48 protein-coding genes (1 of these 48 cut by a window edge) are annotated in these 57,671 nt (G+C 49.8%); 19 read left to right on the forward strand and 29 right to left on the reverse strand.

All coding sequences use genetic code 11. The annotated features are described in order from the left end of the window. Both ACYVC2_RS31475 and ACYVC2_RS31480 read left to right on the forward strand, forming a co-directional pair. Positions 1-786, forward strand: partial view of a tetratricopeptide repeat protein gene (locus tag ACYVC2_RS31475; protein WP_461109524.1) — the 3' portion only. The gene continues 69 nt to the left of window position 1, outside the view; 786 of the gene's 855 nt are visible here — the last part of the coding sequence; the start codon falls outside the window, past its left edge; it ends in the stop codon at positions 784-786. 396 nt (positions 787-1,182) lie between these two features. Beyond that, a complete protein-coding gene (locus ACYVC2_RS31480; protein ID WP_461109526.1) occupies positions 1,183-2,745 on the forward strand; it encodes an Rne/Rng family ribonuclease in 1,563 nt (520 codons plus the stop codon). Positions 2,746-2,841: 96 nt separating this feature from the next. On the opposite strand, the gene ACYVC2_RS31485 is transcribed toward ACYVC2_RS31480, so the two are convergent. Both ACYVC2_RS31485 and ACYVC2_RS31490 read right to left on the reverse strand, forming a co-directional pair. Continuing rightward, positions 2,842-3,957 carry a lysophospholipid acyltransferase family protein gene (locus ACYVC2_RS31485; RefSeq protein WP_461109528.1) on the reverse strand — a complete coding sequence of 372 codons (1,116 nt, stop codon included), beginning with the start codon at positions 3,955-3,957 and terminating at the stop codon, positions 2,842-2,844. Positions 3,958-3,971: 14 nt separating this feature from the next. Continuing rightward, positions 3,972-4,133, reverse strand: coding sequence for a hypothetical protein (locus ACYVC2_RS31490; RefSeq protein ID WP_461109530.1), 162 nt, complete (start codon positions 4,131-4,133; stop codon positions 3,972-3,974). A 180-nt stretch (positions 4,134-4,313) separates the two neighbouring features. Here ACYVC2_RS31490 and ACYVC2_RS31495 point away from each other — a divergent pair, with 180 nt between their 5' ends. Then, positions 4,314-5,324 carry a LytTR family DNA-binding domain-containing protein gene (locus ACYVC2_RS31495; RefSeq protein ID WP_461109532.1) on the forward strand — a complete coding sequence of 337 codons (1,011 nt, stop codon included), beginning with the start codon at positions 4,314-4,316 and terminating at the stop codon, positions 5,322-5,324. Positions 5,325-5,331: 7 nt separating this feature from the next. On the opposite strand, the gene ACYVC2_RS31500 is transcribed toward ACYVC2_RS31495, so the two are convergent. Further along, positions 5,332-6,027, reverse strand: a complete 696-nt coding sequence (locus ACYVC2_RS31500; RefSeq protein WP_461109534.1) for a response regulator transcription factor — start codon at positions 6,025-6,027, stop codon at positions 5,332-5,334. Between the two features lie 228 nt (positions 6,028-6,255). On the opposite strand from ACYVC2_RS31500, the gene ACYVC2_RS31505 reads away from it, so the two are divergent. Then, entirely contained in the window at positions 6,256-6,639 is a 384-nt protein-coding gene (locus tag ACYVC2_RS31505; protein WP_461109536.1) for a hypothetical protein, read from the forward strand. Between the two features lie 74 nt (positions 6,640-6,713). On the opposite strand, the gene dnaG is transcribed toward ACYVC2_RS31505, so the two are convergent. From dnaG to ACYVC2_RS31525, 4 genes are all read right to left on the reverse strand, one after another. Then, positions 6,714-8,795, reverse strand: coding sequence for a DNA primase (gene dnaG, locus ACYVC2_RS31510; RefSeq protein WP_461109538.1), 2,082 nt, complete (start codon positions 8,793-8,795; stop codon positions 6,714-6,716). Between the two features lie 113 nt (positions 8,796-8,908). Beyond that, a complete protein-coding gene (locus tag ACYVC2_RS31515) occupies positions 8,909-10,801 on the reverse strand; it encodes an amidophosphoribosyltransferase (RefSeq protein WP_461109540.1) in 1,893 nt (630 codons plus the stop codon). 115 nt (positions 10,802-10,916) lie between these two features. Continuing rightward, positions 10,917-11,555: a phosphatase PAP2 family protein gene (locus ACYVC2_RS31520; protein ID WP_461109542.1), complete on the reverse strand. Its 639-nt coding sequence runs from the start codon at positions 11,553-11,555 to the stop codon at positions 10,917-10,919. A 20-nt stretch (positions 11,556-11,575) separates the two neighbouring features. Beyond that, the gene (locus ACYVC2_RS31525; RefSeq protein ID WP_461109544.1) at positions 11,576-12,052 is read right to left on the reverse strand and encodes a gliding motility lipoprotein GldH; all 477 of its coding nucleotides are present in this window, start codon (positions 12,050-12,052) and stop codon (positions 11,576-11,578) included. 108 nt (positions 12,053-12,160) lie between these two features. Between ACYVC2_RS31525 and ACYVC2_RS31530 the strand changes: the two genes are divergently transcribed. The 3 genes from ACYVC2_RS31530 (at position 12,161) to ACYVC2_RS31540 (ending at position 15,471) form a co-directional block, all read left to right on the forward strand. Continuing rightward, a complete protein-coding gene (locus ACYVC2_RS31530) occupies positions 12,161-12,520 on the forward strand; it encodes a BlaI/MecI/CopY family transcriptional regulator (RefSeq protein ID WP_461109546.1) in 360 nt (119 codons plus the stop codon). Between the two features lie 67 nt (positions 12,521-12,587). Next, positions 12,588-14,468, forward strand: a complete 1,881-nt coding sequence (locus ACYVC2_RS31535; protein WP_461109548.1) for a M56 family metallopeptidase — start codon at positions 12,588-12,590, stop codon at positions 14,466-14,468. Between the two features lie 4 nt (positions 14,469-14,472). Continuing rightward, entirely contained in the window at positions 14,473-15,471 is a 999-nt protein-coding gene (locus ACYVC2_RS31540; protein ID WP_461109550.1) for a hypothetical protein, read from the forward strand. A gap of 62 nt (positions 15,472-15,533) precedes the next feature. On the opposite strand, the gene ACYVC2_RS31545 is transcribed toward ACYVC2_RS31540, so the two are convergent. The 3 genes from ACYVC2_RS31545 to recQ form a co-directional block, all read right to left on the reverse strand. Continuing rightward, the gene (locus ACYVC2_RS31545; protein ID WP_461109552.1) at positions 15,534-16,754 is read right to left on the reverse strand and encodes a PSP1 domain-containing protein; all 1,221 of its coding nucleotides are present in this window, start codon (positions 16,752-16,754) and stop codon (positions 15,534-15,536) included. A gap of 91 nt (positions 16,755-16,845) precedes the next feature. Beyond that, positions 16,846-18,132, reverse strand: a complete 1,287-nt coding sequence (purD, locus tag ACYVC2_RS31550; RefSeq protein ID WP_461109554.1) for a phosphoribosylamine--glycine ligase — start codon at positions 18,130-18,132, stop codon at positions 16,846-16,848. Between the two features lie 77 nt (positions 18,133-18,209). After that, positions 18,210-20,420, reverse strand: coding sequence for a DNA helicase RecQ (gene recQ / locus ACYVC2_RS31555; protein ID WP_461109556.1), 2,211 nt, complete (start codon positions 20,418-20,420; stop codon positions 18,210-18,212). Between the two features lie 107 nt (positions 20,421-20,527). On the opposite strand from recQ, the gene ACYVC2_RS31560 reads away from it, so the two are divergent. The 7 genes from ACYVC2_RS31560 (at position 20,528) to proC (ending at position 28,596) form a co-directional block, all read left to right on the forward strand. Continuing rightward, positions 20,528-21,496, forward strand: a complete 969-nt coding sequence (locus tag ACYVC2_RS31560) for a KpsF/GutQ family sugar-phosphate isomerase (RefSeq protein ID WP_461109558.1) — start codon at positions 20,528-20,530, stop codon at positions 21,494-21,496. 332 nt (positions 21,497-21,828) lie between these two features. Next, positions 21,829-22,344 carry an RNA polymerase sigma factor gene (locus ACYVC2_RS31565; RefSeq protein ID WP_111347040.1) on the forward strand — a complete coding sequence of 172 codons (516 nt, stop codon included), beginning with the start codon at positions 21,829-21,831 and terminating at the stop codon, positions 22,342-22,344. Between the two features lie 246 nt (positions 22,345-22,590). Then, on the forward strand, positions 22,591-24,063 hold the full coding sequence (locus tag ACYVC2_RS31570) for a phytoene desaturase family protein (protein WP_461109560.1): 1,473 nt from the start codon (positions 22,591-22,593) through the stop codon (positions 24,061-24,063). 41 nt (positions 24,064-24,104) lie between these two features. Then, positions 24,105-24,941, forward strand: coding sequence for a phytoene/squalene synthase family protein (locus ACYVC2_RS31575; protein ID WP_461109562.1), 837 nt, complete (start codon positions 24,105-24,107; stop codon positions 24,939-24,941). 91 nt (positions 24,942-25,032) lie between these two features. Further along, complete coding sequence (gatB, locus tag ACYVC2_RS31580; RefSeq protein ID WP_461109748.1) at positions 25,033-26,514, forward strand: Asp-tRNA(Asn)/Glu-tRNA(Gln) amidotransferase subunit GatB; 1,482 nt, start codon at positions 25,033-25,035, stop codon at positions 26,512-26,514. 5 nt (positions 26,515-26,519) lie between these two features. Next, positions 26,520-27,647 carry a redoxin domain-containing protein gene (locus ACYVC2_RS31585; RefSeq protein ID WP_461109564.1) on the forward strand — a complete coding sequence of 376 codons (1,128 nt, stop codon included), beginning with the start codon at positions 26,520-26,522 and terminating at the stop codon, positions 27,645-27,647. Between the two features lie 145 nt (positions 27,648-27,792). Then, positions 27,793-28,596, forward strand: a complete 804-nt coding sequence (gene proC, locus ACYVC2_RS31590) for a pyrroline-5-carboxylate reductase (protein WP_461109566.1) — start codon at positions 27,793-27,795, stop codon at positions 28,594-28,596. A gap of 65 nt (positions 28,597-28,661) precedes the next feature. Here the strand turns inward: proC and purB are convergent, their stop codons facing one another. The 19 genes from purB to ACYVC2_RS31685 all read right to left on the reverse strand — a co-directional run bounded on the left by purB (position 28,662) and on the right by ACYVC2_RS31685 (position 52,003). Further along, a complete protein-coding gene (gene purB, locus ACYVC2_RS31595) occupies positions 28,662-30,002 on the reverse strand; it encodes an adenylosuccinate lyase (protein WP_461109568.1) in 1,341 nt (446 codons plus the stop codon). An 82-nt stretch (positions 30,003-30,084) separates the two neighbouring features. Then, a complete protein-coding gene (locus ACYVC2_RS31600) occupies positions 30,085-31,494 on the reverse strand; it encodes a DUF1207 domain-containing protein (protein ID WP_461109570.1) in 1,410 nt (469 codons plus the stop codon). A 53-nt stretch (positions 31,495-31,547) separates the two neighbouring features. Further along, positions 31,548-32,909 carry a dipeptidase gene (locus ACYVC2_RS31605; RefSeq protein WP_461109572.1) on the reverse strand — a complete coding sequence of 454 codons (1,362 nt, stop codon included), beginning with the start codon at positions 32,907-32,909 and terminating at the stop codon, positions 31,548-31,550. A 133-nt stretch (positions 32,910-33,042) separates the two neighbouring features. Then, positions 33,043-33,693, reverse strand: coding sequence for a glycerol-3-phosphate 1-O-acyltransferase PlsY (plsY, locus tag ACYVC2_RS31610; RefSeq protein ID WP_461109574.1), 651 nt, complete (start codon positions 33,691-33,693; stop codon positions 33,043-33,045). A 159-nt stretch (positions 33,694-33,852) separates the two neighbouring features. After that, positions 33,853-35,133 carry a M16 family metallopeptidase gene (locus ACYVC2_RS31615; protein ID WP_461109576.1) on the reverse strand — a complete coding sequence of 427 codons (1,281 nt, stop codon included), beginning with the start codon at positions 35,131-35,133 and terminating at the stop codon, positions 33,853-33,855. Positions 35,134-35,230: 97 nt separating this feature from the next. Next, entirely contained in the window at positions 35,231-36,406 is a 1,176-nt protein-coding gene (gene porV / locus ACYVC2_RS31620; protein WP_461109578.1) for a type IX secretion system outer membrane channel protein PorV, read from the reverse strand. A 117-nt stretch (positions 36,407-36,523) separates the two neighbouring features. After that, complete coding sequence (gene porU, locus ACYVC2_RS31625) at positions 36,524-39,976, reverse strand: type IX secretion system sortase PorU (protein ID WP_461109580.1); 3,453 nt, start codon at positions 39,974-39,976, stop codon at positions 36,524-36,526. Positions 39,977-39,986: 10 nt separating this feature from the next. Continuing rightward, positions 39,987-40,613 (reverse strand): sprT domain-containing protein, encoded by a 627-nt coding sequence (locus ACYVC2_RS31630; RefSeq protein WP_461109582.1) that lies wholly within the window; start codon positions 40,611-40,613, stop codon positions 39,987-39,989. A 64-nt stretch (positions 40,614-40,677) separates the two neighbouring features. Next, positions 40,678-40,878, reverse strand: coding sequence for a hypothetical protein (locus ACYVC2_RS31635; RefSeq protein WP_461109584.1), 201 nt, complete (start codon positions 40,876-40,878; stop codon positions 40,678-40,680). 139 nt (positions 40,879-41,017) lie between these two features. Beyond that, positions 41,018-41,512 carry a GtrA family protein gene (locus ACYVC2_RS31640; protein ID WP_461109586.1) on the reverse strand — a complete coding sequence of 165 codons (495 nt, stop codon included), beginning with the start codon at positions 41,510-41,512 and terminating at the stop codon, positions 41,018-41,020. Between the two features lie 137 nt (positions 41,513-41,649). Next, a complete protein-coding gene (locus tag ACYVC2_RS31645; RefSeq protein ID WP_461109588.1) occupies positions 41,650-43,053 on the reverse strand; it encodes an NADH-quinone oxidoreductase subunit N in 1,404 nt (467 codons plus the stop codon). 56 nt (positions 43,054-43,109) lie between these two features. Continuing rightward, the gene (locus tag ACYVC2_RS31650) at positions 43,110-44,588 is read right to left on the reverse strand and encodes a complex I subunit 4 family protein (protein ID WP_461109590.1); all 1,479 of its coding nucleotides are present in this window, start codon (positions 44,586-44,588) and stop codon (positions 43,110-43,112) included. Positions 44,589-44,653: 65 nt separating this feature from the next. Beyond that, a complete protein-coding gene (gene nuoL, locus ACYVC2_RS31655; RefSeq protein ID WP_461109592.1) occupies positions 44,654-46,564 on the reverse strand; it encodes an NADH-quinone oxidoreductase subunit L in 1,911 nt (636 codons plus the stop codon). Between the two features lie 94 nt (positions 46,565-46,658). Next, a complete protein-coding gene (gene nuoK, locus ACYVC2_RS31660; RefSeq protein WP_461109594.1) occupies positions 46,659-47,003 on the reverse strand; it encodes an NADH-quinone oxidoreductase subunit NuoK in 345 nt (114 codons plus the stop codon). Positions 47,004-47,076: 73 nt separating this feature from the next. Then, the gene (locus ACYVC2_RS31665; RefSeq protein ID WP_461109596.1) at positions 47,077-47,898 is read right to left on the reverse strand and encodes an exonuclease domain-containing protein; all 822 of its coding nucleotides are present in this window, start codon (positions 47,896-47,898) and stop codon (positions 47,077-47,079) included. 110 nt (positions 47,899-48,008) lie between these two features. After that, positions 48,009-49,589, reverse strand: coding sequence for an FAD-dependent oxidoreductase (locus ACYVC2_RS31670; RefSeq protein ID WP_461109599.1), 1,581 nt, complete (start codon positions 49,587-49,589; stop codon positions 48,009-48,011). 207 nt (positions 49,590-49,796) lie between these two features. After that, positions 49,797-50,189, reverse strand: coding sequence for an ExbD/TolR family protein (locus ACYVC2_RS31675; protein WP_461109601.1), 393 nt, complete (start codon positions 50,187-50,189; stop codon positions 49,797-49,799). Between the two features lie 93 nt (positions 50,190-50,282). Further along, positions 50,283-50,993: a MotA/TolQ/ExbB proton channel family protein gene (locus tag ACYVC2_RS31680; RefSeq protein WP_461109603.1), complete on the reverse strand. Its 711-nt coding sequence runs from the start codon at positions 50,991-50,993 to the stop codon at positions 50,283-50,285. A 143-nt stretch (positions 50,994-51,136) separates the two neighbouring features. Then, the gene (locus ACYVC2_RS31685; protein WP_461109605.1) at positions 51,137-52,003 is read right to left on the reverse strand and encodes an AraC family transcriptional regulator; all 867 of its coding nucleotides are present in this window, start codon (positions 52,001-52,003) and stop codon (positions 51,137-51,139) included. 146 nt (positions 52,004-52,149) lie between these two features. Between ACYVC2_RS31685 and ACYVC2_RS31690 the strand changes: the two genes are divergently transcribed. The 5 genes from ACYVC2_RS31690 (at position 52,150) to ACYVC2_RS31710 (ending at position 57,610) form a co-directional block, all read left to right on the forward strand. Next, positions 52,150-53,058, forward strand: coding sequence for a dihydrodipicolinate synthase family protein (locus tag ACYVC2_RS31690; RefSeq protein ID WP_461109607.1), 909 nt, complete (start codon positions 52,150-52,152; stop codon positions 53,056-53,058). A gap of 97 nt (positions 53,059-53,155) precedes the next feature. Next, the gene (locus ACYVC2_RS31695) at positions 53,156-54,160 is read left to right on the forward strand and encodes a 4-hydroxyproline epimerase (protein ID WP_461109609.1); all 1,005 of its coding nucleotides are present in this window, start codon (positions 53,156-53,158) and stop codon (positions 54,158-54,160) included. Then, positions 54,157-55,404, forward strand: a complete 1,248-nt coding sequence (locus tag ACYVC2_RS31700; RefSeq protein ID WP_461109611.1) for an NAD(P)/FAD-dependent oxidoreductase — start codon at positions 54,157-54,159, stop codon at positions 55,402-55,404. Before ACYVC2_RS31695 ends, ACYVC2_RS31700 begins: the two co-directional genes overlap by 4 nt. A gap of 225 nt (positions 55,405-55,629) precedes the next feature. After that, positions 55,630-57,183 carry an aldehyde dehydrogenase (NADP(+)) gene (locus tag ACYVC2_RS31705; RefSeq protein WP_461109613.1) on the forward strand — a complete coding sequence of 518 codons (1,554 nt, stop codon included), beginning with the start codon at positions 55,630-55,632 and terminating at the stop codon, positions 57,181-57,183. Between the two features lie 97 nt (positions 57,184-57,280). Then, complete coding sequence (locus ACYVC2_RS31710; protein ID WP_461109615.1) at positions 57,281-57,610, forward strand: hypothetical protein; 330 nt, start codon at positions 57,281-57,283, stop codon at positions 57,608-57,610. Positions 57,611-57,671 lie beyond the last annotated feature (61 nt).

Here is a 57,671-nt window from a genome sequence, read left to right on the forward strand (position 1 = left end):
AAAGGTGTCGTGCGTAATGAAAACAAACAACTAAGCGGTCGTACTTCGCAAACGCCCGCGGCTACCGATTCTCGTAATAGTGCAGCTGCTGCAACGGGGCCTGAGGCTGCCGCTCTGCATGAAAAACCAATGTCGGCCGATCAGCAGAAAAAAGCCATAACTCTGGAAGCGGACTTCGCAGCAGCCAATACGTCGCAGAAAGAAGCCGTTGGCGAGAAATTGATCACCTTTTTTCGGGAGCTTACCCGCTACGACAGTGCTGCCTACTACGCGGGCAAACTGGCAGTAGCTCAGCCAACCGAGCCTAATTTACTGCGGGCCGGGGATCAATACTTCGAAGCGTATACCTTCGCTGTCGACACGAAGAAGACAGCCATGTTGGGTGAGAAGACGCGCGAATTTTATCAGCAGGCGCTCGCTAAGAATCCGAACCTACTGTCGGCTAAGGCCAATATGGCCATGACTTACGTCAATACCGACACACCGATGCAGGGAATTATGATGCTTCGGGCAGTGCTGCAACAGGACCCAACGAATGAACTGGCTTTGTTCAATTTAGGTTTGCTGTCTATGCGGTCGAACCAGTACGAGCGGGCAATCGAGCGGTTCCGGCAGATTCTGGTGACCAATCCAGCCAGCCGAAAGGCTCAGTTCTATTTGGGAATTTGCCTGGCGGAAGCGGGCCAGAAGGCGGAAGCCAAACAGGTGCTGGCTCAGGTGAAGAAGCAGGAGAAGGATCCGCAGATTCTGGCTGCCGTTCGTGAATACGAAGAGCGGCTCAAGTGACGAATGTATAATGTAAAATGGGCAATGAATCGTACGCTGCAGGCAGCTTTCATTCCTCATTCTACATTTTTCATTATACATTGATTTTAAGGGCTTTGACCGGTTGGTCGGCCGACAAGTATTTACTTATAAAACAATATTGAACTATGCCTTGCGGTAAAAAACGGAAACGGCACAAGATTGCCACCCACAAACGGAAGAAACGGCTCAGAAAGAATCGGCACAAAAAGAAATAGTAAGCACTGGGCAGTTGACAGTTGGTCTTTTGCACTGATGACTGCCAGCTGTTGACTGCTCACCTGCGCCTACTGGTTTCCTAAGCCCCGTGCCGGTCTGTAAAGCCCGAACGTGGCTTTTTTCTTTTTATACAGCCATTCTTAACCGTACATTCATCTTGTGAGTAATGAATTAGTTATCAGTTCGACTCAGAAAGGTGATCGGATCGCGCTCTTGCACAACAAGAGATTGCTGGAGTATCACGAAGAAGAGTTAGACAGCAGCTTCACGGTTGGCGATCTTTACTTAGGAACAGTCAAAAAACTCTCGACAGGCCTTAATGCAGCATTTGTAGATGTTGGGCATGAAAAAGATGGATTTTTGCACTACCAGGACTTGGGGCCGAATATCAATTCGCTCAATAAACTGGTTAAAGATGTAGTCGCCAAGCGCGTTACGACCGGGCGGCTCAGTTCGATGCAACTGGAGCCGGCAATCGAAAAAATTGGAAAGATCGATAAGGTCCTGACGAAAAATGCCCCTATTCTGGTTCAGGTGGTCAAAGAGCCCATCTCGACCAAAGGGCCACGCCTTTCCTGCGACATCTCTATTGCGGGTCGCTATTTAGTCCTTGTGCCATTTTCGGATGGTGTCAACCTTTCCAAAAAAATTACGGACCGGGCCGAACGGTCGCGGCTGATCCGGCTTATGTCGTCGCTGAAGCCGCAAAATTTCGGGGTTATCGTGCGGACCGTCGCGCAGGATAAAGACGTTGAAGAACTCGACCGTGATTTGCAGAATTCACTGGCCAAATGGGAACTGGCGATTAAAAACCTGTCGGAGGCCAAACCGCGCGATCGGGTATTGGGCGAAATGAACCGGGCTTCATCTATTTTGCGTGATATGCTCAATGAGTCTTTTGAGAGTATTACTGTCGATACCAAGGAGTCTTTTGATGAAATCCGGAACTATATTCATACTATTGCGCCCGAGAAGGAAAAGATTGTTAAGCTGTATTCCGGTAAAACGAAGGTTTTCGAAGCCTTAGGTTTAGAAAAGCAGCTTAAATCGTTATTTGGCCGATCGGTAAGTTTACCAGGTGGTGGGTATCTGATCATCGAGCATACCGAAGCGTTACACGTTATTGATGTCAATAGCGGCAACAAGTCGAATTCGGAAGAAGATCAGGAGGCCACGGCTATAAGCGTCAACCGGGAAGCGGCTAAAGAGATTGCCCGCCAGCTTCGATTACGCGATATGGGCGGAATTATAGTCGTGGATTTCATCGACATGAAAAAAGCAGAGAATAAAAAACTCTTGCAGGACATCATGCGTGATGAAATGAAACCCGAACGCTCTAAATTTACCATTCTGCCACTGACCAAGTTTGGGCTGATGCAGATTACCCGCCAGCGTGTTCGGCCGGAGATGAACATTGTTACGCGTGAAGTATGCCCAACCTGCGGTGGTACCGGGACCATTCAGGCCAGCGTATTGGTAACAGACATCATCGAGAACAATCTCGATTATATTCTGACCAAGCAGAACGAACGGGGCGTTTCGATCGCGATGAATCCGTTTCTATACGCTTACTACACCAAGGGGCTTTTTTCGAAACAAATGCAGTGGTTTCTAAAATATAACACCTGGGTTAAACTTGTCAAGGACAGTTCGTTAGGAATGGTTAACTTTAAGTTTTTCCATAAGTCAGGCGAAGAAATTGAAGTTAACACGAGTTCATAAGTATATAGTAAAAATTTACTACATATCGGGTAAACAGCGTGGCCGCATCAAGTTGATGCGGCCACGCTGTTTACCCGACTTTCACAGACAGGCTGGTCAGCATAATACCTCCATTTCGACCAGCTCACTAAACATTTCCTTACCTACAATTTCCTCTACGGAATCAACTTCACTCAGGTTTAGGAGCAGGTCACGCAGATCCTCGGTGATTTCGTAGGTCTGGTAGAGCCGCCGATCGAACAGAATTGGTGCCTGTTCGAGGTCGCAGAGCGTGTACCGATCTTCGTTGAAGGCCAGCCGCCGGGGAAGTCTTCCAAAGAGACTGGTAGTTGGAGCTTCAGGCTCCAGAAAGGAGTGAATATAATTCCATCCTTCCCACTGTTCCGGATACTTCGTTAAATAGGGCCAGAAGGCATCGTAAAGCTGCTGCATTACTTCCTGACAATACATCTCCCGGTCGCTTCGCAGAATGGGGCGAATAGGGCTAAGACAGTGTAGTACATTCGTCGTATCACGCTGTCGGTAACTTACCACAGGCACAATCGGCACATTAGCCGCGTGTGACAGGTAACCGACACCTTTGCGTGTTAAGACGTGTCGTTGCCCAAAGCGTACGGATAGAAACTGCTGTTCTTCACCCGCTTCAGGAGTCGTTTCAGGGCTCCCATCGACATACACAATCAGAGAGCGCCCCGCTTTTAATTCCCGCAGCACCGTAAGCCCGGCAGAAGGGCTATTGGCTTCAACTACCCGAAACACATTGGTCAGGCCGTGTTTTTGGCGTAATCCTTCAATATGTTCGGTCATACTATCGCCCTGAGAGCGATTCATATTACTACCCACCAGCAAAACACAGTCAATGCCCCGTCGGAAGAGAATACTGGTCAGCAACCGGTATGATCCCATGTGGTAAGTACAATAGATCTTAGGACCGTCGTCCTTGTTAAAGCCACTGCGTATACCACGCAACTTTACTAGATCGCCTGCCGTTAAGCATTGTTGATCGAAATTGGTGAAAATCTGCTGCAACAATAGCTCACGAAAGAGCGTCTCGTGCTGCTGTCGTGGAATCGAAGGCAGCAGATTTTCAACGTTAGCGGAGAAGGTAGTAAACTTCATTAGATACCCTTGTTCTTTAGGTAAATCTACCCGCTCAAAGTGTTCGCGACAGCGCGCTAACTCCTGTTTGTAGAGTTGCTGTGTGGTCAGCATGGTGTAACGTTATTTTAAAGTGAGAATACAGCCACAGCGCGGTCAATAACTGGACCTGCTTCACAGCACTCAGCCAGTTTTGCCATGGTTAGTCTTGTATTAGACTCATGTTTAGCTACTAAAGTCTTGATGTTTTTGATAGATTTAGCAGGTTGGAAGGCGAATTTCTTTTCCATGATTCGTTTTTGTTTTACGGTTTGTAGTTGTTTGTAGTGGCGTGTTAGTACGCCGTTTGATCAATACAAAGGTACAAGCCGTACAAAGGGGCCTCAATCAGGAAAAAGTCATAATCAATTGGTTGGATTTAGTCAAATATTACCACTATCTTAGTTCCTCATTTGATCGAAGCGTCGAGAATGAAAGAAATTCGTCTTACCAGAGGCTTTTTGCGCAATCCGATGAACAGCGTATTTATACTGCTGAGCATCTACCTGCTCCTGGAAGCCGTATCGTGGACACTTGCGTTTCAGACCAAACTAACCTATCTTCATGATCAGGGTGGGCTACTTAACTATATAGGTAAAGTGGTTCGGACGATGCTGATTCCTGAACTATTTACCCTGGTTATCATTATTTTTTTAATTAACTGCTGGCACAACTGGCTTAAACTCAAAGCGGTTAAAAACGACTGGCGGTCAATTGGCCGATACGAGCTGAAATTTCTACCCATTTTAGCCCTTTCGTTCTGGCTTTTCGATCCCGTTACCCAATCGGTTCGTTTTCTACTTTCGGAGAAATATTCCGATTATTCTTTTGCTAAGTATCAGCACACCTATATTGGCGATACCTATTCCTGGAAGATGTATTTCATATACCTGCTTCCCGTGCTGCTTATTGGGTATATAGCCCTTAATGTTTCACTGCTCACCGATTATATGAAACAGCGCCGGGAAGCCCAGGAGCTTGCCGAAGCTGAAGCAGCCAGAGCCTCCCAGGAAGCTTTGGCTTTATACGCTACTTTCACACCGAAACCAACCACCCCTTCGCCTTACCTGTCCTATCTCAAAGGAAAGAATAACCTGGGCGAACTGGATTTTCCGGTCAATGACGCGTATTACTTTACCATAGAAGACCGTTTTTATTACGCCGAGCTGGTCAAAGGACGTTACCTGGTGGCTAAGACCTTAAACGAACTGGAAGCCGAACTGGACCCCACTCAATTCTTCCGTATCAAACGCGATTATATTGTCAACCGCCAGGCTGTTCTGAACTATGCCTATTGGGAAAATGGCAAATACATCGTTCGGCTGAATACGCCCGACCAGTATAATATTATTGTTCCCCGTGCCCGAATGCATGAGTTCCGGGAATGGCTACAAGGCCGTTACGTCGACAACCCGGAACACGCCAATACTCCCCTCCTGTAGTGCTTTCTCACAAATAGTTTTTTACATTAATACCATATTTCGGTAATTGACGGCAACTGTCCAGATTTAGCTTTCTGGCAATATGCGTCTTATGATTTACAGCCGTACGGTAGCTGATCGCCAACATCTCGGCAATATCGGTTGCGGTATAACCATTGGCGATCATCCGCAATATTTCCCGTTCCCGCTTGGTCAGCCGATTCAGTTCATCACGAGTCGAATCGGAAATTACTTCTACCCCAAAGTTTTTCAGTAGCTTCATAAATCCGTCGCTATAGTAGCAGCCACCGTTACTGACCGTCTGGAAACAGCGATACAATTCATCCAGCCCATCGGAAGCATACAGGAAGCCAAAGAACCCAATCTGCATGGCGCTGGCAACCATCCGTAAATCAGGATTACGGGTATATAAAATGAATTTAGTTTGTTGATCGGACTGCTGCATTTGCTGCACGATATCAAAACTACGCTGTCCTGAAATTTCAGATTCGAGGATCACACACTTTGGTCGCTTGACCCTAATTTGCTGTAGAGTATCTTCCAGCTCGACAGCGCGGCCTACTACATTATACCCCTGCTCCTTCAGAAGCTGGCTGAGTACTTCACAATTGAATAACTCTGATTGAGCAACCAGGATCGAGAAATCCCGTCGCCGAAGCGCAAATTTTTTGGCTACTTCCTGATCTTGGGATGATTGGTTCATGATTAATAAAGCGTATCGGGGGATGAATGTAAATTAAGAATACTATTCAAGTAATACTTTAAGTATGAAATCACCATTTTCCCGGACGAAATCACTCAAATAAGTAAAACTTTATGGGTGATTTCGTCCGGGAAAATGGTGATTTCACGCAAATCGGTTTGTTTTCCGTCTCATACAGCCCCTACTTTGATTATCCGATCGCAAAAACGTATTTTGAACCTAAGGGTGATGAAAAAGGAAAAATCAGTAGTAACGTCCGGCTATGACATCTCAGCCGAAGAGGTACAAAGTTTGGTTATCAAGTGGGCAAAAGCGACTGAAGCCTTCCATTATCGTTATGCTAAGCTTGATAAAGCAATCAATTCATTACAGAGTCCGAGAAGTCGGGAAACGGCTACCACTCGGAATCGCCTGCGTCGATTGCTGGAATTGCGCCAGCACTCAACGGATGTTCTTATGACTCTACTACTGGACATGTCGGGCCAAAAGTCGGACCAGTCTATGCAACCTTCCAAACCTGGTCAACTACACTCCCATGCCCGTCTGCTGGATGAGTTGAACCGGAAGATCGATGCTGAACTGATCAGCATCACAGCAGTAGCTCAAGCGTAGTGTTCACCCTCCCTAATGATAAAGGTTATCCCCAGTCTGTAAGGCTGGGGATTTTTTGTGTTCACGCTGCAAATTTAGCCTGAAATAACAGTTCCTAAAAGGCTTGATATCTCAATATCTATACGCTTAAAGTGCATGAACTCCGTGAGCAATTGATCGGCCTCCTCCGGCGATTTATTCGCCGATTCACGAAGTTGTTGCTGAAGTGCTGCCATTCGCTGTTCAGCCAGCATTTTCTTGATCCGCAGGATATTTCGATAAGCGGCATCAGCCAGAATGCCTATCTCTTCCTCCGACGGTACAAAGATTTCATGCTTGAGCCAGCCAGCGCTGATTTCATAACGAGGAGTAGTCAGGTGAATAGCCTGATGCTGAATATCGATATCATCCTGCCGATTAGACGATGCTGCAGGCCGGTTCAGGAAATCGCCGGCCGTCAGAATATCACCCCGGCTATAGGCTTCTCTGAAGATAGTAAGGATCAAGTCAAAAGGTGCGGTCTGGAACTCGATTTCGTGAAGCTCACTCAGCATATACTGGCAAAGCGTAATGCCCGGTTCCAGTTCGCGTGCGCCGTAGTTAATCAGCAAGCGAATACACTCTTCTTCCTGATACGACAATGGTGTTCGAACGACGGATTGGCGCTCTACCGATTTTACCGGCGAATCCACCACGTCCTGCCCAATATTACCCGTATTTATACTCAGTCCTTCCAGCAGCGAATTTATGTCGTCCAGCGATGGTTCATTCGGCGCTGATTTCGGCCCGTCGATTGGCGCTGGTCCGCCTAACTGATTGGAGCGTGATGGCCGGTCAGCATTTTTTCGGACTTGCTCCTGCTGTTTTCGCAGCAAGCGATTAATTTCCGAGATAACCGACTGTTCACTAACGTGAAAAACCTGCGCAACCCGCTGAGATAGTGTTTGCCGTTTGAGTGGATCCGGAATCTTGGTGATGCTCGAACAAACATCCGAAATTCCTTCAGCGCGCTTGTGTGGGTCATCGCCCGCTTCAGCTAGCCATTGGCCTGCTTTGAAATCGATGAAATCCTGAGAATGTTTTTTTATGTATTCCTTAAAGGCTTCGGCACCAACTTTGTGCACGTAGCTATCGGGGTCTTCGCCGTTGGGCAACAGTAGTAGTCTTAGATTGAGGCCCTCTTCAAGCACCATATCCAGGCCGCGCAGGGCTGCTTTGATACCAGCCGCATCGCCATCGTAAAGAATCGTTACGTTGGGCGTAAAACGTGCAATAAGCCGGATCTGCTCCGTCGTCAGTGAGGTTCCCGACGAAGCCACGACGTTTTTTATACCGGCCTGATGCAGGGAAATGACATCCGTATAGCCTTCAGTCAGAAAACAAACGTCTTCCTGGCGAATCGCCTGCTTAGCCTGAAAGATTCCGTAGAGAACCTGACTTTTGTGATAAACCGCCGTTTCCGGCGAGTTTAAATATTTAGGCTGGTTTTTATCGGTTTTCAGAATCCGCGCCCCGAAGGCAATGACCCGCCCGGCAACGTTGTGAATCGGAAACATCACCCGGCCTCTGAACCGATCGAATACCTTTCGGCTCCCTTCCCCTTCCTTAACCAGAATCAGCCCGGCTTTTTCGAGCAGATCGCGGCTATAACCCCGGCGTTGGCCTTCCTGCAGCAGCGCATCCCACTGGTCAAGCGTGTAGCCTAACTCAAACGCTTCAATTGTTGGATTGGTAAAGCCGCGTTCCCGAAAATAACTCAATCCGATGCTCTTGCCTTCATCCTTAGTCAGCAGAGTTTCCTGAAAAAAGGTTTTAGCGAAATTGAGGACGATCAGCAGACTCTCCCGCTCGTTCTGGCGTAGCAGGTCTTCCGGAGTCTGCTCCTGCTCTTCAATCTCAACGCCGTATTTTTTGGCCAAATACCGAAGCGCTTCACCATACCCGATGTTCTCGACATCCATTATGAACCGAACAGCATCGCCCGCCTTCCCGCAGCCGAAGCATTTATAGATTTGCCGGCTCGGATTGACGTTGAAAGAAGGTGTTTTCTCGTTGTGAAACGGACAACAGGCAATGTAGTTACTACCGCGCTTTTTGAGCGAAACGAAATCGTTTATGACCTCCACAATATCGGCGGACTGACGAATTCGCTCAACAGTTTCTTCGGGAATACGCATTGAAAGGAGGAAGGTTACCGGGGTTTCTCAAATTTAACAGAAAAACGAAAGGAGATGGATGAAAGAAGTTAAAATCCTCTCATTCCATCTCCCCTCATACAGGATTGCTTTTTTTAGTACGCTCTGACGAGTTTGCCTTCCATGAAGTTGACAAAAGCTTTATTCACTACCTTGTTGCCACCGGGTGTTGGGTAGTTGCCCGTAAAGTACCAGTCGCCCGAATGATTCGGGCAGGCCCGGTGCAGATTTTCAACCGTTTGATAAACAACAGCCACCCGTGCGTTCAAATCTTCGGGCGTCACGATCTGAGCCACTTTCGCCGATAGCTCTTCGTGTGAGAATGGCTCGAAAATAGCTTTTACGTAATTCTCCTGGCTTGCATTACCCGACTCGATGGCCGCCACACATTGTGCGTATACCTCATCGAGCAGGTTCTCCTGCCCACGCTCGCGCAATAATTCGAGCGCAGCCCGGAAACCGATGAACTCCTTAAACTTCGACATGTCGATGCCGTAGCAGTCAGGAAAACGAATTTGGGGAGCCGAAGAAACGATAATAATCTTTTTGGGGCCTAACCGATCCAGCATGCGCAGGATACTCTTTTCCAGGGTCGTACCGCGCACAATGGAATCATCGACGACAACGACATTGTCTTTGCCTTTCTTGATGACTTCGAAGGTCGTATCATACACGTGCGAAACCATATCGTCGCGCTGTGTGTCGTCGGTGATGAACGTCCGTAGCTTGACGTCTTTAGACACCAACTTTTCGATCCGTGGTCGGAAAGACAACACCCGGTCCAGTTCTTCCTCGAACAGAATACCATCCATGATGGCTTTCTTTCGCTGCTTGGCCAGGTAATCTTCCAGGCCTTCTACCATACCAAAAAATGCGGTTTCAGCCGTATTTGGTATATATGAGAAGACGGTATTTTCGAGGTCGTAATCGATTTCTTTGAGGATCTGCGGAATAAGCAGTTTGCCGAGCATCTTACGCTCGTTATAAATATCCGGATCGGTCGCCCGTGAGAAGTAAATCCGCTCAAAACTACACGAGCGCTTTTCAATCGGCTTTACAAACTCCTGTTCGGCATACTCACCGTATTTATCGACAATAAGCGCATGCCCAGGTTTTACTTCCTGAATAGCACTATAATCGACATTGAAAGCAGTTTTAATGGCCGGTTTTTCGGAGGCTACGACAACGACCTCGTCATCGGCGTAATAATATGCCGGACGAATACCCGCCGGATCGCGGGCGACAAAAGCGGCTCCATAGCCCGTCATGCCTACCATCGCGTAACCACCGTCGAAGTCACGGCAGGAGCGATGCAGAACCCGTTGCAGATCAAGATTATCCTCGATAATATCCGACAGGTCCGGATTTTCGTAGATACCCTTGAACCGATCGAATACGCGCTGATTTTCTTCATCCAGAAAGTGACCGATTTTCTCCAGCACCGTAACCGTATCCACTTTATCTTTTGGGTGCTGCCCTAGTGAGACGAGTTTATCGAACATATCGTCCACGTTGGTCATATTGAAGTTACCCGCTACGACCAGGTTTCGGCTGCGCCAGTTGCTCTGACGCAACATGGGGTGGCAGTTCTCGATCTCATTCGATCCGTGGGTCCCGTAGCGAAGGTGGCCCATCCAGACTTCCCCCGTAAAAGCGATGTTTTCCTGAAGCCAGGCTGCATCCTTAGCTTTTTCCCGGTTACCCTTCAGGGCTTTACGGAATTTTTTATTGACCTTTTCGAAGATGTCCGTAACCGGGCGCTGGTCGACCGAGCGATAGCGACTGATGTAGCGATGGCCGGCAGGAACGTCAATTTTTATGTTAGCAATCCCGGCACCGTCCTGGCCGCGGTTCACCTGCTTTTCCATGAGCAGGTAAAGCTTGTTGGCTCCGTAGAGAGCCGTCCCGTACTTGTCGATGTAGTATTGGTACGGTTTGCGGAGCCGGATCAGGGCGATACCGCACTCATGTTTGATGGCGTCGCTCATGAGAGAGTTTGTCGAAGCGCGTTGGTTGTAGTCAGTAATAAAGTATTACTGAGGTAACGGCTCCGCCTGGCCAATGGTTCGGCGGTGCCGCAAACAAAGGTAGATAAAACCGACTCTAATTCCCGCCCAAATTTTTATTCTTTGTTACCCAACGATGCATAAGTAAATAAACGATAACGGACGAGATACTTCCGATCAGCGAGCCAACATAAGCGTCCTCCACAAAATGCTGGAATAAATACACCCGCGAATAGCCCGTCAGGATTGCCAGCGCCAGAAATAGCCCGCCCCGGTCTTTGCGAGAATCCAGAAAAGCCAGCAGGCTAAACATAGCGAAAGCAGTGGTCGTATGGCCCGATGGGAAACTGTTGATCGTGTGAATGTCGAGTCCTTCGATGATGTGATATTTATAGGGCGAGTGCTCAAAGAATTTCAGCGGACGAGGGGAATTGGAGAAAATAATCCTTTTTAGAAACTCGGACGTCAGCGAAGAAAGCGCAAAACTGGCGAGGGCCATAAGACCCACCCGGCGATCATAAATCAGCAGGATCAGGCAGATAATGACGTAGAACACGCCGTCGCCCAGGTAGGTGATATAGGGGAAAATAAGATCGGCGACTGGGGTATTCCGGAAATTAACCCACTGCATCAGTTGTTCCTGGGTGTAAAGCAATTGCCATACACCAACCAGAGCCAGAATCAGCAGATAAGGGAAAAAAAAGAAGCGGTTTTTACGTATTAACGACCACAGCATTGATCTGAAGATAACAGCCTTTATTTGGAAACTCCAGCTTTCTCGACCGTAATACCTACGCTAAGAATGTTGAGCAGAGGGTCCTGGCGCATGTATTGTTTAATCTGCATCGTATACGTACCGGCTTTGGGAAAGTGGTAGTTACGCTTCATCAGAAACTTATGGTCGAATAGATCACCCAGCCCATCGCCATTGGGTTTACCGGTTTTGGGATCCATCAACAACAATTCATCCAGCCGCGATTCGAGTTCCTTCCCACGACTGTCGCGTAAATAGCGCGTCAGGTATAGGTTATAATACCCATAAGACAAACTATTCCGAAGGTTATAATAGATATTATACGGCACCGTAGCATCCTTAATCTCGAACGTGAAGCTCGGCGCGTTTTTGATATACCATTTTCCGTCCTCAATATCCGTGTAGTCGTTATAAACAATGTTCGTATCGCAACCGAACATTGTCAGCGCCAGCAAGAGGACCAATCCCAGTTGTTTCATGCTTACCCAAAATAATACACAAAGCTACAACGGGGCGGCTGGCTTTTCAAACCTTGAAAAACTACTAAAATAGTTTGTAAACGATAAAAATAGTTTTAAGTTTGTCCTATGGAAAAGTTAACTGCCAAAGAAGAAGAAGTGATGCAGGTACTCTGGAAGATGGAACAGGCCTACGTAAAGGACATGGTTCTTCAGTTTACGAACCCTCCGCTGCACTATAATACCGTCTCGACGATTGTCCGTAATCTCGAAGAAAAAGGCTACGTCGGTCATAAAGCGTATGGCAATACGCATGAATACTACCCGATCATTACCAAAGAGGCTTATCAGAATCGGTTCGTACTGAAGAAAGTGGTCGATGACTATTTCGATAATTCGTATAAAAACCTGGTGAGCTACTTTGCGCAGAATGAAAAAATTTCGGCGGATGAACTCCGGGAAATTCTGGCTATGATCGAAAAGAAATAAGTACGTATCCCGGATTTTAGTCCGGTTTGATTTATCAATAAGCCGGATTGAAGTCCGGGATACATGCATGGAGACGCTGCGATATGTATTGGCAGGCAACGGGCTACTGGCCGTTGTAAGCGTTGCCTATTACGTTCTGCTTCGGCGCGAAACGTTTTTGGGTGCTAATCGGCTGGCGCTCTGGCTGGGTCTGCTCGGTGCTCTTGTCGTTCCGTTACTCAAATTACCCGACTGGCGGCCGCAGCCCGTTCGTGCCGTTATGCAGCGAACCGCACAGGTTATCATTCCCAGAGTATTACCCAGGCTTCAGAACCCGGAGCCTGAGATACTCATTGTCTCTCCCAATCAAAAGACCCATGCCACGTTTCAGATTCAGCCCAGACCATTTGTATGGTCCTGGCAATCAGGATTGATTACACTTTACTTGGCTGGGCTTTTTGTGCTGTCCGTCCGGTTTATCAGCCAGTTGGTGTCATTAAAAAAACTCGTCGACCGATCCGTACATGAACCATACGATGAGTTTACACTGGTCTGGAACGAAGGCATCTCGTCGCCGTTTTCGTTTTTTGGCTGGGTCGTCATGAATCCTACTCAGCACACGCCAGATGAGCTGGAACAGATTCTTCGGCACGAGCGGGTTCATGTTCGCGAGCTCCATAGTCTGGATATGATCGGGACCGAATTGCTGTGCATCATTTTCTGGTTCAATCCGGCGGCTTATCTGTTCCGGTATTTACTACAGCAAACCCTCGAATTCAGGGCCGACCAGGTTGTGCTGGCGGAAGGGGTAGATGTAAAAACCTATCAATACCATTTACTGAAAGTAAGCCTTTCAGCCAGTAAGGCGGTCTTGACTAATCATTTCAGCAAATCGCAACTTAAATCCCGGATTGCCATGATCAATCGACCCAACTCTTCGACTTTCGCCTGGCTAAAGTACCCCGTTTTTTTCGCAATTGCCTTCACCGTAGCAACTGCCTTTGCTCGTCCGCAACCTATAAAGGAACTACACAGTTATGTATCGAACCCTATTGCAGAAACGCTGGCGGCTATAGCTGAACCAAAAACGAAACCAGCTCAACCGACGAAAGAGACTGCGCCAAAAACCGGATCTGTTGAATCAGGAGTTGGTAAATTACGTACGCAAAAGTTGCCTGTTCAGCCAAGAAGGGTGGATACGGCCGGTCAATGGACTCACGCAGACACCGCCTATATGAGCCCATCGCGATACATGCAGTATGAAGGCGACAAACTCTACTGGATCATTACACCAAAGACAAGTTTCGATGACTTGGCCATCATAAAACGGGAATTCGAACGGCATGGCTACAGAATGCAGGTTCAGACGTTAAAGTACGATCCGCAGAAGGCCTATATCACGGATATCAGGATAAAAATCATTAGACCGGTAGTTGGCGTCAGCGACTTTGAGGAAACGGGGGTGAACGGGGGCCCCATACGGTCACACGGTGGATATAATGGTTTAAATACGTTGAACACAGTTGCCGCAGTCGGGTCTTATCCATTCAATAACGACTTTCTGCACATCCCGCAGGGGCTCGTAGCAATGGCCCGCGATGAAGAATTATCCACAGCAAGGTCGACTGTCAATAAAAAGATAGAGGACCTGATTGCAGAAGGGCAACGCACGTATGGGCATCTGGGCATTGGCTTACGTCGATTCTCTCCAAAAGAGATTATCGAACAGACGGAGCCCAGGAGTTTTGTTCGAGTCGATCCAAATGGCTACTTATCGGTTGACAATGCGGTAAATCTTGCCAATGTATTTATTAACAACAAACCAGCTACTTCCGAAGATATACGACGTATAAAAATAGACCGGCTTTATACGCTTGCTGTCCTATACGGGTATGCGTCAGCAAAACAACAGGAGCGAAAACAAGCTGGCACAAGATACTTACTGTTTTATATCAACGAGGATAACTAAACCTATGTACGCCTTCACCAACCGTTTCGATGGATCTACGCTCCGCCAGCGCATCGGGATGATGAATGCCCCACGCTCGGGCCGGTCAGCCTCCTGGCGTTACCTGAGCTGGTCGGTCGTTATGGGTATAATGATATTCGCCTGTCGACATAAATACCCGGCTGACGAATACACTCCCGTTAGGCGACCAGGGGTTAAGTTTCCGTTGACCAATGCTACCCGGGTGTTGGCTGCTCAACTGAATGAGCCGGATATACCTTGGTTTTGTTCGTCCGCGCTGCTGGAAGGTGGAAACCTCAACGATACACTCCGCTTCCAGAATCGGGTGATTATGACTAATTCTGCCCAGTTTCAATATCCGGAGATTTTATGTTTGCGCAAGGGCCGCTTAGAAATAAAACTCTCTAATGGAAAGCAGGTTAAAGTTTTCATCAATGGGCAGCCAGTGCCAGTTCAACAGCTGTCGACGTTAGCTTTTGAGGAAGTAAACGACCTGCTGGTGTATCGAAAGTGGGACGAAATGCCTATGGCTGATGACTACGAAGAATCGTACCGCATTTTCATCAGCACAACCCACAAGACTCCATCGCTCAATTATACACGAGTGAAATGGAAGCAGTTTATGCTGGCCAACGCCATCTCAGACAATCCTCTTGGCAATTCAGCTACTTTTTCGATGAACTCGTTACTCGAAGCGTCTTTTTTCAAAAACAAACTTGCTTTTGTCAAGTGCAAAAAAGATAACCATCTCCAGCTTTACGACGAGTATAGCAGCGATATCGATTTATATATCAATGGATTACCTACCACTCAGACAACTATAGAAAGCATCCATGTTCGGGAAGTCGAAACGCTTTACACCCGTGAACGCCCGTTCGAGCAGTGGACCAGCGGTCCCAATCAACGCCATCGGTTTGCGCTGAATATTCAGACCTCCCCCAAACGGGCGCAACGGGATAGTAGCTATTACGTCTTCAGCCCATTCTATTCCGGCGATTTTTAGGGCGTCAAAAAGCGTAATTCTTTATAACAAACAACCCCGACCTTATCGATCGGGGTTGTTTGTTAGCGGGTTTTACCGTTCTGAGCTGCTTTCGGGGTACCGGTTTCGGGTCCACGCGGCTTTTTCTTTTTCTTCTTGTTCGCAGGTCGGGACGTATACTTTGCATCCAGTTTCTGCAGATCGCTGTTCAGAGCAGCCGCCGTAACGGGTTCTTTTTCGCCTATCGGTGTCAGGACCTCAAACGATTCGGGAATGATTCCTTTTTTGTTCAACTCGACAATTTCCAGTACGCGCCCAATGGGAAGCGGATGCCAGGTACTTTCGGCACTGTAACCGAACCACATCAGTTTGCGAAAAATATCCGTTTTCTGCAGAAAAGCGCGCCCTTTTTGCGTTTCCAGCGGTTTATCGATCGTAGGAATATCCCGCAGCGCATCTACATACGTGTCGAGTTCATAATTCAGGCAGCACTTCAGACGGCCGCATTGGCCCGAGAGTTTGGCTGGGTTCAGCGACAGGTTCTGATAGCGTGCAGCCGACGTAGCGATATTCTTGAAATCAGTCAGCCAGGTAGAGCAGCAAAGTTCGCGGCCACAGGAACCAATGCCCCCCAACCGACCCGCTTCCTGGCGCAGACTAATTTGCCGCATTTCGATCCGGGCCTTAAACTCGCTCGCCAGCATTTTAATCAGCTCCCGAAAATCGACGCGCTCTTCGGATGAGTAATAGAACGTCGCCTTCGTGTTGTCCGACTGAAACTCCACATCGGACAGTTTCATGTTCAGCTTCAGCTCACGAACGATCTCGCGGGAACGGTACAGGGCGGGCAGATCACGCAGAACCGCCTGTTCGTGACGTTCGAGGTCTTTGGTCGTGGCGATTCGGTGGATCACTTTCGTATCGTCAGTGATTTTTATTCCCCGCTTTTTTACCTGCAACCGCACCAGTTCGCCCTGCAACGAGACGGCTCCGATATGAAAGCCAGACTGCATCTCGACCACTACGTAATCGCCCGTTGTCAGATCGATCTGGTGAACGTTCCGGTAATACTCTTTCCGGCCTCCTTTAAACTTAACTTCTACAACATCATACCTTTTCATACCTGGCATGGCAATGTCGCTCAGCCAGTCGAACGAATTTAATTTATTGCAGCCTCCCCCTGCGGTGCTGCACCCTCCGCTTCCGCATCCTGAAGTGGCCGTTTTCTGCGGTGCCCCGCCGAGACCATCGGATACTACGCGTTGGGACCCACACCCACCGGTTGCACAAGATTTACAACTCATATACTTTAGTGTCGTTAGTGAACGGCCGATAGTCCCTGTCAGCAACCATTAGTACACCTATTACTAACGAATCTTTCCTGGCGGCTATCGACTAGTCCGCGTACCGAATCAAATCGACGCCGATGTCTTTTCGGTACTGTTTCCCATCAAATTGTACCGCCCGAGCCGCTTCCTGCGACTTTCTGACGGCGTTTTCAAGCGAGTTGGCCTGAGCCGTTATGGCCAGAACCCGCCCACCGTTGGTCAACACGTGACCATTTTTGGCCAGCGTTCCAGCATGGAACGCGGTCACATCTTCTAAACGTTCAAGTTCAGAAATGATTTTACCGGTTGCATATTCGCCCGGATAACCGCCCGACACCAAAACGGTCGTTACGGCTGTCTGGGGCGACACCTGTATGGCAACCCGATCTAGTTCTCCATCGGCGGTAGCAACCATCAGTTCGACAAAATCTGTCTGAATGCGGGGCAGTACGACTTCAGTCTCTGGATCACCCATCCGGGCGTTGTATTCGATAACGTAAGGCTCTCCGTTTACTTTCATCAACCCTACGAATATAAAACCCTGATAAGTAATCTGCTCGCTTTGCAAACCGGCCAGGGTCGGCTTCACCACTTTATCCTCGACCTTCTGCAAAAACGATTGACTGGCAAATACAACTGGCGAAACGGCTCCCATGCCGCCCGTATTGGGGCCGGTATCGGCCTCGCCAATGCGTTTATAATCTTTGGCTTCGGGTAAAATTTTATAGTTGACTCCATCGGTCAGCACAAATACTGACAGCTCGATGCCCCGCAGGAATTGCTCGACAACAACCTTACTACCGGCCTCACCAAATTTATGCCCATCGAGCATGTCCAGCAAAGCGGTTCGGGCATCGGCCAGCGTTTCGGCAATAATAACCCCTTTTCCGGCAGCTAATCCGTCAGCTTTCAGAACGATGGGTAAGGGGTGCGATTCCAGATAGGTAAGCCCTTCCTGAAGGGTGTCTGCGGTAAATGTTTTCGAGGTAGCTGTCGGAATCCCGTAGCGAAGCATGAATTGCTTGGAGAAATCCTTGCTCCCTTCTAACTGCGCTCCTCGTTCATCGGGGCCGATAATCCGCAGATTTGCCAGATCGGGCTGCTTACGCAGAAAATCGACAATTCCCTTTACCAAAGGCTCTTCCGGACCAACAATCAACAAATCGATCTGGTGATCCTGGACCGCCTTAACCACGGCGGAAAAATCATTGTAGCTAATGGGTAAATTAGTTGCTACCTGTGCTGTTCCGGCATTCCCCGGCGCCACAAACAACGTATCACACAACGGGCTTTGCGACAATTTCCACGCAAATGCATGTTCGCGCCCACCCGAACCCAGTATAAGTATGTTCATTTAGTGAATCAATAATGTATAACGAACAATCGTTGCAACAACTCTTCATGCATTATACATCGTACCTTATTCATTGATTAATTGGCTACTTCCGACAGAAACTTAATGCGCATCAGTCGTAAATCCTGCTCGGTGAAGTCGTCGCCCCCGAACTCCCGCATGGCGATTGCAATATTATCGCTTTCGGCCCGCATGAAATACTCGTAGATTTCGTCCTGCCGATCCTCGTCCATTACCTGATTGATGTAATAATCGAGATTAAGCCGTGTACCGGAGTAGCAAATGTGCTCGATTTCCTCCATCAGGTCTTCCATCGTTAGCGACTTCGATTCGGCGATTTCATCCAAATCCACTTTTCGATCGATCTGCTGGATAATGAAAATTTTAACCTTCGATTTATTGACCGTAGATTTTATAACGACATCCTTAGCCGTTTCAATCTCGTTGTCTTCGACATACTTGGTAATCAGATCGATAAAGGGCCGCCCAAACTTCTGAACCTTACCCATACCCACACCATTGATCTGGGCCATCTCTTCCCGCGTAGTCGGGTAGGTTGTGGCCATCTCTTCCATAGATGTCTCCTGGAAGATAACGTAGGGCGGCAGATTTTTTTCTTTGGCAATCTTCTTTCGAAGCGCTTTCAATAGCCCCAGCAGTTCTTCATCGTAGGCAACTCCGCCCGATGCGGGCATCGAATCTTTATCCTCGTCTTCTTTCGCATCGGCCCCCTGTTGCTCATAATCGTGATCTTTCGAGAGCGAGATTGGATACGGATCTTCGATATAATTCAGGCCTCGCTGCGTCAGTTTCAGGACGCCATAGTTATCGACATCTTTCTCCAGATATCCGTAAATGGTGATCTGCTTGATTAGTGAGCACCAGTAGTTGCAGTGTTCATTAAACTCCCGGCCTTTGCCGTATACCGCAAGCCGATCGTGTTCATAACTGGTCACGTACTGATTTTCCGTGGCCGTCAAGACGTCTGCAAGGTGTGTCACATCGAAACGCTGGTCGGTTTGCAACACCGTTTGCAGAGCCAGAACAACCTCATGCTGCACCTTGAATTTCTCCGTGGGTTTCATGCAGTTATCGCAGAAACCACAGTCTTTTTCCAGATATTCTCCGAAGTAGCCCAGTAACTGACGACGACGACAGACCCCCAGATTGGCATAGGAAACCATCTCAGCCAGCAGGTGCTTGGCATTGTCGCGCTCAGTAACGGGCTTGTCTTTGTTAAATTTTTCGAGCTTGACGATATCGTCGTAGCTGTAAAACATGACGCAGTTGCCCTCCAGCCCATCACGGCCCGCCCGGCCCGTTTCCTGGTAATAGCCTTCCAGCGATTTAGGCGCATCGTAGTGAATGACAAACCGCACGTCGGGTTTATCGATGCCCATCCCAAAGGCAATCGTAGCGCAAATGACATCGGCATCTTCATTTAGGAATGCATCCTGGTTATTCATTCTCGTCTGTGGATCCAGACCAGCATGATAAGGCAATGCCCGTATGTCATTGACGGATAATAATTCGGCAATTTCCTCAACGGTCTTCCGACTCAGGCAGTAGACGATCCCCGACTTGCCTTTATTCTGCTTTATATATTTAATGAGTTGCTTTTTGGCGTCTACTTTGGGCTTGATCTCGTAATAAAGATTTTTCCGATTGAACGACGTCTTATAGAGGTTAGCGTCCTCCATCTGCAGGTTTTTCTGAATATCCTGCTGCACTTTGGGCGTAGCCGTGGCAGTCAGGGCAATCACCGGCAGGTTACCAATATTGTCGACGATGCCCCGTATTTTACGGTATTCTGGCCGAAAATCGTGTCCCCACTCTGAGATGCAGTGAGCCTCGTCAATTGCCACGAATGAAATTTGGGCTCTCTTTAAAAAGTCCAAATTTTCTTCTTTCGTCAACGACTCCGGGGCAATGTAAAGCAGCTTTAAAGAACCACTCAGGGTGTCCTTTTTTACCTTATTCATCTCGGCCTTAGACAGCGTCGAGTTCAGAAACTGCGCGTTAATTCCGAAGGCATTTAGCTGGTCGACCTGATTTTTCATGAGGGCGATCAGGGGTGAAATAACGACCGCCGTGCCTTCACTAACAATGGCTGGCAGTTGATAACACAATGATTTACCGGCACCTGTGGGCATAATAACAAACGTATTGCGCCCGGCCAGAATACTGTAAATAATGGCTTCCTGTTCGCCCCGGAATTGACTATAGCCGAAAATTTCTTTTAGTCGCTCTTTGAGGGTCGTATAGACCGTCTGATCAACCTGCATCATTCTACAAATCGTACAAAAGTTACTTTACTCTATTCGCTTGCCGTATCTTTGCTTTATAAAGTTAGCGAATATACGCAGCAAACTATTTCTGATTAGCATAACTGACGTTGAAAGTAATAAAAAATCCTCAGACCATTGCCCGCTCCGTGTTATTGGCTGAAGCCAATGCCATCCAAAAAGCGGTTGATTTACTGGATGATCAGTTCACGGCCATCGTGGAATTGATCCTGCACACTACTGGCCGTGTGGTCGTTACGGGCGTGGGAAAAAGTGCCCTGATCGGTCAGAAAATCGTAGCAACTCTGAACTCGACCGGTACTCCTTCTTTATTCATGCATGCCGCCGACGCTATCCATGGCGATCTGGGTATGATTCAGCAGCAGGATGTGGTGCTGCTGATTTCTAAGAGCGGAAACACCGCTGAGATCAAGGTTTTACTGCCGCTTCTCAAGCGCACTGGGGTTCAGTTGATTGCGCTCGTCAGTAGCCGCGATTCGTATTTAGCGCAACACGCCAACTTTGTTCTACACGCTTTTGCCGAGCAGGAAGCGGACCCCCTCAATCTGGCTCCTACTACCAGCACGACTGTCGCCCTGGCTCTGGGCGATGCGCTGGCGGTGAGTTTGCTGGAAATGCGGGGCTTTACCCGGCACGATTTTGCCCGCTATCATCCGGGCGGCAGTTTGGGGAAGAAGCTTTATTTAAAAGTAGCAGATATTTTCCCACATAACCAATGCCCGCAGGTACTACCCAGTACACCCATCCGCGAGGTCATCTTCACGATTTCGGCCAACCGGCTGGGAGCTACCGCCGTTGTCGATGAACATGGACTTCTGAAAGGTATTGTAACGGATGGCGATATCCGACGCATGGCGTATGAACACGATTCGTTCTGGCAGCTTTATGCCCATGAGGTAATGACGACTGCTCCTGTATGTGTATCCCCCGACGATTACGCCGTAGCGGCTTTGCAACTGATGCAGGAACGGGATATTACTCAGCTCATCGTGACCCAGGACGGCCGGGTACAGGGCTTTATTCATCTGCACGACCTGCTGCGCGAGGGATTGATCTGATCCTGGTTCAGAAACTCATTTAAACATATAGATAAATTGTGGAGTGGGCTGTGCCAATTCCACAATTCTACAATTTTGTTCAAAATATTTGTGGAAAGACTAAACAAAATCCACACCTGTGGTTCCACAAAATGGGGGAAATATTCCACACTGGCCACTTTACCGCATCGACGTATAGATATAAGCGGACAAATTTTTAAAGCGTTAAACTCCTGTTTTTAAACAGATTATACCTGAAAACAAACAGACGAACTTCCTGGCTGGAAAAGACTGGTTGCGTTTTTGTATAAAACCTTTGCAGATTCAGGTTTCACAGTAAAACGTAAACAGCCATGACCGCTCTCGAATTTACTAATCATATTGGCAAAGTGTCAAAATCGTTACGCCCATTCGCACTCCGTCTGACCAAAGATGTTGAAGATGCCAACGACTTATTACAGGATACTCTGCTGAAAGCGTTCACTAACCGCGATAAGTATACCGATGGAACCAACCTTAAAGCCTGGTTGTACACAATCATGAAAAATACGTTCATCACCAACTATCAACGGATGGTGCGCAAAAACACCTTCATCGATACGACCGACAATCTTCACTATATCAATTCGATCGAAAGCAGCACCGATAACCTGGCGTATTCGTCATTTGCTCAGGACGACATCAACCGGGCGGTCAACGGCCTCGACGATACGTATAAAACCCCGTTTATGATGCATTTTCGCGGGTTTAAATACCATGAAATAGCCGCTAAACTGAACATCCCTATCGGAACAGTGAAGAACAGAATTCACATTGCCCGTAAGGAATTGAAAGATCAACTAAAAGTTTACGCATATTTTAACGCTTAGGCGATACTTTCCGGAAAGTCTCCCGTCTAAGATTTATTGATTGAGTAGTTTTTGGTTAAAAAAGAGGAAGGTTCGAAAAGTTGGGCAGGTTTCTACCCAACTTTTTTATTTTATTACCCCTGATTATCAATCATTTACAGTATTATCGGGCTCATCACAGCGTGACAGTGGGGTTTATTGAGTACGTTTAAGAAACAAATCGCTTCCGCAAGCATTTACGTACTTAGTTCTATCAAATCATTTCTGATGCCCCAGCGCGTTCTTGTCATTGGAGCCGGTTTTGCTGGCTTAGCCGCTGCAACCAGCCTCGCCGATAAAGGTTATGACGTTACCCTCCTCGAAAAAAATACCACCGCGGGTGGCCGCGCTCGCGTTTTTCAGGAAAAAGGGTTTACTTTCGACATGGGTCCAAGCTGGTATTGGATGCCCGATGTTTTCGAAACCTACTTTGGCCGATTTGGTAAAAAAACCGCAGATTATTACGAGCTCGTCCGGCTCGATCCCTCCTATAAAGTCATTTTCGGTCCCGACGAAGCCGTCGATCTACCAGCCGGACTGCCCAAGCTGGAAGCCTTATTTGAAACGTTCGAACCGGGTGGCGGCCTTAATCTGCGAAAGTTTTTACAGCAGGCAGCCTATAAGTACGATGTTGGCATAAATAAATTCGTCTGGAAACCGAGCCGATCCATCACAGAGTTCCTCAGCCTCAAACTACTGTATGATGTCACACGACTCGACGTGTTTCAATCCTTTGCTACCCACGCCCGCAAGTTTTTTTCCCACCCGCGGTTACTGGAGATAGTCGAATTTCCTATTCTTTTTCTGGGCGCCACTCCTGAGAATACCCCAGCCATGTATAGTTTGATGAATTATGCTGAAATGGCGATGGGCACCTGGTATCCGATGGGCGGCATGCACGAGATCGTAAAAGCCATGGTCAGCCTGGCCGAAGAAAAAGGCGTGAAGCTTTTACTGAATCAGACGGTGCAGAAAATTGATGTTCTGCATAATCAGGCCCACCGGGTGATAACGAATGACGGTATTTTCGAGACGGATGTAGTAGTGGCCGGGGCCGACTATAACCACGTCGACACCCACTTACTGGGGCCAGAACACCGGAATTATGACGATGCTTACTGGAATAAGCGGGTCATGGCGCCCTCATCGCTGCTGTTTTATCTGGGCGTTTCAAAACGCATACCGCGTCTGGAACACCATAACCTGTTCTTCGATGAGGATTTTAAACAACATGCCCGAGAAATTTATGAAACCCCTCGCTGGCCAGCAAAACCCCTGTTCTACGCTTCGGCACCGTCGAAAACCGACCCGAGTGTAGCGCCCGCCGGTTGCGAAAATCTATTTCTTCTCATTCCTGTTGCTCCGGACCTGGTCGATACTGAAGAAACTCGTGAACAGTACTTCGAGTTGCTGATGGATCGGCTCGAAGCGTATATAGGCGAGGATATTCGTAATTATCTCCTGTTCAAGCGCAGTTATGCACACAGTGACTTTAAACGTGATTATAATGCGTTTCGGGGAAATGCTTATGGGTTAGCAAATACCCTCAAACAGACCGCACTTTTAAAGCCATCTCTAAAGAACAAAAGGGTGAACAACTTGTTCTACACCGGTCAACTCACCGTTCCCGGACCAGGCGTCCCTCCTTCTCTTATATCGGGTTTAGTCGTGGCCGATGAAGTTGCCAAAGAATTTCCTTAATTTGACCTTTTAATCTATATTTAATCTACCCTCTTTTTCGTATGATGGCGTTATTCGATAAGACCGCACTGGAATGCAGTAAGCTGATTACGGAGCGTTACAGTACGTCGTTTACGTTGGGCATCAAAACGCTTGATCGTAAATTCCATTTTCCTATCTACGCCATCTATGGGTTTGTTCGCTATGCCGATGAAATTGTAGATACATTTCACGATTACGATAAGAAAACCTTGCTCGATCGTTTCAGACACGACGCCTATCAGGCTATCGAAGAAGGTATCAGCCTCAATCCGGTCCTGCAATCGTTTCAACTCGTCGTGCGACAGTATAAGATTGAGCAGGAACTGATCGAGGCTTTTCTTAAAAGCATGGAGATGGATCTGCGCTACCAGGAGTACGACACAGACGGCTATTGCGAATACATTTACGGATCGGCTGAAGTCGTTGGGCTGATGTGCCTGCGTGTGTTCTGCGAAGGAAATCAGGCAGAGTTCGATCGGTTGTGCGGTCCGGCCAGAAAATTAGGGGCTGCTTTCCAGAAGGTTAATTTTCTGCGCGACCTGCAAAGCGACTTTGTCGAACGCGGGCGCACCTATTTTCCCGGCGTAGATTTGAACGATTTTGGCTGCGATACGAAACAACGGATCGAAACCGACATTCAGCAGGATTTCGACGAAGCGTATACCGGTATCTTAAACCTACCGCGTGGGGCTCGTATGGGTGTGTATCTGGCTTATATCTACTATCAGACCTTATTCAATAAAATAAAACAACTGCCGGCCGCCCGAATCCAGGCCGAGCGCATACGGGTGCCAAACCCACAAAAGATAGCTTTGCTGGCACAAACCTACCTGAAGTACCGGTTGAATGTGATCTAGCTGTCGGATCTGTCCACCTTTGTGCCGGGCCGAACGCTTAGCCCTCCACTGCTTTTCGCTATCTTTGCCTAAAATCATTTCGTTTCTGACAATGGTAGCCGAAGCGACCCTCTCGCCGGATGTACTGGCACGGTATGAAGCCGTTATCGGACTGGAAGTTCACTGCCAGTTACTGACCCACAGCAAAATCTTTGCGGCCGATGCCAACGCATTTGGGGCCGAGCCCAACACAAATATCAGTGTCATTACGCTGGGACATCCGGGAACGCTTCCTAAGCTAAACCGAAAAGTTGTGGAATATGCTGTCAAAATGGGTTTAGCCTGCGGCAGTGAAATCACGCGCCACAATGTATTTGCCCGAAAAAATTATTTTTATCCCGATCTGCCAAAAGGCTATCAGTTATCGCAGGATAAAGGGCCGATCTGCGTTGGCGGGGGCATCCGGGTAAATGTTAAAGATCCGCAAACGAATCAGTCTTACCAGACGACCATCCAGCTCCACCATATTCACCTGGAGGAAGATGCCGGCAAGAGTATTCACGACGGCGACGAATGGGCTACTCAGTTGGATTATAACCGGGCCGGAACTCCGCTGATCGAAATGGTAACCGAACCCTGCATCCGCACGGCCGACGAAGCCGGGCAATACCTGACCGAAGTCCGGCGGCTGGTTCGCTACCTCGACATTTGCGATGGCAACATGGAAGAGGGTTCGCTGCGGTGCGATGTCAACGTCTCCATCCGACCGAAAGGAGCCACGCACCTGGGCACGAAAGTGGAAGTAAAAAACCTGAACTCGATCCGAAGCGTCATGCGGGCGGTAGAGAGTGAATTCCGGCGGCAGGTAGACGTGACAGAATCAGGTGGACGTATCGTTCAGGAGACCCGTACGTTCGATGCGGCTACAGGGCTTAGTTATGCCATGCGGGAGAAGGAAACGATGAATGACTACCGGTACTTTCCGGACCCCGACCTGACACCCGTCGTTATTTCAGATGCATGGCTGACTGCTATTCAGGCCTCTATGCCCATGCTTCCGGCTGCGCTTTACCAGAAGTTTATTACTCACTATGGCCTGCCCGATTATGATGCGGCTCTACTGACCGATGCCAAAGAACTAGCCGATTATTTCGAAGCCGTTTGTGCGCACACGACCAATTATAAAGCGGTTTCAAACTGGATCATGGGTCCCGTGAAAGGACACCTCAACGAAAAAAGCCTGCGCGACCGCCAATTCCCGATTTCTGCCGAACGATTGGCCGCGCTAATCATGTTAATTGATAACGGAACGGTGAGCCAAACCGCAGCGCATCAGGTCTTTACGCTGATGGTCGAACAGCCCGATGCTTCAGCCGCCGACCTCGCGCAGGCTCACGGTTTGGTTCAGAATCGCAATACCGACGCACTACAAACGTTGGTAGAAGAAGTACTGGCAGCCTGGCCCGATAAAGTAGCACAATACCGAAAAGGAAAGAAAAATCTGCTGGGGCTGTTTGTCGGCGAGGTCATGAAGAAATCGAAAGGATCGGCCGACCCCAAACTGGTGAATGCGTTGTTAGCGAAGATGTTATAAAATTTATGAAAAACCTGATCTTTAGTAGTATCCTGCTGTTGGTTACCAGCTTCGTCGTGAGCGCTCAGGCGACCAAATCGTTTACAGTAAATGGAACGGTCAAGAGTGCAACACCGGGTAGTTATATTTATTTGGAAACGAATGCTCAGCCTACTCACAAACTTGATTCGACGAAAGTCACGGCTGCCCACACATTTACGCTTACGGGTAAAGTAGCCAACGGCGGTGAGGTGTTGGTGCTGAATGTGGGCGGTGGTCAGAAAATGGCCCTGTTGATCGAAGGGGGCGAAACCCTGAATGTAACCGCCGACGGATACCGGATGGACCAAAAAACCGGACAGATCGGTAAATCGACCGTAACGGGCTCTAAAAATATGGAGTACTACGAGAAGCTGATGGCGCTCAAAACCGATATGGATAACCGTGTGGCCGCCTGGAATAAAGAAGCTGCGGCCGCTACAGAGAAAAAAGATAATAAAAAAATGGCCCAGATCGAGCAGGCCTACACAGCCGCAGAAACCGACGTGGTCAATAAAGTGAAGGCTATGCTACCCGATATGGGCACTTCGCTGGTCTCGCTGTTTGCGCTAAATTTTATTAACATTGAAACTGACTTTCCGATCTACGAATCTTTGGCCGAACGCTTCGAAAAAGAAAACCCGAATAGCCCACATGCCAAATCACTGATTGGCCGCGTAGCACGCATCAAAGGTGTTTCCGTTGGTGCCGTAGCACCCGAAATCGCTTTGAGCGATACGACCGGAAACCCCGTTCCACTGTCGTCGCTGCGGGGTAAATACGTGCTGCTCGATTTCTGGGCTTCCTGGTGTGGCCCCTGCCGGGCCGAGAATCCGAATGTCGTACGGATGTATAACAAGTTCAAAGACAAAGGTTTCGCTATTTACAGCGTCTCGCTCGACCAAGCGAAAACTAACTGGACAAAAGCCATTCGTAACGATAATATGACCTGGACGCACGTTTCCGACCTGAAATATTGGCAGTCGGCAGCTGCGCAGCAGTATGGTGTTCAGGCTATTCCGGCTACATTTCTGCTCGATAAAGACGGGAAGATCATCGCCAAGAACCTGCGCGGGGATGCTCTTGAGCAGAAACTGGAAGAGGTGCTGAAGTAGTCAAAATCATTGTAGTTTTGCAGGGTCAGGTTGAGAAGCCTGACCCTTTCTTTTACCCTCTCTATGGCTCCTGCACGACGAAAGGGAAAACTTTACACCGTTCCGGAATCCTGATGATTTCGATTATTCGTCTAATGACAAAGCTATGAAAATTGCTATCGTTGGCTGCGGCAACATGGGCATGGCCTTCGCCAAATCGTTTATACAGTATGATCTTGTAAAAAAAGACGACCTGCTTTTGATTGAAAAAAGCGCAGCCCGGTCAGAAGCGTTGAAATTGGAGAAGGCGGGCGTCGTGGTCGATACAATAGGACCACGCGTGGGCCAAGCCGATCTGATCATTCTTTCAGTAAAACCACAGGATTTTGGCAGCGTTCACGAAGCCCTGCGAGCCATCGTGCAACCTAAACAGTTAATTCTGTCCATTATGGCAGGGATACCGATCGCACAGATTCAGGAAAAACTGGGTCATCCACTGGTCGTGCGGGCAATGCCGAACACACCGGCCATGCTGGGCATGGGGATTACCGGATTTACTGCGGCTAAAGAAGTGGACCTGGGTAACCTGCGTCGGATCGAAAACCTGATCAACGCTACGGGCCGGTCTATTTTTCTCGAAGACGAAGCCATGCTCGATGCTGTGACGGCTCTGAGCGGCAGCGGCCCCGCTTATTTTTATTACGTCGTCAAGGCGATGATTGAAGCGGGTAAACAGATGGGCTTCGACGATGCCGTAGCCGCGCTTCTTGTTAAACAAACGATGCTTGGCGCTTATCACCTGATCAATACCGCCGATAAATCGCTGGATGATCTCATTAAAGCCGTAGCGTCTAAAGGTGGTACCACCGAAGCCGCCCTGCGCGAGTTCGAACAGGGCAGTTTAACGAATACACTAGTGACGGGTATCAAAGCTGCGCAGGTCCGGGCCACCGAGCTATCGAAAGGGTAAACTCGTTGTGTCACCCTACTGAACGACGGGCATTGGTCTTTTCCTGCCGACTGTCTCGGTCGGCCTTACAGGCCTGTATACGTAAACGGCGTGACAGCCCGGAGTTCGGCTTTCACAGCTTCCGACACATTCAGGCCGTCGATAAACTGCCGGATCGTGTCGGCCGTAATTTTTTCATTCGTTCGGGTCAATGCTTTCAGGGCTTCGTAGGGTTGCGGATACCCTTCTCTCCGAAGAATGGTCTGAATGCCTTCAGCCACTACAGCCCAGTTGTCTTCCAGATCGGCCTGAAGAGCAGCCGGATTCAGTTCCAGTTTATTCAGGCCTCTCAACAACGATTTGAGCGCTATGACCGAGTGTGCAAACGGCACACCAAGGCTACGGAGTACCGTGGAGTCTGTCAGATCGCGCTGAAGCCGGGAAATGGGCAATTTAGCCGATAGGTGCTCGAAAAGCGCATTCGCGATGCCTAAATTACCTTCTGAATTTTCGAAATCAATGGGATTGACTTTGTGCGGCATTGCCGATGACCCTACTTCGCCCTCTTTAAGCTTCTGCTTGAAGTAGTTCATGGAGACATACGTCCAGACGTCCCGATCAAGGTCGATTAAAATAGTGTTCAGCCGTTTGAACGCATCCAGCGTAGCGGCCAACATATCGTAATGCTCGATCTGGGTGGTAAACTGGCTACGAACCATACCCAGGCTTTCTACAAACTGGTCACCGAATTGCTTCCAGTTTTGATTCGGATAAGCGACCACGTGAGCATTAAAATTACCCGTTGCGCCACCAAATTTAGCCGCCGTCGGAATCTCCGACAGCAAGTGAAGCTGCTTTTCGATCCGTTCGACAAAAACCTGCAACTCTTTACCCAGCCGCGTCGGTGAAGCGGGTTGCCCATGTGTACGGGCCAGCATCGGTACATCTTTCCATTGTTCGGCTAGCTCCTGCATCCGCATAAAAACCTGACGATACAACGGTGTTATTTCTGTATCGAGCGCGTCGGCTAGCGACAATGGAATAGCCGTATTGTTGATATCCTGCGAAGTAAGCCCGAAATGTACGAACTCTAGATACGGTTCGACCGGCGACCCTTTCAATTTTTCTTTGATGAAATACTCAACCGCTTTTACGTCGTGGTTCGTCGTTTTCTCAATTTCTTTGATGCGCAGGGCGTCGGCTTCCGAAAAATTTTCGTACAACGCCCGCAATACCGGAAACTGCGCTTTATCGACTCCTGCCAACTGCGGGATCTGCCATTCACAAAGCGCGATAAAGTATTCGATTTCGATACGAACCCGGTAGTGTATCAAACCAAACTCTGAAAAATACGGAGCGAGGGCCTCCACCTGCTTGCGGTAGCGACCATCAACGGGCGAAATGGCCGTCAATGCGGTTAAATCCATACAAAAAGTTGTAACGTGGGTGAGAACCCGCGCTGATAAATCGAAAATTGCGGTTACTCCCCGCGTTATAAAAACACGTCGATCAGAACGGATTCAAATAAAGTCCAACGCCTATCCAGGACGTTTGCTGGTCTTCGTACTGGCTATACGGCCGGAAACCCGAATAACCTTCGAGCAGAAACGTCAGGTTATTCTGCGTTCGTCCTAACTCGATGCCAATTCCTCCGTGAATACCTGGCCGAAAATCGGTCTGCTGCCAGAACTTAACGTCGACACCACCTACCAGCCGGGCCGCTTTCGTAGATGGCCGCTTATAAAATAGGCCAAGTTGAGCGCTTATGGGCTTACGTTCTTCGGTTTTGCGCAAAACGACCCCCGCTCCACCATACATCCGCCAATTGTTTACGGTTCGGCTGTACGTAAAATCCAGCAACTCATAATTAACAGCGTTAGGCGAAGGAGCGGTGATCTGGTTCCGGAAAATGTAGTCGTCGCCTAAGTGAGACGACAGGTGATAAACCCGAATCCGGTAATTGTTCTCTCCCCGGCGAATGTTGTAGATGATACTGATCTTATAATCCGTGTTCATGATTCGCCGACGTGCTTTGTTAGCCACATCATCGTGGTAAGCCTCAAATTGCGTGAACGATGCCAGATCCAGTACCCACTCTTCTGCCCGGCCGGCATCACCCGTCCGGCGATAAAAGGGTTTGGCAAATCCGAAAGCAAAGGGAACGATACTCCCGGCGTATTTCTTCCCCTCCGTCCAATAAGCGGGCAACACACTTCCATACGTTTGTGCTTCCAGCGGATCCAGTAAAATTGGCTCGAATAAATGCCCTTTGGGTAGAAACTCACGTCGGGGTTGCACAACCGTAGGTTCGCTGTTGACAATGACCACCGAGTCGGCCAGTTGCGGCTTTGCTTTTCTGACTCGTTTGATCCGTTCAGGAGCGGCTGCTTTTACAGGAGCGGGCGTTACAGGAGCTTCTGCCGGGGCAGGGCTAGTCTCGACGGTTTCAGGATGAGCGGTTTCTGCGGGGGTGTTTGTAACGGCGGGCGCGGGGGCCGTTTTCGCTTCTTTTGCTTCTTTCTCCTTTTTACGCTGCTCCCGCTTCTCTTTCCGCGTGGGTTCGGCCGGTGCCGTCATGACCGGAGCCGACGCGGGCTGATTCGCGACGGGCGCGGGGGGCGGAGTAACAACTGTTGGCGCGGGAGTTACTTTTTCCTTGGGCGGTTCAACTGTTTCTGCACTTTTACCCGCTTTTCTGGCTTGTTTTAGCCGTTCTTTTTCGGCCTGCTTCGCTTCGTATTCGCGCTGTTTTTGCGCCCACTCGGCCCGAATCTGACGTTCCCGCTGAATTTCACGCTCTATTTTTTCTTTCTGTCGCTGTTCAGCGGGGGTCAGTGGACGAGTAGTTGGTGCTTGCTGAGCTACAGCCAGCGTGCTGGCCAGGCTGCTCAGCAGAAAAACCGACAGCATTTTTTTCATAAGGTGAACGATAAGCTTGCCCCGAAGCGAATGCATAGACTCGGGCTAAATGGTTATTGTTTTAGAGCTGCGTAATGCTTGTAGAAATAAGGAATTGTTTCAATACCCTTGTAGAAATTGAACAGTCCGTAGCTTTCATTCGGCGAATGCAGAGCATCGGTATCCAGACCAAAGCCCATGAGAATGGATTTGATGCCAAGCTCTTGTTCAAACAGAGCAGTGATGGGGATGCTACCTCCGCCACGCGTTGGTACGGGCTTTTTACCCCAGGCGTCTTCAAACGCTTTGCTGGCAGCTTCAAACTCGACTGAATCGACGGGCGTCACGTAAGGCATTCCGCCATGATGTGGGGTCACCTGAACCGTTACTCCTGCGGGCGCAATAGCTTTAAAATGATTGGTAAACAGCGCGGTAATTTCGTCGGGGGTTTGGTTGGGAACCAGCCGCATGCTGATCTTAGCCGATGCTTTCGAGGGCAGCACGGTCTTAGCCCCTTCGCCTGTGTAACCGCCCCAGATTCCGTTGACGTCCAGGGTGGGCCGGATCGACGTGCGTTCGGTAGTTGAATAACCAGCCTCGCCCATTACCTCGTTTATGGCCAGATCGCGTTTATACTCCTCCAGGTCGAACGGAGCTTTGGCTAGTTCGGCCCGCTCCTCGCTGCTCAGATCGACCACGTCGTCATAAAAACCAGGAATGGTAATCCGACCGTTTTCGTCATGGAGCGAAGCAATCATATCACAAAGTACGTTGATCGGGTTAGCCACGCCACCGCCGTAGACACCTGAATGTAGATCCCGGTTCGCGCCCGTCACCTGCACTTCCACGTAGGAAAGGCCCCGCAGGCCTATTTCGAGCGACGGAGTCTCGTTCGATAGAATGCTGGTATCCGAAATAAGGATAACGTCGGCCTTCAGCAAGTCTTTATGGTCGGCAACGAATGGACCCAGATGGTCGGAGCCAACTTCTTCTTCGCCCTCGATCATGACCTTAACGTTACAGGCCAGGCTATCGGTAGCCAGCATAGCTTCGATAGCTTTGATATGCATATAGAACTGACCCTTGTCATCGCAGGCCCCCCGTGCGTAAATGCGCTCGTTGCGGATAGTTGGCTCAAAAGGGGGCGAATTCCATAGTTCGTAGGGATCGGCAGGCTGAACGTCGTAATGCCCATAAACCAATACAGTTGGCTTGTCAGGATCGACGATCTTTTCGGCATAAACTACCGGATGGCCCGGCGTTTCGTACAGAGTGGCTTTGTCCAGACCAGCCGCCGTGAGTTTATCCCGGACAAATTCGGCCGCCCGGCGTACGTCGTCTTTAAATGCTGAATCGGCAGAAACCGATGGAATCCGCAACAACGCAAGCAACTCCTCTAAAAACCGTTGCTTATTTGTTTCAAGGTAATTTGTCATGGAGTCGATAGTAGCTGACAAATAATCGTCCGTTAAATCTGACGGCTGGCTACTTTAAAAAGTTTGCCCCGAAGTTACGCACTTTTCGCGCAACGACGGGGCGTCTGTTCTTATCAAGATGATGTTTCTTCGCTTACGACTTCTTCCGAAACCGGATCAGCACCGTCCGATTCTCCTGGCCACGAAGCAACCGGCCGATATTCTTTTGGTGCGTCAGTACGACGAGCAGAAAAATTACGAAGCCAAAACCGATCAGCAGTGGATTTTCTTTCTGACCGAAGATTTGCAGTAGCAACAGGACTGGAAAAGCCAGCGCAGCCATGATAGATCCCAGCGATACGTATTGCGACGCAATAACGACCAGTAGAAAAATACCGATGCATACGGCAGCCATTTCCGGATGCGTTGCCAACACCATACCCAGCAGAGTAGCCACTCCTTTTCCACCTTTGAAATCGGCGAAGATCGGGTATAAATGCCCCATGACCGCCACTAAGCCAAAAATGATCTTAAACGTCAGGATTTCGTTGACTGTGATGACATCCAGATACCAAAGCAGGGTCGACAAGATAGCGGCTGTATAGCCTTTGAGAACATCGACCAGCATCACGATGGTGCCAGCCCGCTTTCCCAGTACGCGAAAAGTATTTGTGGCGCCGGCATTTCCACTACCGTATTGACGAATGTCGATACCGAAGAATCCCTGTCCGTACCAAACCGCCGTGGGGATAGACCCCAACAGATAAGCTACTACTGTCGTGACGCTAATCAAAAAGATGTTCATCAAAAAAAGCTTAGCAACAAATTATTGGATAAAGCAGCCGCCGACTGATTCTACCGGCTCTGTAAAAGGAATGTAACCCCAAAATTAAGGGATTGTTACTAATCAGCCAATAATTAATCTATAAAACCGCTTGACTACCCAATAATACTGGCAATAAGCCTATTTACCTCCCACGACAACCTCCTGCAACTGATCGTTGGCCAGATACTGGTTGGCGGTTTCCAGAATGTCTTCCGGCGTGACAGCCCGCATTTTCTCGATATAAGTGGTCAGAAAATCGGCGGGCATGTTGTCCAGCAGAATAACCTTGTAGCGATCTGCAATCTCGAACGGCGTGTTGAGCGAACCGACAAATTCGCCAGCCATGTAGTTCTTCACCGTTTCCAGCTCATCGAAGGGTACCGGCTGGGTTTGCAGGATCTGAATTTCCTTGCGAATTTCGTCCAGGGTCTGCTGCGTATTTTCCTTGTTTACATCGGTTCCGATCAGAAAATACCCATCGCGACGGAAGGAAGGCATGTTCGACGAGATTCCGTAGGTAAAGCCTTTTTCTTCCCGGATGTTTTTCATCAGCCTCGATCCAAAATAGCCGCCTAACACCTCGTTGGTCACCAGCATCTTGAAGAAATCAGGATGCGCCCGGTTGAACAGGCGCCGACCCATCCGGATAGACGATTGCATGCTGTCAGGCTTTTCGGCCAGCACAGGCAGCCCATCGTCGGTTGGAAGCTGATCAATCACGGCGGCCAGGCTGTCCGTATGAATGGGTAATTGGCCCAATTCCCGGTTAATCTGCAACACGTCGTCTTCAGTCGCATGACCAGCTAGAATGATCTGGAAGGGTCGGTTCCGGATAGCACGCTGGTAATAGTCAACCACTTCGCCCCGGCTAAACTGAGTGACAAATTCAGGCCGCTGACTGCGCCCGTAGGGATGGTTGGCTCCGAAGAGTTTTTCGCGGAATAAGACGCCAGCGAGGTAAGCGTTTTTTTCGTAGTTGACGCGCAGATTTTGCAAAGTAATGTTGCGCAAATCTTCCAGCTCTTTCTCCGGAAAAATTGACTCCATAATCATTTCGCGCAGCAACGCTAAAACGTTGGGCAGAAACTTGGTCAGACAATAAACAACGATACTGGATCGATCGGGGCCACTGTTCAGTTCCAGAAAAGCCCCATAGCGGTCAAAGTATTCGCTAATGTCGGCTGAAGCACGCGACGGCGTGCCCTCCGCCAGCATTTTCATGGCAAAGAACGCGGTGCCCGGTATCTGTTCGTACCAGGCGCCTGCGTCAAAAACACATTCTAACCGCAGAACCGGTTGGTGAGCAACGGAAATGAGGTATAATGGAGCGCCATTATCTAAGTGATGGGTTTGCACAGTAGGAAGCCGGACCTCCTGAATAGCCTGAAAAGCAGGCGCTTGATTTCTATTTAAGGACATGTTTTATCATAAAAGCGCGAATGCATGAAAAAGCGAACGAGTGAACTGAACCGGGAGGCATTTCACTCGTTCGCTTTTTCATGCATTCGCGCTTCTTTTATTTCGAGTCATCCGTCACCTCATCGTCGGTGATCCGGTTGGATTTATTGAAGTTGAACTGCAGCGAAAGCCGGAAAGTTTCGGCCAATGGATTACCCTGTTTGACCGGTAATAAGTAGGAAAAGTCGACGCCGAAGCGCTGCTGCAGGCGCAGTCCAATACCGGTTGTGAAATATTTGCGGCCACCTTTATCGTTCGATTCATTGAAATAACCGACGCGGGCAGCAAATGCATCGTTGTACCAATATTCGATACCGGTTGAAATAGTTACTTCTTTTAATTCTTCGCTGAAGCCACCTGGCGCATCGGCAAATGACCCGAATACCGAACTGAAATAATCTTTATTCCCATTCAGATTGACACCATTGACAACGTTCGGGGTGGGTACCATCAGTTTGTTGAAGTCGAGCACGAAGTTGAACTTGTTATACTGATCGGCATAATAGGTCAGCCCGGTTCCTAAACGAAGGTTGGTCGGAATAAAATACCGTTCGTTGCCGCCATAGTTGATGCGGCCTCCCAGGTTGGAGATCATGGCTCCAAACCCCCAGCCCAAACCCTGTCCGGTAGCGTGGTCGCGTGCTTCGTTGTGGTAATAAGCGCTGATATCTGCAGCAGCCGTAGCACCAGGTTTCAACCCCTGAATAGAGCTACCGGCAGCCAGGTTGGAGTTCAGGTATTTCAGATCGACGGCGAGGGCAAAATTTTGCGAGAGCCGCTGGGCAAACGAGGCCGTGAGGGCGTATTCCCGCGAATTGAACGTACCGATAGCGACGCCTTTATCGGTAGTGAAATCTACCGAGCCCAGATCGAAATACATCAATGATCCCGATACGACCGAATTTTTGCCAACTTTACCATAGCCGCTCAGATAGCTATAGTACATATCTCCGATCAGGTTACGCAGCCAGGGCGTGTACGAAATCGAAGCGCCGGAACTCTGTTTGGCAAAAACCAATTTTGACGGATTCCAGAAAACCGAGTTTGCATCCGCATCGGCCAGAGCTACGCCCGCTTCACCCAACGCTCCTGACCGGGCATCCGGTGTGAAATTCAGAAATGGCACCGAGGAAGTCGGTATCGATTGCTGACCGTTGAGTTGAGTTTGGGCAAAAACGATGAACGGAGAAAAACTACAAGCGCCAAGAAGAATTCGGAAGAAATTACGCTTCATATAATGAATGTTGGTCAATGACAGAAACCAGGCTTGCACGAAGTAGTCCCGTTCTGTACGGTCAAAATTACAATGAAAGGTTTGATTAGAAAAAGGTATGCTCTATATCGCAGTAAATCATTTCGTTAATACTAATCGCCCGGCACCCGTTGCGACCGTGCCATCGGCGGCCGAATGCACTTCCAGCCGAACAATGTACAGTCCGTTTGGCGCTGCTTGCCCAGTCTGGGCAAGGCCGTTCCAGCTACCGACTTCCAGCGTTGCACCACAATCGGTACATTGCCCGCTCTGCTGATTAATTAACCGACTGTTCAGGTCGTATACGCTCAATGTCCAGTCAAGCGGCTCCCCCGATCGATTAAGCTCGGCAGTTAGCATCGTTTGCGTAGCAACGGGGTTTGGGCTCGCCCGCAACGATCGCACTACCAGCTTCGGACGGTCAGAAACTACAATGGTCAACGCCCCCTCGGTTGAATTATTGTTAATATCCCACGCTTTAGACCGAATTGTATACCTGCCAGCGGCCAGATTCCGGAACGTAAATACTACTTCGCCCTGCCGTCCGTCACTTCCATTGGCTACGTAGTATTCGTTCAGCACCACCGCCGGCAGATCGTTGAGCTGCGCTGTCAGTTCGTGGCCTAAACCCGAGCGCGCAATATTAATACCTTTATTATCAGCCAGATTAATCTTTAGCGTCACATCAGGTCCGGTAACGTACATGGCTTCCGGCCCAGCCACCCCACCCACTACGGCTAATTGCATGACCGGAGGCTGCGTATCGACACTATCGATCAACAGGCTCCCCCCTACAAGTAAACTATCGGAGCTCCCACTGGCCGTGAGCGAACTATCCGATCGAATAGCATACAGGTATAGTTTACCCGGACCGACTGAATAATTGATATCTTTCGGCATCGTGAATCGGACGGCGAACCGGCCTTGCTGCACGAGTGCCTGACCGATAAAAATCGGGCTAGTAAACGCCTGATAGGTCATTTTAGGAACTTTGGGATCCGACCCGAGCGTGGTATGCGTTATGGCTTTGTCGTACAGACTTACCCGAATTGTTCCCGAAAAATCCGAAAGTCGTTGAGCCTGCCGCTGAATTTCACCGGTTAATTCGATCGTTTGCAGCGCATGCAGTGTATCGATTCGGCTGGTTGTAACGACCTTGCCATTTACCTGAGTTAGCTTCGCCTGGGCCTGAGGGTAGGCCAGTTGCATAGACGGATCGCCCAACAACGCAAAGTTTCGATTAAGTACGCCTGACAAACTATTATTTTTCGTCTGCCGCATAACATCGCCCAGCCGGGGCATCTTCCCGTCGACGGGCTTGAATACAGCACCATAAAAGGCCTGATTCAGGAGTAAATTCGTATTGGCATAAACCGGTCGGGTTGTTGTCAACAAAGCAGCGGCTCCGCCTGTCCGGCTAAGCAGAATAAGTTCGGCTCCGGAAGAAATTGTAGGATCATCGTAGCGACCGAATTCGCAAGTGGCCGTCACGAACAAGGGAAGCCGCCGATTGGTCCAGGAAAGAATGTCCTGTAAAGTAACAATCTGCTCCTCTGCCAGCCCCGATACCCCACCGTGACCGCTATAATTGATGATGAGCCGCCCGTCGGCAACGGCCTGATTAATAAGCTGGTTGACCATAGGCGCTTTCTCGCCGTTGCTAGTGATCTCCTGTGGATAATCATCTAGAAAAACACGCTCGGGTCGATAAGCAGGAGCTACTTGCCCGATTTGAGTAGCCAACAGATCGGCATGTTCCTGATGAATGTTTGCGTCGCCATCGTCGGCCACCAGTGTCACACGTGTTTGCCAGTCGCCAATCAGCGACTGGTCCGTACTGTACCGGATGAGCTTATCCACAACAGTGCGTGCTTCGTCGGTAGACTTTACAGGCAATCGACCGATGCCGATATCGAGCGGGTAGTTCCCATCTCCATTAGTGATTTCAGGCCAATCACCTTCCGTGGCGTCCATAAAGCCAAAATAATCATCGGAGGAATAGCTCGAAACGGGGTGTAACGATTCCCGGCTTTCGTAGACGGGCACCATGTTGGCCATCTTCGTGGGCGTACTTAATCCTGCAATGTTCCGGTAATCGTAAGATGCATCGCCAAAGAGCAATAAATAGCGCAGTTGCCCGGCCTGTTTCTGGTAAAAGTATCGCGCCATATCCCGGATGGCCGTCGGATCGGCCTGCCCGCCACCGAATTCGTTGTATACCTGTTGTGTTGTTACCACCAGCACTGCCAGTTGATCATGCTCCCGCCGAAAAGTGGCCAGCCGATCGGCCTGCTCTCGCCAGGTAGCTGGAGTAACAATGATCAGATTGGGCGTGGCCTGGCTATGAATATCCTGATTTGCTACAACAGCCAGCGATGCGGGCGTCAGTCGTTGCGCATCGGTAAACAAAAAATAATCGCCGGCTTGGGTAGCCATCCAATCGGCTTCCTGTGCAGCCGATAGTGTATATGACTGAGATACAGGAACCAATGGGTTAGTAATATCCCAAACACGCAGATCAGACCGGGCCTGTCGAACGCCGTACTGCCCCGCGGGTAACCGCCGAACCCACAAGGGCTGGTCATACTGCTGAATCGCCCGCAGAACCTGAATCGATAGGTAGTTCAGATAACCCTGTGCATTATTGAGCCCATATTTCTGAAACGTTATGGCCACCTGCAGGGCCGCATTACCTGCCGATAGACTGGTACGAAACGTATCCGTTCGGCTCACGCCCTGGTCAGTATATTGTCCGTCTGTACCACCGATAATCGTCGACATAGCCATGGTTCCAACTAACCGATTATTGAGTCGAAGCTGGAACTGAGTTGGCAGAATAGCGGCTGCCATCACCGAGGCTCCAAGAATAACGGGGGCGTTTGCCAATGTACCAGCCCCATCGAATGAAATAGTTTTCGTAGTATCGTTGGTCAGGTACTCACCAAACCACTCGCGACCTGAGCGGACGGTAGGTAATTTCGATTGATCCAGCTCGTGAAACTGGTAATCTTCGAAGGTCGTAATGGTTGGCGTAGCCAGCAACCGACCGGCTGACCGGTCGGCAATTCGCAAACCTGGCGCAGTACCGACCGTCAGAAAATAAAAAGTGGTGTCGGAGTAAGGATTGATCTGATGCGTGAACCGCCGAGCGGTCGAATCGAATCGTATCGTATGTGGACTCTGACCAAAAAATACGACGGCATCGCCCGCGTCGAACCGGCCGTCGGCTTCGCCAGTTACCTGAATGGCATTCTCGGTCAGGTCCGATGCCCGGCCTATTGCATTGGCTTGTGGTAATACGGCTCCTCCATTGCCATAAAGTCGTACTAGCCGGGGATCAGCTGTAGCAAAAGCGGGGTTAAGCCTAACTAGTTGAGCCTGATCGAGTCGATAGACGCCCGCAGTCGTAATGCCAATTTTAATCCAGTTGCCGCTTCGTAGCACCGATTGCGCCAATGTGTTAGAATGAAGAATGAAGAATGAAGAATGGATGATAAACAAGATAATTCCGTTCAGGCCAACTCGCCAGGCAGCCTTTCGTTCGTTATCCATTCTCCATTGCTTATTTTTCATTAACCTCTACCCATGCATGGGCCAAAATTGCGTATGATTTTCCCGATGAGATTTCTTTACAAACGACGCGGGTACGGCGTAGCGTACCCCGTATGAATGTCTTTTTGGCAAATTGAAATTGGCCACCTTCCGGCACATCGCTCAGTAAGATCTGATTAGCTTTCTGGCTGGTGACTGGCGGGGGGTCGGCTTGCCGCAAAGCCGCCATCAGGCGGGGGTTCGCATACGTTGTTGCCGCCGGCTTAGAGAGGTATTGCCGAAGAGGTTGTAAAATGTCTATCGGAAAAACAGCCTCCGTCAGCATGGGTTGCATTAGTCGCTGAAAAGCCTGTTGCCAGGCGGTTCCATGCGGTCGAATGCGGTTCCGGCGCTGCAATCGATAGTGCGTATTTACTTCAGCATGCGCCACTTCGTGCACATAAGTGATCAGAAAGGCGTACGGATTCTGATTGGCATTTACGGTAATTTGCGTCTGATGATGGGGCAGGACCCGAAAATCGCCCAGGCGGGTTCGGCGCGGCTTAACGACCAGGAATTTAAATTGGTAGTGCTGCCACAATTGTCGACAATAGTCAACCGAAGCGGCTGGAAAGTAAGTAGTGAAAACGTCAGTCAAAGCAAAAACAAAAAAGAGCCTTTTACAAGATAAGGCTCTTTTTCATTGGTTAAACTACGTTAACTTATTTTTTTGCCGAGTCAGGCACCATCGTCGTGTCGGTTTCGGTCGTCATCGTTGCCGATGAGTCGTTAGCCATGATGGTCGTATCTGTGGTGATAACTTCCGTTGAATCGGTTGATGTTTCTTCAGTTTTTGGTTTGCTCTGGCAGGCAGCAAAGGTCAGCATGCTACCGACAAACAACAATGTAAAAGCCTTTTTCATTACTATGTAGTCTTATTTATGTTTTCAGCGCAAATATACGTTTTTTCACAATAATCCAATGCGTACGCCCTTGAAGCGACCCAGAAGAGGATCGATATAAAAAATATCCTATTATATAATAATTTTATCTGTGATGTGTCTAAAACTGACCTTCTTTTTCTTTCGGCGGTTTCGAGCGAAACAGATCATACACCCCCGTACTCCGGAATGTCAGTAATTTATGACCAAAATAATTGGCCAGAAAGCTGAATCCCATACCAACCAGGTGTGAGCCGGTCTCGCGCCAGGTTCGGCCAATCATCGGCAACAGCGGATTGGCAATCCACTCCAGCGTATACTTGGCGACATATACCTGCACGACCAGCGCCACCAGCGAAATAGCCAGAAATTTGATCGCTTCCCGGCCTGTATTGCCCGTTTTGCCGGCCGAGAAAGCATATTTTTTTGTTGGTAAGAAGGTCAACACCGTTGCTGTCAGGTAGCCACAGAGTACGCTGGTGTCAAAATCGAAGAATTCCCGGTAAAAAATACGACTAATAAAATTGATGGATGCGCCCAGCAGAGCCGTCAGAAAGAACGAGAAGAAGTCCTTAAATTCTCTACGTTTCGGCTGTTCGATTGTGCTCACGTTCACTGTTTTACCGGAAAAGAATCGTTGGGTATAAAAAATAATTTATCGATCTACTCATCAAAAGTACTACCTGTCTGGCAAATGATTACAAAATCAGTCTGTATAAATTAGTCTACGGTATTTATCCACTACAGGCATCACTAAAAAAGGCCCTGCAACAAGCCCGGCGCAATACCCAGGCCGATCGTCAGGATGGTAGCGGCCAGCAACACATACTGGTACACGGGAGCTACCCGGATGGGTTCAGTAGCACCGTCCCGGAAATACATGGCAATGATGACCCGAAAATAATAGTAAATCCCAACGGCCGACATCAGTACGGCAACGACCAGTAGCCAGATCTGTCCGCGCTCGACCGCCGTTGAGAACATATAAAATTTACCCCAAAAGCCAGCCGTAAGCGGGATGCCAGCCAGCGAAAGCATGGAGACGGCCATAGCAAATCCTAACAGTGGATTCTGCCGAGCCAGCCCATTGAACGAATCGTAACTTTCAGTGATTGCCCCCTCGCTGCTGATTGTCTGCGTACTGCGTTGCTGCGCTACTAGTAGCAATACCCCAAATGCTGAAATAGTTGCTACCGAATAAGCCAGTGAATAAAACACAATTGCCTGTTTGCTCTGGGCGCCGAGCGCAGCCAGCGCGATCAGCAGATAGCCCGCGTGCGAAATGCTGGAGTAAGCCATCATCCGCTTGAAACTATTCTGATAAACGGCGGTGATGTTACCCGCGACAAGGGTTATGGCCGTAATGATAGCCAGTATGGTCCACCACCAGAAATAAATACCGGAGAAGGAAACGGATAATAACTTCAATAAAGCTGCAAAACCTGCCGTTTTGACAACCGTCGACATAAAGGCAGTAAAAATAGTCGGTGCTCCGTCGTATACGTCGGGGGTCCAGAAATGAAACGGTGCTGCTGACACCTTGAACAACAGTCCGATCAACAACATCAACAGGCCCGATACGGTCAGCAATGAAATACTTTGTTGAGGATTAGCCCCTGCTGCAATGCCAGCCAGTGTAAAGGAACCGGTAGCCCCGTACAGCAGTGTAATTCCAAACAGCATGATTCCTGTGGCAAACGATCCCATCAGAAAATATTTCAGCGCGGCTTCATTAGAACGCAGATTACGCTTGTCGCTGCCGGTCAGTACATACATAGCAACCGACAGAATTTCGACCCCTACAAAGAGCATGGTCAGATTCTCGAAGCCAATCATCATAATGGCTCCCACCAGCGAAAACAAGACGATAGCGTAGTATTCGGCGGGTTGTGCTTCGTCGTTTTCCAGAAAACTGCTCGACAGAGCGACGACTAAGAATGCAGAACCTAGCACGATTGCGGTAAAAACCATCGTCAGGTTACTGGTTCGCAGCATGTCGTTGAAGTACAGGTACGTTTTATTCCAGTCAAAGAAATTAGCCGCCAGGGCAATGAGCAGAAACAAAAGCGTAGCAGGCAGAAGCACAGCTCTCGATTTTAGAAAACCGAGAAACAACAACACAATGCCAAAAACCGATAACAGAACGATGGGTAACATAACTTAATTGGTTGGTCAACAGTTGTCAGTCGATAACCGTATCGACTGACAGCTTCTTATTTCATAGATACAGTTGTGGTGCCAATGTACTTCATCAGGTTGGCCACCGCCGGTTCGGTCACTCTCAGAAATGTGTGGGGATAAACGCCAATCCAGAAGACCATAACGACCAGTGGAATAAATACCCAGCTCTCGGAGCTTGTCAAATCCGTAAAGGATTCGGTTCGCGAAGACGTAGGACCGAACATACTTTTCTGAAACATCCGTAGCATATAAACCGCGCCGAAGATGATGGTAAAGCCAGCCGCTAATCCCAGATAGTGGTTGTACGTAAATACGCCATGCAGCAACAGAAACTCACCCACAAACCCGTTTGTCAGCGGCAACGCCACGCTACCCAGCAGCATAATCATGAAGTAAACCGTCAGCCGGGGAGTTGTTTGGGTAATGCCGCCGAGCTGGTCGAGCTGGCGCGTGTTGGTACGTGAGAAAATAACATCAGCTACGAAAAACAGCCCGACCACGTTAATCCCGTGCGCCAGCATCTGTACCAGCGCGCCCTGCATTCCTGTTTCAGTTTGCGAGAATACCCCGGCGGCCATCAGGCCAACGTGCGAAAAAGAAGAGTAAGCAATTAGCCGCTTCATGTCTCGCTGACGAATGGCAATAATGGCTCCATAGAGAATCCCGATAACCGAGAGAATAATGGCGGTTTTACCCCAGGTTTCGACTCCGAGCGGTACGATAGGCAAGATGAGTCGAATCAGCCCATAAACACCCATTTTGAGCATAATACCAGCCAGCAACATCGTAGCTGGTGTAGGCGATTCGACGTACGTATCGGGTTGCCAGGTATGGAATGGGAAGACGGGCATCTTGATCGCAAAAGCAATGAAAAAGGCCCAGAAAACCCAGTTCTGCGCTTCAGCACTGAGCTTGAGCTTATAAAAATCGGCAATGGCAGAGGAGTGGGGCGCTCCGCCCGTAGCTGGTGTCTGATAATACAGATAAACCAGAGCCAGCAGCATGAACAGACTACCGAAAATGGTATAAACGAAAAATTTAAATGTAACCGGAATCCGGTCTTCGCCACCCCACATGGCCGCCAGGAAATAGATCGGAATCAGCGCGGCTTCGAAGAACAAATAAAACAGGAACCCATCACGCGCCGTAAAAACCCCCATTAGTGCGGCCTGCATGTACAGCATGAGCGCGTAAAAGGTCGAAGGCCGTGCGTACGTCCGGTCGAACGTCGACAGGACGATAAAAGGCACCAGTAACCCTGTTAGCAAAACTAGTAGTACGCTAATTCCGTCGATACCGGCGCTGAAGCGGATACCCAACGACCCAATCCAGGCATAATCAAAACCAAACTGTGAGCTGGCATCTGGCCGGAAACTCAGAAAGGCATAACCTGCCAGGGCCAGTTCGACCAGAGCAGCGACCAAAGCTGCCTGCTTGGTTCGTTCGCCCCGCAATAGTAAAATCAGGGTTGCTGCAACAACGGGGAACAAGATCAGGAACAGTGTAAGCATTTTAAATATGTTTTCGGTGCTTAGATGTTTATGGCCGGAGAATCGAAGAAAACGCTAAGACCGATTTAAAACCGAATGAAAAACCGCAGGGCAAAAATCAAGACAATACTGACAACCATCGCCAGCACATAGAAGCCAATCGAACCGCTTTGCAGCAACCGTAGCTGAGCGGCACTCTGCCTAACCAGCCAGGCTACTCCATTCACGACCCCATCGATCAGTCCTTCGCCAAAGCTATAGAGCGCATCGCCCAGCCCACGAATAGGCCGCACAATGATGGCATCATACAGCTCATCGACGTAATACTTGTTGTAAATAACCTGTTCGGGTAACGAACGCTCGGCCGCATCGGGCTCGGGAACGCTCTGTCGACTAACGTACATGACATACGCAAGAATGAGCGACAGCAGCGCCACACCCGCCGAAACAGCCATTAAAATGTATTCGGTGCTGTGTTCAACGGTCGATTCGGCAAACGCTTCCGGATTGACCTGCCGCGAACCCTCGAACAGTGGTGCCATAAAATGCCCCAACCACCCCGAACCCGGCAGGTTAAGACCGCCACCTACAGCCGACAGGATAGCCAGGACTACCAGAGGGGCCGTCATACTAGCGGGCGATTCATGCAGGTGATGGCGTTGTTCTTCCGTTCCCCGGAACTCGCCGAAGAAGGTCAGAAACAGCAGTCGGAACATATAAAAGGAAGTCAAGCCCGAACCCAGCACGCCCAGCCCCCACAGTAATTTGTTGTGCTCGAAAACGTGCGCCAGGATTTCGTCTTTCGAGAAAAAGCCAGCGAAGGGTGGCAAACCCGAAATGGCAATGGTACCGATCAGGAACGTCACGAACGTAATGGGCAGGGCTTTGCGAAGGCCACCCATTTTACGGATATCCTGCTCGTCCGACATGGCGTGAATAACGCTACCCGCTCCTAGGAAGAGCAACGCTTTGAAAAAGGCATGGGTGATAACGTGGAACATACCTGCCGTATAAGCCGTGGCACTCAACCCCAGGAACATATATCCTAGTTGCGATACCGTCGAGTAGGCCAGTACTTTCTTGATGTCGTTTTGCAGCAGCCCGATCGAAGCCGCCAGCAGCGCCGTTGCGATGGCGATACCACCGATAATTTCGAGTGTAAGGGGAGCCAGCGTATACAACACGTTCGAGCGGACGACCATGTATATGCCCGCCGTCACCATCGTAGCCGCGTGGATCAGCGCCGAAACGGGCGTTGGGCCAGCCATAGCGTCCGGAAGCCAGGTATAGAGCGGAATCTGCGCCGATTTCCCCATTGCCCCGACGAATAACAGAAGTGTGATCGCCAGCACGGTCTTATCGCCCATTTCCAGACTTGTCGCCTGTTTGAAAATATCGACGTACTCGACCGTTCCGAAGGTATTGATGAGCATGAAAATACCCAGCAGAAAGCCCAAATCGCCGATGCGGTTCATGACGAAGGCTTTCCGGGCGGCATTGTTGTAGCTGATGTTTTTGTTCCAGAAGCCGATCAGCAGATACGAGCACAAGCCGACGCCTTCCCAGCCGATGAACATGATGACGTAGTTAGACCCCATCACGAGCAGCAGCATGAAGAAGATAAACAGGTTCAGGAAAGCCATAAACTTGCCAAACCCTTCGTCATGGCTCATATAACCGATGCTGTACAGGTGAATCAGCGAACCGACGCCGGTGACCACCAGCAGCATCAATAGCGATAGCTGGTCGATCTGGAAGGAAAAATTAATGTGCAGATCCCCCACGCTGATCCAGTCGAAAAGGGTAGCGACGAGCGGACCGGCGTTACCGCTGAAAGTACTAAACAGATAGACAGCTGTTAGAAAGGAAGCCAGAACAGCTGCCGTCGCCACAGCTCCGGCGACACCCTTGGACACCTGGCGGAACCCAATGCCATTGATGAGAAAACCAATTAATGGAAAGAGCGGAATTAACGCACAGAGTAATTCTATTTTCATTAGTCGACAGTCGATAGTCGATAGCTGGTAGCAGAAGCCGTCGCTGGAATCAACTTATTCCTGAACGGCTGGTTACAACAGCTAACGGCTCATTTTACCATTTCAGTTTATTGAGCAGGCCCACATCGATGGAGCGGGTATTCCGATAAATCATAACAATAATAGCCAGCCCCACCGACACTTCGGCAGCGGCCACGGCCATAATGAAAAAGACGAATACCTGTCCCGATGAGTCGGACCGGTACGACGAAAAGGCGATGAGCAATAAGTTGACCGCGTTGAGCATCAACTCGATGGACATGAAAATGACGATTGCATTTCGCCGGGTAAGCACTCCAATAATACCGATGACGAACAGCGCGGTGCTGAGAATCAGATAATACGTGAGAGGTATTTGTTGAATAACTTCCGGAATGAGGACTTCCTGCGTGGGTTGCATGGCTTGCCGGTTAATAGAAAGTATCGCAAAGGTAACGATTATTCGCTATTGATGGAACAGCGTCGGATAACCGTTATTTCCGGCTAATGCCATTGCTGAACATGCGCAACCGAATTTCGGTAAGCCGCCGTTTAGTATCCAGCGGAAACTCCCCCTTTAGTATCCAGTCGTAGAACGACGGTTCTTTCTGCAGGACGTCCAGCACGGGTGAGCCTTTATGTTTGCCAAAATTGAATACCTCCTCGCCTTTCTCGTTCAGAATCATCCGACCAGCCAGGTCGATATTTTTGTTGGCTGTCAGGCTATGAAGCATATCCACATCATTGGCAAAGATCACATCCTGCCCGGCGTCTGTTTTAGCAACCATACCCAGATAGCGCTGGACCTGCGCGTCGAGCACTTCCAGCGAAGCCATCGTGTCGGCTTCGGCACTGTGGGCCCCGATCAGGTCTTTGTTGCAATAAAATTTATAGGCAGCCGACAGATTTCGGGGCTCCATCAGGTGAAAAATTCGCTGCGCATCCACCAAACGACGATTTTTAATATCGAAATCGACGTTTGCCCGCAAAAATTCTTCGACCAGCAGCGGTATATCGAATCGGTTGCTGTTGAATCCGGCCAGGTCGCAGCCATCCATAAACTGGGCAAGCGTACGAGCCACGGTTTTAAACGGCGGTGCATCTTTCACATCTTCATCGTAGATACCATGAATGATGCTGGACTCCAGCGGAATCGGCATTCCAGGATGAACGCGCTGGGTTTTACTGATAACCTCGCCATTGGGCATTGCTTTGACAATGCAAATGTCGATAATCCGATCTTTGGCAACATTGACACCCGTCGTTTCGAGATCGAAAAAGGCGAGTGGTTTTTTGAGTACAAGCTGATGCGTCATAACCAAACCGGGATTTAACGCGGTCCGATGACAAAGGTAAACAGGTTTCGGCTTTCGTGATGCCATAATTCCCTCGATGCCATCACGAAAGAGGCATTATACTGCCGAAGTTACGCCTTTTTCAGCAGTTCTACCCAGGTTACTCCGCTACGAATCGCGTCGACAGACGGCATGCGACCTTCCTGCATCAATTCTTTAATCGCAATAATATCCTGATCGCGCTTGAGTCCGGCGGCTGCTTCGATCTGCCCATTCTGCACGTATAAAGCCAGAAAACTTTCGTCTTGCTCAGGATCGCCCTCGTACAGAATCTCGTCGAAGTGAGTGGCGTGGCCTACGTAGTTGATCCGCTTGCCGTATTGATTGGTCCAGAAAAATGGCGTCATCCGATACGGTTCTTTTTTTCCTGCCATGTTCAGACCAGCTACGTGCCCCTGCTGACCGGCTACTTTCCAGTGTTCGATCCGCTGAAAACCATCGGCTGTCGGGTAATGAGCAATATCGCCAGCCGCGTATAGCCCATCGGCAACCTGAAGCTGTTCGTCGGTTATGACCCCGCCATCTTTCTCGAGTGGAATCCCTTTCAGAAAATCAGTACGCGGTTTGACACCCAATCCCACCAACACAAAGTCGGCCGGAAGTTTTTCGCCATTATCGAGAACAACGGCACTGACGGAGCTATCACCTTCGAGCCCCTCCACCTTACGGCCCAGATGAAATCGAATTCCTTCTTTCTCGTGCCACCCCTGCATGACCCGGCCAATTGTTTTGCCCAGTATTTTCTCAAGCGGCACTTCTTCTAAACCAACCACATCGACCTCGCTTCCTAGTTTTCGTAAGCTCATAGCTCCTTCCAGGCCGATAAACGAACTGCCGATAATTACCACGCGCTTTCCCTGTTTGCCCAGCTCCCGCAGGGTCTGGCTGTCGTGCAAACTACGGAGGGCATAAACACCTTTGAGTGCTCTTTCAGGGCCTGGCAACGGATTGGGTTTACCGCCCGGACAGATGAGCGCTTTATCGTAGGAAATACGCTCGCCAGAAGCCAGTTCAATCTGTTTGCCCGCCGAGTCGACCGCCGTTACGTGCTGATTCGTCCGAATCTCAATGCCATAATCCAGATAAAACTCGTCCGTACGAAGGGGCATCCATTCGTCGGGCGCTTTGTTCTGCAAATAATCTTTCGAACAGTTGGGTCGGTCGTAGGGTGCTTCCCCACTTTCAGTCAGCATCACGATTTTACCCGTAAAGCCCCCTTCGCGCAAACCCTCCGCGGCAAACGCACCGGCTCCTCCACTTCCGACAATCACGTAGGTTTCCGGATTGGTTTCGTCAGGTGCCGACATTGGATTTTCCAGGCTTTCCTTAGCCGTTGTCAGGCGTACGAATACCTGATCTTGCTCGATGCGGACTTCATAAGTGGGCAAACCGTTCAGGGCGGGTGCTTCGAGCCGATGGCCGCTTCGTACATCGAAGCAGGCATTGTGCCAGGGACAAATAAGCCGATGTCCATTGAGAACCCCTTTGACCAGCGGTGCCTGATAGTGCGAACATTTGTGGTAAAGAGCGTAAAATTGGCCATCCGCACGGGCAAGTAATACGTTCGTATCACCCACACGAACTTCTTTCAGTTCGCCATCGACAAGGTCATCGACATGACAAACAGGGGCTTCGGTGTAGTCGGCCAGCATAAGTGATTAGTTTTTTCTATCAACTAAAAATCCTGACCGATTGATTTAAGACTTTTCCAGGCTGTACCGAAGTGCGGCTTCGGATGAGAGAATAGCCGTTTACTCAAACATGCTAAAGCGGAGCTTTTGTACTACATAGAAAAGCCGATGCATGGATTGCATCGGCTCAATATCAGATTAATCGGTAAAATCCTAAAAATCCCAGCCTTATTTCGATGTCGCCATTACCATCTTGATATTCAGTTTGGCCCCGGTTTGCAGCACATCGACCAGGTCCTGAACCGTCAGAGCTTTATCGAAACGTACGACCACCGTGGGTTCAGCGATACCGGCCATGATGGTTTTCAGCTCCGTTTCCAGATTAGCCGGATCGACGGGTTTCTTGTCGATGAAATACTGCTTGTTGCTATCGACCGACAAGGTCACCTGCTTTTTACTCAGTTGTTGCGACGCAGCCGCCTTAGGCAGCATCAGCTTGATAACGTTCGGGTTGGCTACGGTCGAAATAATCAGGAAGAACAACAGCAGGAAGAACATGATGTCGTTCAGCGACGAGGTAGCGACCTCAGCAGCAAACTTATTTTTTCGACGAAGTTTCATAGAAGGCAATGGATAATGAATAATGAATAATGTAAAATAGATGATGACTGAGCATCCGTTTTATATTATTTATTATTCATTGTTCATTAATTATTACCGCATCCGTGCGGGTTCGGAGGTGGGTTTCTGAAGGACTTCGATAAACTCGAACGCATTCATTTCGAGGCTGAGCGTAAAGCGCTCGATCATCATGTTCAGCAGGTGATAGCCGGTATAGGCGATAACCCCCACAATCAGACCCGCTCCTGAGGTGATCATTTTTTCGTACAGACCACCGGCAATGATTCCGACACTGATGTTGTCTGACAGGGAGATGTCGTAGAAAATCCTGATAATCCCCGAGATGGTTCCGATGAAACCCATCATCGGCGCAATACCGGCAATAATCCCCAGATACCCCATATTTCGCTCTAAGCGCGACAGCTCGATCTGGCCGACGGTTTCGACCGTACTTTCGATTTCCCGAATGGGCGAACCAATCCGGCCGATAGCTTTTTCGAAGACGCGCCCCATAGCCGTGCGCTGGTTCTTGGCAAAAGATTCGGCGGACTTGATGTTGCCCTGCGCTACCATATCGCGAATGTTATCGATAAAATTAGCGTCGGCTTTGGTTTGCGAACGGATTACGAAGAACCGCTCGAAAATCAGGTAGAGCGTGGCAAAAAACAAAAATGCGATGGGAATCATTACCCAACCGCCTTTGGCCACTAAATCAAATAGTTGCAGGCTTTGGGGTTGGGCAGCCGCCGTGGCCGACAGCGATGCGGCCGCCGTATCGGCAGCCGGAACCTGGAGCAAGAGCATACGAACGAGTCGGGTAAATAGATGAGGGTTAGTCGGTAATCGTTATTGAAACAAACGTGCTGGTTTTACCGGATATTGTTGTCAAAGATAAACAAGCCACCTGAAAACGAAAGATAAAATTAGCCTATGCCGGTAGATTTACCCTACAGCTGATAGCTCCGAATGTATTCGCCCGGTGGCATGCCGGTAATCTCTTTGAACTGACGGTTAAAATTCGATAAGTTGGTGTATCCACTACTAAACGCAATTTGCCCTATGGTTTGTTTGGATTCGCGCAGATGCCGACAGACATGTTCGATCCGCACCTCGTTCAATACGTGCGAAAATGTTTTGCGGGTATGCTGCCGAAAAAACCGGCAGAACGCACCAGGGGTCAGATTCGCCACGTTGGCCACGTCGTCCAGCGAGATAGGCGACGCGTAGTTCTGAAAAATAAACGAAAAAACCTGTTCCAGCCGCCGGTGATCGTCGGGTCGCCGGGGTTGCTCATAAGCCGTTACCGACAATACCTCCCGCTCGGGGTTCGTCGCCAGGGTATCCAGCACGCGTAACAGGGTCATCAACTGCTCGAATGGCCGCAAATCCGGTAACGATTCCAGGTAGATCGCCAGGTCGCTGCCTTCCCGGCAGCGCAGCCGCACCCCGTGCCGGGCCTCCTGCAAAAGGGTCTTTAAATGCCGGGTTTCGGCCAGAGCCAATACATTTGCTTCGAGTTGCTCGGGACGAAACAGAATAGAAACCGAAGTAGCGCGTAAGGTGGCATTTGGTTGAAAATACGCGGGATCACTTCGCAATACATGGGGCAGGTTGGCCCCTAGCAGCAGTACATCATAGCGATCGAAACGATCGATTCTATCCCCCACGATCAGCGTACCCTCACCCTGCTGAATCAGCGTCAGCTGTATTTCCGGATGAAAATGCAATTGACCATAAAAATGCGGCAGGTGATCCTGCTCCACCCGGAAGGAGCGATCATCGACGGTCGGAACTTTGAACAATAACGGGCGCATTGGTATCCATTTGACAGAATTTTCTTCCCTTAATTGCAAATCTAGTGAAAATAGTATCAGAACCAACGAATTGTTAACTAGCTACTTTCCACCTAACTATTGAACTTTGAGTATCGAATATCACGCTTACAAATCTGTCTACGATTATGAAGGTTTCTGTCCAGTGGGAAGGTGTGTATCCCGCACTTCTGACTCCTTTTACGGCTGATGATCAGCTGGATCTGCCACTTTTCGAGAAAAACTTACGCGCACAGCTCGACGCGGGGGTACATGGATTCATCATCGGTGGTTCACTGGGTGAAGCCAGTACGCTGCTGAACGACGAAAAAATTGAGCTGTTGAATTCAGCCCTCGGCGTCAGCAACGGTCAGGTGCCAGTGCTGGTCAACATTGCCGAGCAGGCCACTAAACAGGCCATTGCCCGCGCGCACGAAGCCGAGGCTAACGGAGCCGATGGGTTAATGTTGCTGCCGCCGATGCGTTACCCCGCCGATGCCCGCGAAACAGTGACATTCTTCAAAGCAGTAGCGCAGGAAACCGCGCTTCCGATCATGATCTATAACAACCCGTACGATTACAAGATCATGACCACCGTGGCGATGTTCGAAGAACTGGCTAAACTACCGAACATTCAGGCCGTAAAAGAATCGACGCGCGACCTCACCAACGTGACTCGGATGCGAAATGCCTTTGGCGATCGGTATAAGCTGCTGGGTGGTGTCGATACACTAGCCCTGGAAGCGTTGCTACTCGGTTGCGATGGCTGGGTAGGTGGTCTGGTCGATGCCTTCCCGCAGGAAACCGTCGCTATTTATGAACTAGCCAAAGCCGGTCAGGTGGCCGAAGCACTGGAAATTTACCGCTGGTTTATGCCGCTGCTTGAGCTGGATATTCACCCTAAACTGGTCCAGTACATTAAATTGGCGGCAACCGCAACCGGCCTCGGCTCAGAATACGTTCGTGCCCCGCGGCTGCCGCTCATCGGTGCCGAACGCGAACAGGTTCTGAACATCATTGAAACGGCACTGGCCAAGCGGCCGGTAGTCAATGTGTAATGAACAATGTATAATGATTAATGAATAATGCTGGTTTGTGTTGATTCTATTGTCTGAACATTATTCATTAATCATTATACATTATCCATTAATCCCCATGTCTGACTTTCATTTTTTCTGTATCGACGCCCATACCTGTGGCAATCCGGTTCGGGTCGTGACGGGCGGCAGCATTCCCTTCCTGCAGGGCGCCAACATGAGCGAAAAGCGACAGCACTTTCTGCGTGAGTACGACTGGATACGTACCGGGCTCATGTTCGAACCCCGTGGGCACGACATGATGTCGGGGAGCATTCTGTACCCGCCCTCCGATCCGGCCAACGACGCCGGGGTGTTGTTTATCGAAACCTCGGGCTGCCTGCCCATGTGCGGACACGGCACAATCGGCACGGTAACCGTAGCCATCGAACAGAACCTGATCCGACCCAAAACACCGGGCGTTTTGAATCTGGAAGTACCGGCGGGGCTGGTTCGGGCGGAATACCAGCAGGACGGGAAAAAGGTTACCTCGGTGAAAATTACGAATATCAAGTCGTATCTGGCCGCCGAACAGCTCACCGTCGAATGCCCCGAGCTGGGACCGCTCATCGTCGATGTGGCTTACGGTGGTAATTTCTACGCGATTGTCGATCCACAGCCCAATTTTCCGGGGCTGGAGCATTATAAGGCCGAGCAACTGGTTGGCTGGGCACGGGTCATGCGGCAACGAATGAACGAACAGTATACCTTCGTACATCCCGAAAACCCAACCATCAACGGACTGAGCCATATTCTCTGGACCGGCAAACCCTTACAGGAAACTTCGACTGCCCGCAACGCCGTTTTCTACGGTGATAAAGCCATCGACCGGTCGCCCTGCGGCACAGGCACTTCAGCCCGAATGGCGCAGTGGTACGCGAAGGAAAAACTCAAACCGGGTGATACGTTCGTGCACGAGAGTATTATCGGCTCGATTTTCAATGGGCGCATCGAAGCAGAAACCGAGTTGGCGGGCCGGCCGGCTATTGTGCCGAGTATCGAAGGTTGGGCGCGCATTTATGGTTATAATCATATCATTCTGGACGAAGACGATCCGTATGTACACGGGTTTCAGGTAATATGACACAGGTGGGTATCGTTGGCGGAGGCATCGTCGGACTTTGTTCGGCGTACTATCTCCACAAGGCAGGGCACCGGGTAACCCTGTTCGATCAGAGTACCATTGCCGATGGCTGTTCTTTCGGGAATGCAGGCATGATCGTGCCTAGCCATATCATTCCGCTGGCCCAGCCCGGTATGATTGCGAAGGGTATGCGCTGGATGCTCAAATCGACCAGTCCGTTCTATGTCAAACCCCGGCTGAATGCCGACTTGCTGCGCTGGGGCTGGTTGTTTTACCAGCATTCAACTCCCGAACACGTTGAGCGGTCGATTCCGTTGCTGCGCGATCTGAGCCTGCTGAGCAAGACTTTGTATCAGGATTTAGCCGCCAATGGCGATCTGGTATTCGAATGGCAGGAACGGGGCCTGCTGATGCTCTATAAAACCGCTTCTGCCGAACATGAAATGGCCGAAGAAGCCGACATTGCCAACCGGGCCGGTATCGAAGCGCAGGTGCTTAGCAGCCAGCAGGTGCAGGATCTGGAACCCGCTACACGGGTCACAGTTCGCGGGGGAATTCTCTTTCCGGGCGATGCCCACCTAAATCCAAACGAACTCATTCTGGCGCTGGTCGCTTACCTTCGGCAGGTAGGAGTCACGATTCTGGAAAATCATACCGTCACAGGGTTCCAAAAAACCGGTTCGCGAGTTACGTCGGTACAAACCGTGCAGGGCGATTTTCCGATCGATACCGTTGTTGTGGCTGGCGGAGCCTGGTCACCCACTATTGCCCGCTACCTGGGCGTAAACCTGTCGTTGCAGGGAGGCAAAGGATATAGTTTCATGCTTCGGCATGTTGCAAACAACGTACGTGTACCGGCCATCATGCTCGAAGCCCGCGCCACCGCTACACCCATGGGATCTAATCTGCGCTTTGCTGGCACACTCGAAGTAGCGGGCACTGATATGACCGTAAACATGAATCGAGTGCGGGGCATCGTTCAGTCGATCAACCAGTATTACCCGGACATTCCGGTCGACATGCCCGGTATCGATACCGTCTGGCGTGGTTTACGTCCCTGCTCCCCCGACGGTCTTCCTTATATTGGCCGGACGGAGCGATACGAGAATGTTATCCTGGCAACGGGGCATGGAATGATGGGGCTTAGTCTTGGGCCCGCCACGGGAAAACTAGTGAGCGAGCTGGTAGATGGCGCAGCCGACAGCATGGAAGTATCGGCCTTCAGCCCGAATCGGTTTGCCTAACCAGGCAGGCTGATACAAATGATTTGGGCTATTTTTACGGTGCAGAAACGGGAGAGCCCCAGCGGTTTTAGGCCCTCCGCTCGGCGGTTCGTTGATGATACTACAGATTTTAGTTCATAGTGGCTTGATCTTATGCCTAGCCTACGACTTTACGCACTAAAGTCCGTGGTAGCACGAAAAAATCCAGCTACTTTTGCCCACTCATTTTAGCCCTTTCCGTTCGTTATGACAAACGCACCTTCCACCCCCATTGCCGACTCATTTCAGGGTATCAATCCGGCCACAGGTGAACCTTTACCCGGTTTTTTTCAGGAAGCTACTCCTCAGGAAGTTGCTCAGGCATGTGAGCAGGCAGCTCTGGCTTTCGGCGAGTATCGCAAAAAGTCGGGCGCTGAAAAAGCCCGGTTTCTGGAGCAGATCGCTACCGAAATCGAAGCCATTGGCGATGAGCTATTGACACGTGCTCAGGCGGAATCCGGCTTACCGCTGGCGCGCCTGACCGGAGAGCGGGGTCGCACCACCGGGCAGCTGCGGTTGTTTGCCGATTACCTGCGCGAAGGTTCGTGGGTCAACGCCCGTATCGACACAGCCCTGCCCGACCGTCAGCCGCTCCCTCGTCCCGATCTGCGGCAGATGTTACGCCCACTGGGACCTGTCGGTGTTTTCGGCGCCAGTAATTTTCCGCTGGCCTTTTCCGTCGCAGGGGGCGATACGGCTTCGGCCCTGGCGGCTGGTTGCCCGATCGTGGTGAAAGCCCACCCTGCTCACCCCGGCACCTCGCAGCTGGTCGGTGATGCAATTCAGCGCGCGGTGACCGCCAGCGGCATGCCCGCGGGAACGTTTGCGCTGGTCCACGGTCGTACGACAGCAGTAGGCATGGCGATAGTGGAGCATCCGGCCATTAAAGCTATCGGATTTACTGGATCGTTGCGGGGTGGCAAAGCGCTGTTCGATGCAGCCGCCCGTCGTCCGGAACCCATTCCGGTTTATGCCGAAATGGGCAGTACCAATCCCGTTTTCTTTCTACCAAAAATTCTCCAGGAAAAAGGTGGAGCGCTGGCCTCCGCTTACATCAATTCGGTAACGCTGGGCGTTGGTCAGTTTTGTACGAATCCGGGGCTGGCCGTCATTCAGCAATCTGCCGAAGCCGATGTTTTTTTGCAGGAAGCCGGAAATACCGTGCTCAAAAGCCAGCCGGCTGCCATGCTGACTCAGGGTATTCAGCGGGCATTTACAGCCGGAATTGATAAATTAAGTAGTACCCAGGGTGTTCAGGTAGTTGGTAAGGCTACAGCCGTTGAAAGCTTTGCGCATGGTACCCCGACGCTCCTGACAACCACCGCCGAAACCTTGCTGGCCAATCCGCTGATTGCCGAAGAAGTGTTCGGACCGAGCAGTATCGTAGTGCAGGCGGGTAGCCGCGATCAGTTGCTGAAAGTGGCTCATGAACTGGAGGGGCATCTGACCGCCACCGTTTACGGTACGGAGGAGGAACTGCTGGAATACGCCGATCTGCTGGAGATTCTGGAGCAAAAAGTAGGGCGTCTGCTGATCAACGGGTTTCCGACGGGTGTTGAGGTCAGCCATGCCATGCAGCACGGTGGCCCCTACCCGGCCACCACAGACTCCCGCTCGACGTCCGTCGGCACCAACGCCATTCTGCGGTTTACGCGGCCAGTCTGCTACCAGAATTTTCCGGACGCACTATTGCCTGACGAGCTGAAGGCCGACAACCCGTTACATATCTGGCGGTTAGTAAACGGAAAATGGACGAATTAATCGAGTGTAAAAAGATCAGGGGATGAGCTGATACAGGTCATGTGGGGTGCCAGAGGCCAGCGCGTACTTTGTGCCATCAAATAAACGCACAACGATCATGGCAACCCTGACTCACTCAACCGTCTATACCAACGCGCCGGCCACTAACTGGTTAACCGCTTATAAAAACTTTGTCGCAAAAGCTGAATTCAACCGCTTCGGCTGGGCCGTTACGGCGCTTGCCATTCAGGGCTGCCTGCTGTCGCCAACGGTATTGCTATTGATGGCTTATTTGCACGGTGGCGACTGGCAATTCCTGACCAGCATGCTTTGCTTCCTGCTGGTGCTGATACCGATTCTGTCGGCCATGTCGGTCAAGTATATTTTCCCGGCCTTCGCCACCAGCTTCGTCATTCACCTGGCAATGATATTGATTGATCTTTTGTAAAAGCAGCAGAGTAAGTTTCCAAAGCGGGCCGTCTCAAAAAGAGGTCCGCTTTTGGTTTTGC

The sequence above is a fragment of the Spirosoma koreense genome (genome assembly GCF_054777875.1).

Coding starts and splice junctions, on each gene's coding strand:
- ACYVC2_RS31485 (WP_461109528.1), bottom strand. CDS start 3,957: ATGCTGACCACACAGCAACTCTACAAACAGGAGTTAGCGCGCTGTCGC.
- ACYVC2_RS31490 (WP_461109530.1), bottom strand. CDS start 4,133: ATGGAAAAGAAATTCGCCTTCCAACCTGCTAAATCTATCAAAAACATC.
- ACYVC2_RS31495 (WP_461109532.1), top strand. CDS start 4,314: ATGAAAGAAATTCGTCTTACCAGAGGCTTTTTGCGCAATCCGATGAAC.
- ACYVC2_RS31500 (WP_461109534.1), bottom strand. CDS start 6,027: ATGAACCAATCATCCCAAGATCAGGAAGTAGCCAAAAAATTTGCGCTT.
- ACYVC2_RS31505 (WP_461109536.1), top strand. CDS start 6,256: ATGAAAAAGGAAAAATCAGTAGTAACGTCCGGCTATGACATCTCAGCC.
- dnaG (WP_461109538.1), bottom strand. CDS start 8,795: ATGCGTATTCCCGAAGAAACTGTTGAGCGAATTCGTCAGTCCGCCGAT.
- ACYVC2_RS31515 (WP_461109540.1), bottom strand. CDS start 10,801: ATGAGCGACGCCATCAAACATGAGTGCGGTATCGCCCTGATCCGGCTC.
- ACYVC2_RS31520 (WP_461109542.1), bottom strand. CDS start 11,555: ATGCTGTGGTCGTTAATACGTAAAAACCGCTTCTTTTTTTTCCCTTAT.
- ACYVC2_RS31525 (WP_461109544.1), bottom strand. CDS start 12,052: ATGAAACAACTGGGATTGGTCCTCTTGCTGGCGCTGACAATGTTCGGT.
- ACYVC2_RS31530 (WP_461109546.1), top strand. CDS start 12,161: ATGGAAAAGTTAACTGCCAAAGAAGAAGAAGTGATGCAGGTACTCTGG.
- ACYVC2_RS31535 (WP_461109548.1), top strand. CDS start 12,588: ATGGAGACGCTGCGATATGTATTGGCAGGCAACGGGCTACTGGCCGTT.
- ACYVC2_RS31540 (WP_461109550.1), top strand. CDS start 14,473: ATGTACGCCTTCACCAACCGTTTCGATGGATCTACGCTCCGCCAGCGC.
- ACYVC2_RS31545 (WP_461109552.1), bottom strand. CDS start 16,754: ATGAGTTGTAAATCTTGTGCAACCGGTGGGTGTGGGTCCCAACGCGTA.
- purD (WP_461109554.1), bottom strand. CDS start 18,132: ATGAACATACTTATACTGGGTTCGGGTGGGCGCGAACATGCATTTGCG.
- recQ (WP_461109556.1), bottom strand. CDS start 20,420: ATGATGCAGGTTGATCAGACGGTCTATACGACCCTCAAAGAGCGACTA.
- ACYVC2_RS31565 (WP_111347040.1), top strand. CDS start 21,829: ATGACCGCTCTCGAATTTACTAATCATATTGGCAAAGTGTCAAAATCG.
- ACYVC2_RS31570 (WP_461109560.1), top strand. CDS start 22,591: ATGCCCCAGCGCGTTCTTGTCATTGGAGCCGGTTTTGCTGGCTTAGCC.
- ACYVC2_RS31575 (WP_461109562.1), top strand. CDS start 24,105: ATGATGGCGTTATTCGATAAGACCGCACTGGAATGCAGTAAGCTGATT.
- gatB (WP_461109748.1), top strand. CDS start 25,033: ATGGTAGCCGAAGCGACCCTCTCGCCGGATGTACTGGCACGGTATGAA.
- ACYVC2_RS31585 (WP_461109564.1), top strand. CDS start 26,520: ATGAAAAACCTGATCTTTAGTAGTATCCTGCTGTTGGTTACCAGCTTC.
- proC (WP_461109566.1), top strand. CDS start 27,793: ATGAAAATTGCTATCGTTGGCTGCGGCAACATGGGCATGGCCTTCGCC.
- purB (WP_461109568.1), bottom strand. CDS start 30,002: ATGGATTTAACCGCATTGACGGCCATTTCGCCCGTTGATGGTCGCTAC.
- ACYVC2_RS31600 (WP_461109570.1), bottom strand. CDS start 31,494: ATGAAAAAAATGCTGTCGGTTTTTCTGCTGAGCAGCCTGGCCAGCACG.
- ACYVC2_RS31605 (WP_461109572.1), bottom strand. CDS start 32,909: ATGACAAATTACCTTGAAACAAATAAGCAACGGTTTTTAGAGGAGTTG.
- plsY (WP_461109574.1), bottom strand. CDS start 33,693: ATGAACATCTTTTTGATTAGCGTCACGACAGTAGTAGCTTATCTGTTG.
- ACYVC2_RS31615 (WP_461109576.1), bottom strand. CDS start 35,133: ATGTCCTTAAATAGAAATCAAGCGCCTGCTTTTCAGGCTATTCAGGAG.
- porV (WP_461109578.1), bottom strand. CDS start 36,406: ATGAAGCGTAATTTCTTCCGAATTCTTCTTGGCGCTTGTAGTTTTTCT.
- porU (WP_461109580.1), bottom strand. CDS start 39,976: ATGGATAACGAACGAAAGGCTGCCTGGCGAGTTGGCCTGAACGGAATT.
- ACYVC2_RS31635 (WP_461109584.1), bottom strand. CDS start 40,878: ATGAAAAAGGCTTTTACATTGTTGTTTGTCGGTAGCATGCTGACCTTT.
- ACYVC2_RS31645 (WP_461109588.1), bottom strand. CDS start 43,053: ATGTTACCCATCGTTCTGTTATCGGTTTTTGGCATTGTGTTGTTGTTT.
- ACYVC2_RS31650 (WP_461109590.1), bottom strand. CDS start 44,588: ATGCTTACACTGTTCCTGATCTTGTTCCCCGTTGTTGCAGCAACCCTG.
- nuoL (WP_461109592.1), bottom strand. CDS start 46,564: ATGAAAATAGAATTACTCTGTGCGTTAATTCCGCTCTTTCCATTAATT.
- nuoK (WP_461109594.1), bottom strand. CDS start 47,003: ATGCAACCCACGCAGGAAGTCCTCATTCCGGAAGTTATTCAACAAATA.
- ACYVC2_RS31665 (WP_461109596.1), bottom strand. CDS start 47,898: ATGACGCATCAGCTTGTACTCAAAAAACCACTCGCCTTTTTCGATCTC.
- ACYVC2_RS31670 (WP_461109599.1), bottom strand. CDS start 49,589: ATGCTGGCCGACTACACCGAAGCCCCTGTTTGTCATGTCGATGACCTT.
- ACYVC2_RS31675 (WP_461109601.1), bottom strand. CDS start 50,189: ATGAAACTTCGTCGAAAAAATAAGTTTGCTGCTGAGGTCGCTACCTCG.
- ACYVC2_RS31680 (WP_461109603.1), bottom strand. CDS start 50,993: ATGCTCTTGCTCCAGGTTCCGGCTGCCGATACGGCGGCCGCATCGCTG.
- ACYVC2_RS31685 (WP_461109605.1), bottom strand. CDS start 52,003: ATGCGCCCGTTATTGTTCAAAGTTCCGACCGTCGATGATCGCTCCTTC.
- ACYVC2_RS31690 (WP_461109607.1), top strand. CDS start 52,150: ATGAAGGTTTCTGTCCAGTGGGAAGGTGTGTATCCCGCACTTCTGACT.
- ACYVC2_RS31695 (WP_461109609.1), top strand. CDS start 53,156: ATGTCTGACTTTCATTTTTTCTGTATCGACGCCCATACCTGTGGCAAT.
- ACYVC2_RS31700 (WP_461109611.1), top strand. CDS start 54,157: ATGACACAGGTGGGTATCGTTGGCGGAGGCATCGTCGGACTTTGTTCG.
- ACYVC2_RS31705 (WP_461109613.1), top strand. CDS start 55,630: ATGACAAACGCACCTTCCACCCCCATTGCCGACTCATTTCAGGGTATC.
- ACYVC2_RS31710 (WP_461109615.1), top strand. CDS start 57,281: ATGGCAACCCTGACTCACTCAACCGTCTATACCAACGCGCCGGCCACT.